Genomic DNA, 57671 nt, shown 5'->3' on the forward strand with positions numbered 1-57671 from the left:
TCGCGCCGATGATAGTGCGGACTACCCGTGTGAAAGTAGGTCATCGCCAGGCTCTTATACCCAAAACCCCCAGCCCCATAAGCTGGGGGTTTTGCTTTGGCGGCACGGTTTGTTTGCGCAGCGTCGCCGGCGGGAACATCTGCCAATACAACTCGAAATTCAGTAAAAAGGCCCACGCCATATCGGCGTGGGCCTTTTTACTGCGCAATTCGCAAGAGCCCGTCTCACTGTCCCGCTCACGCAAAACACCGTCCCGCGAGCGTGTATCTCGGCGGTTGAAAACTCGTGCGAGCCCGCGAAATGTCGTCGGAACGCATCTATTGCGAGTATTTCACCGCATTACAGGTCGATTTCCAGTGACCCTAACCGATCTACAAACTGGTAGGATGACGCGCTATTGGCAGCATGCTTATTGAACTGATTCAAATGCATGCTGCTCAAATGCTGCATTGCCGCAGCGGTGTGACAAAGGGTTCGGAGGAGGACCTTGTCAGCGCGCAGAGCGTTCTGGGCGACACCCGGCCGGCAAACGTTACCGTTGAAGTCATTGCCAGCAAGCTTTGGGATCCGATATCGGGCCTTGGTCTATTGTTGCGATCGGCGAGACGATGCTCACTCAGATTCGGGCACGAACTCGCGCGAATGACGGTAACAGCGATAACAGAAGATTGTGCAAGACAGTCAGAATACGGGGAGCGGGGCGGGCATCTAAGTCACCCTGCCAGCCGGACGCGTGCGCGTCCGGCGTTGAGTATTTCGAGGCCAGCTATCTGGCGAAAGCAGGGGCGAATGGCGATGACAATCCGCTGAACCCGATAACCGACAAGTGCCGATGGTAGGCACGCCAATTGCGTCCGCGCGTAGCGCGGTCAGCCGGTCTGGCCAACCAGGCCCCAAGAAGAACTCATCCGTTTCATCCTCGAGGATATCGCTATGCAAGCAATGCGCGCCCGGCGTGCTTTGATTCCAGGCATTCTGGCTGTTGCCGTAACAGTACTTTCCGCGTGCGGCAAGGACAACAAGCCGCCTGCGGCCCAGACGCCTGAAGTGAAAGTTGTCACGCTGAAGGACGAGAACGTTACGCTCGACAGTTCCTTGCCTGGGCGCACCATGCCCTACCGGATCGCCGAGGTTCGCCCTCAGGTCAATGGCATCCTGCAGAAGCGTCTGTTTGTCGAAGGCAGCGATGTGAAGCAGGGCCAGCAGTTGTACCAGATCGATCCGTCGACCTATGAAGCTACTGCGAAGAGCGCCGAGGCAAATCTCGAATCGGCGCGCTTGCTTGCCGAACGCTACGGCAAGTTGGTCGGAGAGGAAGCCGTCAGCAAGCAGCAGTACGCCGAGGCGCAGGCATCCTACCTGCAAGCCAAAGCCGCTGTAGACCAGGCGCATATCAATCTGCGCTACACCAAGGTCCTTTCGCCGATTTCCGGCCGTATCAGCCGATCGCTCGTCACCGAAGGCGCGCTGGTAACGAACGGCCAGGCTAACGCGCTGGCAACGATTCAGCAGCTCGATCCGATCTATGTGGATGTGACTCAGCCGTCGTCGGCAATCCTCCGCCTGCGTCGTGAACTGGCCAACGGCCAGCTGCAGGGTGCCGGTGCGAATGCGGCCAAGGTTACGCTGCAGCTTGAAGATGGCAGCGTCTATTCGGAGCCCGGTCGTCTCGAGTTCTCGGAAGTCGCGGTCGACCAGGGCACGGGTTCCGTGACGCTGCGCGCTGTTTTCCCGAACCCACGAAATGAACTGCTGCCGGGCATGTTCGTTCATGCGCGTCTGGCGGAAGGCGTCAAGACTGCCGCCATCCTGGCACCGCAGCGCGGCGTCACGCGTGACCTGAAGGGTCAGGCGACTTCACTGGTGGTCAATGCCAACAACGAAGTGGAACAGCGCATTCTCTCGACAGACCGCACGGTCGGCGACAAATGGCTCGTTACCGCAGGCCTGAAAGCCGGTGATCGCGTGATCGTCGAGGGCCTGCAGTTTGTGCGCCCGGGTGCGAAGGTCAAGGCCATCGAAGCCGATGCGGCCACAGCCGGTGCCGTGGAGGCTTCGGCCCCGAGCGCGGCGTCGGCCCCCGCGGCAAAGTCCTGAACGGGACGGACGCATGAGGATTTGCCATGTCTAATTTCTTTATCGAGCGGCCGATCTTTGCCTGGGTGATTGCGCTGGTCATCATGTTGGCCGGCGTGCTCTCCATCAGGTCGCTGCCGATCAACCAATACCCGGCGATCGCGCCGCCGACCATCGCCATCTCCGTAACCTACCCGGGCGCTTCGGCGCAGACGGTGCAGGATACGGTGGTGCAGGTGATCGAGCAGCAGCTGAATGGCCTGGATCGCCTCCGCTACATCTCGTCGGAATCGAACTCCGACGGCAGCATGACCATCACGGTCACGTTCGAGCAAGGCACCAACCCGGATATTGCGCAGGTGCAGGTGCAGAACAAGCTTGCACTTGCCACGCCACTGTTGCCGCAGGAAGTGCAGCAGCAGGGGATTCGCGTGACCAAGTCGGTGCGTAACTTCCTGCTGATCGTGGGTCTGATTTCGACCGACCCCAACATGACGCGGGAGGATCTGTCGAACTACATCGTTTCGAACATCCAGGATCCGCTGTCGCGTACCGCAGGGGTGGGCGACTTCCAGGTGTTCGGTTCGCAGTATGCGATGCGGATCTGGCTGGACCCGGCCAAGCTCAACAGCTACCAGCTCGCGCCGCTGGATGTAAGCAACGCGATCAAGGCGCAGAACGTCCAGGTGGCCTCGGGACAGCTTGGTGGCCTGCCGGCGGTTCGCGGACAGCAGCTCAACGCGACGGTGATCGGCAAGACGCGTCTCCAGACCGCCGAACAGTTCGGCGACATCCTGCTCAAGGTCAATCCAGATGGCTCGCAGGTGCGCCTGAAGGACGTGGCCGATGTTGCTCTGGGCGGCCAGGACTACACGATCAACGCGCAGTACAACGGCCGCCCGGCATCGGGTATCGCGATTCGTCTGGCATCCGGCGCCAACGCGCTGGAGACGGTCAAGAACATCCACAACACGCTGGCTCAGCTGGAACCGACGTTCCCGGCGGGCATCAAGGTGGTGTTCCCGTATGACACGACGCCGGTGATCTCCGACTCGATCCATGAGGTGATCAAGACGCTGCTCGAGGCAATCGTGCTCGTCTTCCTGGTGATGTATCTGTTCCTGCAGAACTTCCGCGCCACGCTGATCCCGACGATCGCGGTGCCGGTGGTGCTGCTCGGCACGTTCGGCGTGTTGGCCGCGTTTGGCTACTCGATCAACACACTGACGATGTTCGGCATGGTGCTTGCCATCGGTCTGCTGGTGGACGATGCCATCGTGGTGGTCGAGAACGTCGAGCGGGTGATGGCCGAAGACGGGCTGGGGCCAAAGGAAGCCGCACGAAAATCGATGGGGCAGATCCAGGGCGCGCTGGTTGGTATCGCGCTGGTGCTGTCCGCGGTGTTCCTGCCGATGGCGTTCTTCGGGGGCTCGACGGGCGTGATCTATCGCCAGTTCTCGATCACGATCGTTTCTGCGATGGTGTTGTCTGTGCTCGTGGCGCTTATTCTCACGCCGGCGTTGTGCGCGACGATGCTCCAGCCGATCGAGAAGGGCGATCACGGCGAGCACAAGCAGGGCTTCTTCGGCTGGTTTAACCGCAGTTTCATCCGGTCGACGCAAAGCTATGAGCGCGGGGTCTCCGGCATTCTCAAGCGCCGCGCCCCGTTCCTGCTGATCTATCTGGCGATCGTGGTGGTGATGGGTTTCCTGTTCACGCGCATCCCGACCTCGTTCCTGCCGGAAGAAGATCAGGGCGTGCTGTACGCGCAGGTGCAGACGCCGGCCGGCTCGTCGGCCGAGCGCACGCAGGCCGTGCTTGACCAGATGCGCAACTACCTGCTGAATGACGAAGGCAAGATCGTAGAGTCGCTCTTCACCGTGAACGGCTTCAACTTTGCCGGCCGTGGCCAGAGTTCGGGTCTCGCGTTTATTCTGCTGAAGCCGTTCAAGGATCGCGAAGGCGATGCCACGAGCGTGTTCGACCTGACCAAGCGGGCGCAGGCCAAGTTCAGCACGTTCCGCGACTCTCTGGCATTTGCCTTCGCGCCGCCGGCAGTGCAGGAACTCGGTAACGCCACGGGCTTCGACTTCTATATGCAGGATCAGGCCGGCCTGGGGCATGACGCGCTGATGAACGCGCGCAACAAGTTCCTGGCGCTTGCAGCCAAGAGCCCAGCGTTGCAGCGAGTGCGTCCGAACGGCCTCAATGACGAGCCGCAGTACGTCCTTGAAATCGACGATGAACGCGCGCGCGCGTTGGGCCTGTCTCTGGCGGATATCAATAGCACGGTGTCGATTGCCTGGGGTTCCAGCTACGTGAACGACTTCATCGACCGGGGCCGCGTCAAGCGCGTGTACCTGCAGGGTCGGCCGAACTCGCGCATGTCGCCAGAGGACCTCAACAAGTGGTTCGTGCGCAACGACAAGGGTGACATGGTGCCGTTCTCGTCGTTTGCCACGGGCAAGTGGGGCTTTGGATCACCGAAGCTGCAGCGCTACAACGGTGTGCCGGCGGTGGAAATCCTCGGCGAGCCGGCAGCAGGCAAGAGCTCGGGTGAAGCCATGGCGGCGGTAGAGGAAATCATGAAGCAGATGCCAGCCGGCATCTCCTATTCGTGGACGGGCCTGTCGTACGAAGAACGGTTGTCGGGCTCCCAGGCGCCAGCGCTGTACGCGTTGTCGCTGCTGGTGGTGTTCCTCTGTCTGGCGGCGCTGTATGAAAGCTGGTCGATTCCGTTCTCGGTGATGCTGGTGGTGCCGCTCGGGGTGATCGGCGCGCTGCTGGCCACACTCGCGCGAGGGCTGTCGAACGACGTGTTCTTCCAGGTGGGCCTGTTGACCACGGTGGGCCTTTCAGCGAAGAACGCGATTCTGATCGTGGAATTCGCCAAGGAACTGCACGATCACGGCAAGGGCCTCGTGGAGGCGGCGGTGGAGGCGTGCCGAATGCGTTTGCGCCCCATCATCATGACCTCGATGGCGTTCATGCTGGGCGTGTTCCCGCTGGCGGTGTCGCAAGGCGCCGGCGCGGGCAGCCAGCACGCCATCGGTACCGGCGTGATCGGCGGCATGATCACCGCCACCGTGCTCGCCATCTTCTGGGTGCCGCTGTTCTTTGTCATGGTCAGCGCGCTCAAGGAGCGGCGCGGCAAGTCAGATTCGTCCTCCCTCGAGAAGGGAGCCCAAGCATGAGAAAGACGCTACTTTGCCTGGCCGCCGTGGCGGCGCTGAGCGGCTGCAGCCTGATTCCCAACTACGAGCGGCCCGCCGCGCCGGTCGATGCGACGTTCCCGCAGGGTGATGCCTATCCGAAGACGGCTGCGGTCGATGCGTCGGTGACGGCCGTCGACCTTGGTTGGCGCGACTACTTCACCGATCCGCGTTTGCGCGAGCTGATCCAGGTCTCGCTCGAGAACAACCGCGATCTGCGCGTGGCCGTGTTGAACGTGGAAGCTTATCGCGCGCAGTACCGTATCCAGCGTGCAGACCTGTTTCCGCAGGTCGACGCTGCGGCGCAGGGCACGCGGCAGCGCGTGCCGGCGGATCCGTCGGCCACCGGTCAACGTGTGATCAGCAGCCAGTACGGCGTGTCGCTGGGAACCACGGCTTGGGAACTCGACCTGTTTGGCCGGTTGCGCAGCCTTAGCGAGGCCGCGTTCGAGCAGTACCTCGCGGGTGATGAGGCGCGCCGAAGCACGCAGATCGCACTGGTGGCCAGCGTTGCCAATGCCTACCTGACGCTGCGCGCGGACGAGGAGCAACTCAAAGTCACGCGCGACACGCTGACTACGTACGAACGAACGTACAACCTTACGCGCCGCCGCTTCGAGGAAGGCATCGCCTCGCGGCTGGAGTTGCGTCAGTCGGAAACGCAGGTTGAAACCGCGCGGGCTTCGCTGGCGGCATACACGCGTGCGCTGGCGCAGGACACTAATGCGCTGACGCTGTTGCTGGGTTCGGGCATGCCGGCGGATCTGCCGCAAGGGTTGGGGCTGGAGGAGAAGCTCGTGGCAGAGGTGCCGGTGGGACTGCCGTCCGATCTGCTGCAGAATCGCCCGGACATCCTTTCGGCCGAGCATCGGCTCAAGGCGGCCAACGCGGACATCGGCGCGGCGCGTGCGGCGTTTTTCCCGCGCATCACGCTGACGGCGTCGGCCGGCACGGCCAGCAGGCAGTTGTCGGACCTGTTCGCGGCCGGCCAGGGCACGTGGCTGTTCTCGCCGCAGATCGTGCTGCCGATCTTTACGGCAGGCAGCCTGAAGGCAAGCCTCGACTACGCAAAGATCCAGAAGGACATCAACGTCGCGACGTACGAGCGGACGATCCAGGGCGCCTTCCGCGAGGTGGCTGATGGACTGGCCGCACGCGGCACGTTCTCGGATCAGGTTCAGGCGCAGGTGCGGCTCGTCCGGGCAAGCCAGGACTACTTCACGCTGGCTGAACATCGGTACAGTACTGGCGTGGATAGCTACCTGACATTGCTCGATGCGCAGCGTCAGCTCTATAACGCGCAACAGACGCTGATCACCGATCGCCTCAACCAGCTCACCAGCGAGGTGAACCTGTACAAGGCGCTTGGCGGTGGCTGGACCGATGTCACGCACAAGCCGGAGAATGGCGCGCCAGCGGATGGGGCCGGAAGTTCGACGACCGGCAGCACGGGCGGCGGCGCACGGTCGGTATCGTAGACCGTAGTCGACCGGAGCACCGGCATCGAAAGGAGGCAGTCTCTGACTGCCTCCTTTTTTATTGCCTGCCGCGAGCCAGCGGGGCTCGCGCCATCAACGCAGCAGCGTCGATTTCCCGAACAGGCTCTCCAGCAATTCGACGACCAGCTCGGCGGTCTGGTTGTGGACGTCGCGCGCGGGGTTCAGTTCGACCACGTCGATGGAGCTCAGGGCCCCGGTGTCCTCGATCATTTCCAGTGCGAGATGCGCTTCTCGATAGGTAGGCCCGCCGCGAACCGCCGTGCCGACGCCCGGCGCAATCTGGCTGTCGAGGAAATCCACGTCAAAGCTGACATGCAGATGGGTATCGGCATCGATGCCCGCCAATGCCTGCTCCATCGTGGCCCTCATGCCGTTCTCGTCGATGTAACGCATGTCGTAGACGGTCAGGCCCAGCTCACGCAGCCGCTTCTTTTCCTCGGCATCGACACTGCGGATGCCGATCTGCCGAATGTTCCGCGGTGAGGTGGCGGGCGTCACGCCGCCTAGCGACGCAAGCGGGGCGGGACCATCCCCGCACAGGCACGCCACCGGCATGCCATGGGTGTTCCCGGTCGGGCTGGTGATGCCGGTGTTGGCATCGGCGTGCGCATCGAGCCAGAGCACCAAGAGCTTCTTTCCCTGCTCGCGGCAATAGCGAGCCGCTGCATTGACCGAGCCAATCGCGAGGCAGTGGTCGCCACCCATCAGCAGTGGCAACTGGCCGGCGGCCAGGGCCTGGTATGTGGCGTCCATGACCAGACGGTTCCAGGCGACAACCTCCGGCAGGTGCCGAACACCATCGGTGGGTGGCAGGTTCGGGTTGCCGGGGCCCACGAGGTTGCCCAGATCGGTGACATCGAGGCCGTTGCGCACCAGGGCGCCGGCGATGTCCGCCACGCGCAAGGCTTCGGGGCCCATCGAGGCGCCACGGATGCTGGCGCCCACGTCGGTCGGCGCGCCAATCAGGGTGACAGGCTTCATGGGGTCTCCAGGTTCAGTGGCGACGATAGATGCCTGCCATCATGGCACGAACGGGTGTCGAACGTCAGCGAGATGCTGGCGAGATGTCGGCGAGGTCTCAGTCCGGCTTGATCGACGCCCGGGCGATGATCGGTTTCCAGCGCTTCTGCTCCTGGGCGATGAAGCTGGCGAACTCGGCGGGCGTATCGCCGACGACGATCGCCGCATCGGCGGTCATGCGGCTTGACGCCGCCGGGCTGCGCACGCTCTTTGCGCTGGCTGCGGCCAGCTTGTCGACGGCGGCCTTCGACATCGACGACGGCGCAAGGATGCCATACCACTGGGTCATCTCGAATCCCGGGTAGCCCTGCTCGGCGACGGTCGGCACATCCGGCAATTGCGGAATGCGCTGCGCGGAGCCCGTGGCGATGCAGCGCAGCTTGCCGGACTTGATGAAGGGCAGGATCGCCGGCGCGCCGACGGCCGCCGCCTCCAGCCGGCCGGACAGCAGGTCCGTGATCTGCGGGCCGCTGCCACGGTACGGCACGTGCAGCACGAAGATGCCGGCCGCTTCCTTCAGGTACTCGAATGCGAGGTGGCCTGCACTGCCGTTGCCCGCTGAGCCGTAGTTGAGCTTGCCGGGCTTGCTCTTTGCCAGCGCTACGAACTCCTTGAGGTTCTTCGCGGGCACATCGGGATGTACTACGTACAGGCTCGGCACCTTGGCCAGTAGCGACACTGGTGTGAAGTCCTTGTTCACGTCGTATGGCAGCTTCGGAAAGATGAAGGGGTTCACCGCCAGCGTACCAATATGACCCAGGATGATGGTGTGCTGATCGTCCGCGCGGGCCACTTCGCCCATCGCCACATTGCCCGCGCCTCCCGGCTTGTTTTCGACGAAGACCGACACGCCCAGCTGCGAGGTCAGTTCGGCGGCTACGGAGCGCGCGATGATCTCGGAACTGCCGCCGGGCGCGAACGGCACGACGAAGCGGATTGTCTTGGACGGCCACGTCTGCGCGCGTGACAGGCTCGGGAGCATTGCGGCGGCAGCCAGCGCACCCGTTGCGCCAAGGACCCGTCGACGCGAAGAATCAAACTGGGACATATCGTTTCTCTCGGAGTTTTATCGTTCTATGGAAGGCCAGGACGGCCTGGGACAGTCCGCCGGAGGCTCCGGCAGGCCTGCTTACTTGATGAGGTCGAACTCGCGCGCGAGCCGCCTGTAATCGCGAACCTTGTTCTGGACGTAGGTGTCCAGCTCCGGCCCGGACATCGGGGTGGGCACGATGCCATGCGTTTCCAGTGCCTGTACGTATGCATGGGTGCCGGCCGCCCGCTGCAGCGCGTTGCCCCAGCGGCGCCGGTCCTGCTCGGCTACCTTCGGTCCCATGTAGAAGCCGCGCACGATGGGCCATTGCACGTCGAGCCCCTGTTCCTTCGCGGTGGGAATCGACGCGAAGCGGCCGGGCAGGCGTTGATCGGCCAGCACGGCCAGCACGCGAATCTTGTGCGTCTCGATCAGGTCGACGGCCTCGCCGATATCGCCGGGAACGGCCTGCACATGTCCCGTCATCAGCGCGGTCATCGCCTCGCCGCCGCCTTCGAACGCCACATAGCGCATGGCGTTACGGTCCAGCCCTGCTTGCCGGGCAAGCAGGGTTGCCTTCATCCAGTCCTGGCTGCCCGCGGAGCCGCCGATGCCGAACAGCACTTTGCGCGGGTCGGCCTTCATCGCGGTCACAAGGTCCTTCAGGGTCAGGTACGGCGAACGGGCGTCGACGGCGATCATGCCGTGGTCGACGCCAATCGCGACCAGCCACTTGACGCTGTCGGGCCCATACTTGCTGAACCTGCCGCTGGCCAGGTTCAGTAGCGCGCCGCTCGAGAATGCCACGATGGTGTTGGCATCATCGGGAGACTGCTCCACCACGGCGTCGAACATGACCGCGCCGATCCCACCGGGCCGATAGTCGATCTGCAACCGTGCGGGCAGTGCCCTGGCCTCGTCCAGCCCGAGCTTCGCGATCCGGCAGGTCAGGTCGTAGCCGCCGCCCGGCCTGGCCGGCGCGATGCACCGCGGTTGCGGCGTTTCCGCCTGCGCTGCGTGGGCGGTCTGCACGCCGCCTATCAGCAACAGGGCGAACAGGTATAGCGTTCGCACTGGACTGTCTCCCATTTTTTGACTTGGCCATCCCCGCAGTCCGCGCTGGATGGCTATCATTTCTGTCTTGCCATGCTAAGTCGGTCGGCTGTCGCCAAGCTGTCGAACGCCTGCCAGATTGCTTAACGTAAACCCTGCCAAACGTGCGCCTGCTACTCGTTGAAGATCACCCGGATCTGGCTGCGCTGGTCATCAAGTCCCTCGGAGACAGCGGCTTCGTCATTGACCACGCCGTGGACGGCGAGGCCGCGCTGCTGATGATCGCCACCGCTTCCTACGATCTGATCCTTCTGGACCTCTCGCTGGGGAAGGTCGACGGGTTGGACGTTCTGCGCTCGATCCGGACGCAGGGTGTCACGACACCGGTGCTGATCCTGACGGCCCGCAGCGAGATCGCCGATCGCATCCTGGGCCTCGACCTCGGGGCCGACGACTATATCGCCAAGCCCTTCGACCTTGGCGAACTCGAGGCACGCATCAAGGCGCAGCTTCGCCGCCGCCAGGGTGGCCAGCCGGTGACTACCTACGGCGGCCTGTCATTCGATTCGGTGGAGAGATCGTTCTACTGCGAGGGCACGGCGTTGACGTTGAGCCGGCGCGAACTGGCGGTGCTGGAAGCGCTGTTCCTGAGGGCCGGCCGCGTCGCCACCCGGGACGTGCTGTTCCAGTGCGTGTTCTCGATCGACGACGAGGTCAATCCCGAAACCATCGAACTGTATGTGTCGCGGGTCAGGAAGAAGCTGAAGCCGAGCGGCCTGGTCATCACCGCCGTGCGAGGCGTCGGCTATCTGCTGGAACAGCGTCAGGATGGCTAGGCAGCCTTCGGCGACGAGCTTGCGCCGGACCCTGCTCTGGCGCCTGGCGCTAGCGTTGCTGACCGTCGGCATCGTCTCGGCTTTCGCCTCATATCGCACCGCGCTGAAGGAAGCCAATCAGGCGCACGACCGAACGCTGCTGGCCTCCACGCGCTCGATTGCCGAGCGTATTCACGTGACTAACGGGCGGGTGACCGTCAACGTCCCCTATGGCGCGCTCGATACGTTCCAGATCGATGCGCGGGGGCGGATTTTCTATCGCGTGCTGGACCCGGCGGGCCATTTCGTCTCCGGCGAGAAGGACTTCCCGGCAATGCCGGCCAATGTGCCGCGCAGCGAGGACTATCCGGCGCTGGTCCATTTCTATGATGATGCCTATACCGGGACGCCCCTGCGCGTGGCGGCGCTGTGGCAGCCGGTGACCGAAGGCGGGCAGCAGGGCGTTGCGCTGGTGCAGGTGGGGGAAACGCTGGAGATGCGGGACGACATGGCCAGACGGTTGCTGTTCACCATGCTCTGGCAACAGGCGGCGATGATCGGCGTCTCGATGACGTTGCTGGCGTTGACGGTGGCGGCTACGCTGCGGCCGCTGAAGCGGTTGCAGGATCGCATTCAGGCCCGCCGGGCATCGGACCTCGCTCCGGTCGAGGGCGATGACCTGCCCAGGGAAATCCAGCCGCTGCTGCAAACGCTGAATCAGTACCTCGAACGTCTGCGGGTCATCGTCGAAAACCAGAAGCGCTTTCTCGACGATGCCGCGCATCAGCTTCGGCCATCGCTGACGCTGGTCAGGGGCCACGTGGACCAGCGCATACGCGCTTCGGATAACGGCGGCGATCTCGCCGAGGTCAAGGCCGCCATCGACCGGACAGTGCGGTTGACCAACCAGTTGCTGACGTTGGCGCGTACTGGGGATGGCGACGTCCTTACGCCGGATGGTGACGCGATGCAGCGCATCGAACTGGGCAACCTTTGCCGCGATATCTGCGCGGAGTGGTATCTCCATGCGCGGGAGCGGAGGCAGGATCTCAGCGTGGGCGAATGTCCGGCTGGTGCATGGGTCGTTGGCAACGAGGCCATGCTACGAGAGATGCTGGCCAACCTCCTGCACAATGCCGTGAGCTACACGCCGGCTGGCGGGAGCATCTCCGTGACGGTGGAGCGGTCCGACAGCACGCTCTGCATTCTGGTCGACGATAGCGGGCCCGGCATCCCTTCGGCGGATCGCGAACGCGTGTTCGAACGCTTCGTTCGCATCGCCGGCACGCCCGGGGCGGGGAGCGGACTTGGTCTGGCGATCGTTCGGCAAATCTGCGAAGCGCATCAGGGCAGCGTGCAACTGGAGTCCGGCGACAAGGGCGGGCTACGCGTCAGGGTGACGCTGCCGGCGGCCCCCGCCGCACCGCCCGCTGTGGCCTGACAGGCGCTGCAATCCAATCCGATTGGCCATTTGTAACTCCCCCCTGCAAGTCATCAGACGACGGCCTATAATCCCTGATTCATTGATGCAACAACGATTGATCGGGCAACAAAATGACTTCGGAATTTCGCCCTGAGCAGGATGTATCACCTGCCAGGGCAGTAGCAGGATCACCGGCCAACCAGTCGGTGAGGAAAGGGCAGGTCCTGCCTTTTCGCGAGTCTTTGCTTGCGATGACCGGCATCGCATTTGTCGTGATGCTGGTTGCACTCGACCAGACCGTGGTCAGTACCGCGCTGCCAACCGTGGTGGCGGAGTTGCAGGGCTTCGAGTTTTACGCATGGGTGGCTACGGCCTACCTGCTGACGTCGGTCATTACCGTGCCCATTTTCGGGCGACTTGGCGACTATTACGGGCGCAAGCCGTTTGTGCTGGCCTCGATCGTCGTGTTCGTGGCGGCATCGGCGCTTTGCGGCATGGCTACGAACATGCCGTTCCTGGTAGCTGCCCGCGCATTGCAGGGGATCGGTGGCGGCATGTTGGTCGGCACGGCGTTCGCCTGCGTTCCCGATCTGTTCCCTGATCCGCATGTGCGCTTGCGTTGGCAGGTCATGATGAGCACGGCGTTCGGTCTGGCCAATGCGATCGGCCCGTCGTTGGGCGGTGTGCTGACCGAGTGGTTCGGATGGCGAGCGGTGTTCTACATCAACCTGCCGGTTGGCTTGCTGGGTTTGCTGATTGCCTGGCGATTCCTGCCGCATCTGCGTCATCAGTCGCATACCGAGCCGATCCGTATCGACTGGGCTGGCGCCGCACTGATCGCGGCAGGGCTGGGTAGTTTGCAACTATCGGTGGAGTGGCTGCCTGAACGGGGGCTCGGCGTTGTGACGATCGGCCTGATGGTCTTCTCCATCGCCGCGTTCGTTGCGCTGTGGCATTGGTCGCGTAAATCAGCGAATCCAATTCTGCCGTTCGACATGTTCCGCAATCCGAGCCTTGCGTCGCTGTTCGTGCTTTCCGTGCTGGCGGGCTTCACGATGTTCGGCTTGCTGCTGTACGCTCCGCTGCTGTTCCAGGGTGGGTTTGGCTATTCGCCGAAGGAGGCCGGGCTGCTGGTGACGCCGCTGGTCGTATGCATCACGATCGGATCTATTGTGAACGGCCGCATCATCACCCGGATCCCGCGCCCCAATGCCATGCTCTACGCGGGATTCGCGATGCTGGCGCTGGCGCTGCTGGGTCTCTCGCAGGCGACGCGCGGTATGCATCACAATCTGCTGCTTTCGATCATGTTGCTGGCGGGGCTCGGACTGGGCTTTATCCTGCCCAATCTGACGGTATTCGCTCAGCAGACTGCCGGCCGTGCCCATCTCGGCATCGCTACGGCCATGCTTCAGTCGCTGCGGATGGTCGGCGGGATGGTCGGGACAGCACTGGTTGGCACGCTGGTCACGCGCAGCTACACGTCCGGCGTGACGTCGGCGCTGGCTGCCGCCAATGCGACGGATTGGACTGCCAGGATGACCGACCCGCAGATCCTGATCGACAAGGCCGCGCAGGCAGAATTGCTGACCAATTTGCAGCAGGCAGGGCACAATGGAGCCCTGCTGCTGGAACAGGCGCGGGTGTCCCTCGTCGGCGCCATCCATCTTGGCCTGTTGCTGGCGGCAATCGCTGCATTGTTCGGTGTCTGGCGCGCGCGCCGGGTTCCGCCGATCAAATTGATGCGGGTACATGAACCCGTGATGGCTGCGGACTGATGACAGCCGTGCGGATGTGAATCGCATTCGCCTACAGGAGGAGTGGAGTGGAACTGGAGCGACAAAGCCTGGCTGTCCTGCAGCAATTTGGCCGGACCTACCGGGCTTATGCTGCGGCATTTGAACAGCGAATCGGACACCCGTTGCCGCGTTGGCGCATTCTGTTCGCGTTGTATGGGCACGAAGGCCCGATCGCTCAGAAGCCGCTGGCCGATCGTGTTGGCATGGACCCGGGCGCGCTGACACGCCAGCTCAAGACGTTGCAGGAACTGGGTTGGGTCGACCGCATGACCAGCGAGCGCGACAACCGCATGACCAACGTCATGCTGAGCGCGCTTGGCCGCGAGATCGTCGACCAGGCAATGCCGCGCCGCTCGGCATTCCTGCAGGACGTGCTGGCTAACGTCACGGAAACGACGATGCACAACCTCTCGAAGGGGCTGGTTCAGCTCGAGGCGGGCATCGCCGACGCAGTCGCGCGCACGCAGGCGGAACGCGACGCCGCCTGATCAGGCAGCGTCGCCTGGCTCCCCTCTATCCGCCAAACAACGCCGCAACGGCCGTTGGGTTCGAAGGGAAGTACAGGTGCACGTAGGACGCGGTAAGCGACCCGGACCGATAGACAGCTTCCCCGGTTCCATCATCGCGCGGTGACCGCGCGTGCAGGAGCGGGGTCAGCGGAGTGTCGGTGGTCGAGTAGTGAAACGTGTGTCCGCGTACCGGCTGGCCGACCATGCCTTCCCTCGTAGGTAGCTCAATGGCCTGATGGCCGATTGCCGCCAGTCGTATTTGCATCGTCACCGTGCCGGGCAGCAGCCCGGCCATGCGATGGGTTTGCCCTTCCTTGTCCACCAGGTTGTCGAACAGCGCCATCATGCCGCCGCACTCCGCCAGCATTGGCAGGCCGCGTGCGTGCGCCGCGCGGATCGCGTTGTGCATCGGCACATTCGCGGCGAGCGCGGCGGCGTGCAGTTCGGGGTAGCCACCGGGCAGCCATAGCGCGTCACAGTGCGGCAAAGCCGCGTCACGCAAGGGCGAGAACCATGTGATATGCGCCCCTAGCGCGTTCAATGTTTCCACATTGGCCGGATAAATGAACCGGAAGGCATCGTCGCGCGCGATGGCGATGCGCCGGCCCTCCAGCAGGCGCGGCAATTGCTGCGTGGGCGTGTCCGGAAATACGATCGGCGCTGGCAGGTGCGATAGCGGCAGTGCGGCCAAGGCATCCGCCATGCGATCCAGTCGCGCGGTAAGGTCGGGAAGCTCGTCGGCGCTGAACAGGCCAAGATGCCGCTCCGGCAACGCCGCCGCATCATCGCGGGCCAACGCGCCGGCCCAGTGGATGTCACGCGGCAGGCTGTCTCGCAGCATGTCGGCATGGCGTGCGCTGCCGACGCCATTCGCCAGCACGTGCATCGCGTGAAATGGCTCGCCGTAGGTCGCCAGGCCGTGGGCCACGGCACCGAACGTTTGCGCCATCGCGCCTGCCTGAATGACGGCGAGGACCGGTAGTCCAAAACGTCGCGCAACGTCCGCACTGCTCGGCGTGCCATCGTGCAGGCCCATGACACCTTCGACAAGAATCAGATCCGCGGTCTGCGCGGCCAGGGCAAGACGTTGGCGAGCGTCGGCTTCCCCTGTCATCCAGAGATCGATCGATTGCACCGGAGCACCGCTGGCGGCGGCAAGCAACGTCGGGTCGAGGAAATCGGGTCCGATCTTGAATACGCGCACGGTACGGCCCTGCCGCGCATGAAGGCGTGCCAAGGCGGCGGTGACCGTGGTCTTGCCCTGCCCCGATGCGGGGGCGGCAACGAGCAACGCGGGGACCGGGCGCGTGCCGGTTCGTGTTGTCGTGTCCAACGGAGAGGATTGAATAGGAAGCGGGGGCATCTCGGAGGTGGCAATGCACGGCGGCAGCGCCATGCGATGCGATGGATTATATCGGGCAGACATCACCACCTTTAGCTCCGTGGCAGGACCATGCCCTGAAGTGCCACACACTCGAACAGCTCGCGGTCATTGGTGACGCCGAGCTTCTGCATGGCGCAGTTCTTTTGCCGGCTGATGGTCTTGACGCTGCGGCACAGCGTGGTCGCGATCTCGGTTACCGTGCGGCCGGTCAGGTATAGCCGCAGTACCTCCATCTCGCGCGCGGACGGCCGCTGCTCGCCATCGCGCCCGCATGGCAGCATCGTCCGGAGTTCGGTGGGTGCCAGCGCGCGTAGCGCGGACTTGCCGATGTAGGTAAAACCGCGCTGGGCTCGCCCGATTGCGGTCATGATTTCCGCCAGCGGACTGTCCTTGATCAACAGCCCATGCACGCGGACATCCAGTATCGTGCGTAGCACGAGCGGATTCGTGATCATGGTGAGCACCACCACGGATATCGACGGGTGTCGTCGCCGCAGCGACGTGATCAGGCGCACGCCATCGAGTTCGGTGGGGCCGGGCATGTGGAAGTCGGTCACGACCACATCCGGTTGGAGCAGATCGACCTGTTGCTGCAACTCCGTGGCACTGGCGGCTTCGCCGCAGACTTCCCAGCCAGTCTGCGACGACTGTACCCTGGCTCGGATTGCCGCCGTAATGACGGGGTGGTCGTCGGCCAGCAAAATCCTCAACGTCATCCAATGACTCCTGAACATATGGGTCGGATACGGCTTCACGCTGGCGTCAAAAAAGCGCCGCACGCGGGAGTGGCGTACGGCGCGAACACGCAGCAACTGCGCGCACGCGGAACCGCGAATCAAACGGGAGACGACTCGGAGAGCACCGCGATGCACGGCGAGATTAATGCCCGGTTCGCGGGAAGGGAGTAAGAGGATTCGCAAAAAACGTACTGCATTGCCTTGCGTTGGTGACATCGAACGCAAACGACCCCGTGGCGCGATGCGCCACGGGGTCGTCGATTGGCATCAATACGTGTGGGTCAGGCTACTGCAAGAGGCCTGGCGGGTTGTCGCGCCTGACGGCGCCCGTCGATGGCCTTGAGAGGGTCTCGCAGTACCGAGGCGCCGACATCCATGATGTCGCGGAGCGTGTTGCGGTCATCAGACTCCTGGGGCATCCAGAAATGAAGCGCTGCCCAGGCCGGGAAACTGCTGGGTGGCGCCAGCAGGCGTGCCTTGCGATCGCGTGTGACGAGCGGCACGTTGAAGTCGAGCACCGGGCAGATGCCACCTGCCGCATGTAACAGCGTGATCTGGGTATGCCACGACGGCACCACGGTTTCGCGATGGCCGGGAGCAAGGGCCTGGCGCTCCAGGAATCCACGTAGGGGACTTGCGGCGTCGCAGTCTTCCTGCAGCAGGATCCAGTCGCTTTCCACGTCGTCCATCGACCCCGTGCGTGTGACGCTGATCAGGCGTCGCGGCGTGGCCATGATGCTATGTGGGATGACCGAGTCGGGCACGTTGGCGCCATCGACGACGAAGGCGCAGTCGAGATCGCCGCTATCCAGGCTATCCGCCAGCGCCGCATCGGCAATGACCGGCCGCGTGATGAAGCTGTCCTGCGGGAAGCGTTCGCCCAGGGCGGTCAGGATTTCGGTAATGACCGGATCGCCAATTGACGAAGAAAATCCGATCGAAATGCGTCGGCCTCGGGTTGCCTGGGCGGCATGTTCCCCGCTTGGCTGCACGAGTTGATTCCATTTGGCCAGAATCTGACGCGCGGTCTGCTCGAGCCGCAACGCATGAGGCGTGGGTTCCAGTGCGCCATTTCGTTTCACGAACAAGGCATCGCCGGTGATTTCGCGCAATCGCGCCAGGCTATATGCCACTGTGGGTACGCGCCCCTGAGTGCAAGCCGCAACCGCATTGAGGTCGCGATACTCCATAAGCAGAACGAAAACATGCAATAGCTTCGTGCTGACGTGCCGCATACTGACTTCTCCCGATCCGAGTTCTACTTTGTTATTTGTTCTGGTGATGCAACATCACTACTGCTTCTGACTGCCGGCCGGCTCTCCTTGCGGAAATTCGGCGAGGGCGATGGCAGGTACTGCTGGCACTACCAAAAACGGGCGGGGGCGACGGCGAGGCGCCCTGGCAACCGAAGACGCCGCGCGCGGACGCTGAATGTCCGCATCGCGCCCTGCAGCCACCACTTCCTCCAGACCGCACGGGTTTGTGTATCCGGTGCGTGCTACGGCAATGGCTCCTATTCGTCAGACCAGGAAATATGCAGCGGCTTGTGGCGGCGTCATCTGCCGACGCCGTACCGCTTTGACGCCTGTCCTCATGCGCCGGGCGGCGCCATTGCAGGCGTTTCGAAATTTAGTTGATGCGTAGAAATCTTAATACAACATTCTGGAAACTACTAGTAATGCTCAACTTCCAGACGGTTGTGCCATACCAACAAAGACACTATGTACGAACAACGATACAACCCTGAAACCCGCCTCAAATGGGGGTTTCCGTCAATGGGAGTGCGTTAGTCGACGCCAAATTCCGGCGTGAATTCAGCATCCTGGACTGTCAGTTGATAATGACAGAGGTAGGAATTTTTCCAAATTGGAATAACAAAATTTGAATTGCAAATGTGAGTGTGCGGATTGTGCCGAATTGTTGTGGGCGTATCCCGACAATCCTGTAGAGGCGTTGTTCAATTTGCTTAACTCGTGCCGCGAAGACACTGAATTGCCTTTTGCGCGGGCGGTGGGCTACCTTACGGGCAGGGTAGGCGGGAGGGCCGTGCGCGCGATCGCATGGGCGCCTGACTGGAGGCCGGCGAGCGGAGACATTTGCGTGAACAGACGCTATTCGGAAGAACAGATCCGCATGTATCTAGAAGAGGCCGCCAAAGGGGTGCCGGTGCGGGAGCTCTGCGCGCGTTATGGCTTCAGCGATGCCTCGTTCTACGGTTGGCGGGCCAAGTATGGCAGCAAGGTACGGCAACACGACCCGTCCGACAGCCGCAGATTGCGTCAGTTGGAAGAGGAGAATGCGCGACTCAAGAGTATGCTTGCGGATGCACTGCTCAAACTTGAGTTGCTGCGCAATCGTACCGGCCGGCACGGCGATGGCAAAAGCCATGGATAGGTTGGTCGCCGCATCGAGCCGGTTCCTCTTGCTACTGCAATGTCTCGCATGACATTGGTTTCTGGAGTTTTTTCGTGAAGAAGGTTTTTGCTGCCGCAGGCGCGATGGTGTGGCTCGGGATGTCCGCCGCTCAGGTTCATGCGGCGCCTCCGCAGGATCCGGGTACTCCGATAGTCGCGCCGCTGCCGCCGCGCATGCTCGATCCCGCGACGTCCACCGTCGAGGATACGGGGGGCACGCTCAGTGCCTCTCAGGTCGAGCGATGCCGCCAGTTACTCGACCAGATCAATGCCTTGCCGTCGGGGCCGCAGTGGGGGCAGGGCAAGTCGTCAGTGACGACGGCTGATGGCCGGACCTATTCCACGCTCGAGCGCGCGCCGGATCGCAAGCGCCTCGAGGAGGCGTACCGGCAGGAGTGCGCCCAGTCACGCAAGTAAGTTCTGATCCGCCGTTGCCAGGATGATGCCGGGTGTGACCAGGCGATTGTTGAAAGGGATGGTGGTTACATCCGTCATTGCAGGAGCAAACATGTTCCACTTGCGACGTTTCCTTGCCTGGTCGTTCGGGCTGATGTTGCTGGCCGGCGCAAGCAGCGCGCTGGCGCAGGCCAAACTGGACAAGCCACAGCTTGATCAGTTGCTTGCACCGGTTGCGCTGTATCCCGATGCACTGCTGTCGCAGGTGCTCATGGCATCGACCTATCCGGCGGATGTGGCTTCCGCCGCGGAATGGTCGAAATCGAATCAGAGTCTTTCGGGCGATGCGGCCACCAAGGCCGTCGAAGGCGAGCCGTGGGACCCAAGCGTGAAGTCGCTCGCCGCTTTTCCCTCCGTGATGGACATGATGGGACGTCAGCCGCAGTGGGTCGAGAGCGTGGGCGATGCGTTCCTGGCGCAGCCCGATGACGTGATGGACTCCGTGCAACGCCTGCGCGTACAGGCGCAGAAGGCGGGCACTCTCAAGTCCAACGAGCAGCAAAAGGTGGTCACGCAGCAGAGCGGCGGCACCACCATCGTCCAGATCGAGCCCGCCAGTCCGCAGGTGGTGTACGTGCCGTCGTACAACCCGACCGTGGTCTACGGCGCATGGCCCTATCCCGCCTATCCACCGGCCTACTACCCGCCGCCACCCGGATCGGTGTTCGCCACCTCGCTGGTGGCCGGCATTGGCTTCGGGCTTGGCGTGGCGGCTGTGAATTCGATGTGGGGCGGTTTCAACTGGGGTAGCCATGACGTCAACATCAACGTCAATCGATACAACAATATCAACGTGAATCAGCGGCTGGATGTCAATCGGTCCAACGTGAACTGGCAGCACAACCCCGCGAACCGTGGCAACGTGCCGTACCGGAATCAGAACGTTGCGAACCGGTTCGACGCGCAGCGTCAGCAGGGGCTGGCCAATCGCCCGCAGGGTGGTCAGCAGCGCCTGGGCCAGGCAGGTGGTGGTGTGCAGAACCAGCAGCGCCTGGGTCAGGGCGGAGGCGGTGTGCAGAACCAGCGTGACGCGGAGCGTCAGCGTGCGGCCCAGTCGTTCCAGGGGCGTACCGGCCAGTCGATTCCCGGACATTCGGCGCCGAACGTGAATCGCCAGGCTGGCGGGCAGAATCCGCGGCCGGCTGGCGCGGATCGTCAACGTGCCGATCAGGCCGATGCGCGCAACCGTGCGCGTGACAGCAACCGCAATAACGCGTTCAGCGATGCAGGCAATGGTGACCGGATGCGTCAGCAGGCAAACCGGGGCGATCGCAGCGGCTTCCAACACAACGCGGGCCAGATGCAGCAGCATTCCGCGCCGGCGAGATCTGGCGGGGGCATCCACGGCGGTGGTGGCGGTGGTGGTGGCTTCCACGGCGGCGGCGGTGGTGGCGGCTTCCAGGGCGGGGGCCATGCTGGCGGAGCAGGTGCGGGTGGCGGTCACCTTGGTCACGGCCGGAGGTAACGATGAAGCGTCAATCGAGGTTCGAATCCATGTTGCGTGCCGGCGCGTTGGCGATGCTGCTGAGCATGTCCGTTCCCGTTCTGGCCCAGCATGTCTATCCGACGCCGGATGCCGCAGCCGATGCGTTCGGCGATGCAGTGGCACGTAGTGACCCTGATGCGCTGAAGCAGGTGCTCGGCGCGAACTACGAGAAGCTGGTGCCGCCGGGGCTCAGCCAGAACGACATCTACGATTTCCTTGCCGCCTGGGCCAGCCATCATGCCGTCCAGCCCGATGGCGACAAGGCCGCACGTATCGAGGTGGGCGGTAGCGGCTGGACGTTCCCGGTTCCGCTGGCCAAGCGTAAAACCGGCTGGCAGTTCGATCTGGCTGCCGGCGAGCAGGAGATGCGGCGCCGCCGGATCGGGCGCAACGAACTCGTGGCGATGGATACGTTGCTGCAGCTCGCCGATGCCCAGCAGCGTTATGCGGAGCAGATTGGCAATGGCAAGTACGCCCATCAGCTCGTGAGTACGCCCGGCAAGACCAACGGGTTGTACTGGCCATCGGCCTCGGCCGAGAATGATAGCCCGCTTGGACCGGATGCCTTGGCAATGGGCCCCGAGGTGCCGCCCGAGGAAGCGTTCTACGGCTATCGCTATCGGATCATCGCACCGCCGAAGGGCAGCGACGCCAAGTTCGCGTTCATCGCCTGGCCCGCGCGTTACGGTGATAGCGGCATCCACTCCTTCATGGTCGATAGCGAGCGCCGTTTCTACGAGCGAGACCTAGGCAAGAGTACCGGCACGCGCGCGGGTGCCATGCGAGCGTTTTCGCCCGAGGGTTGGGAGCGGGCTGCAGATCGCTGATTCCGGATCCGAAGTCTCCGGCAATTGCGTCTAAGCCGGATCCGGACCGCGCAGCGTGATGCGGTCCGCTTCGGCGTGGACGTCTGACAGCCCTTTCTCGTCGACGATACGAAGCTGACGGTGCCGCACCGTGATCAGCCCGACGGACGCAAAGCGGGACAGAAGCCGCGAGACCGTCTCCAGCGTCAGGCCCAGGTAGCTGGCAATATCGTTGCGAGTCATCGCCAGCATGACTTCTCCCCCGTCGGTGCCGCGGCGGCGGTGTTCCGCAGCCTGATCGAGCAACAGCATGGCCAGCCGCTGCGCGGCCTTCATCGAGCCGATGGTCACCAGCAACTCGCGCTGCCGCAAGGCGTCGCGGTGAAGTAGAGCGAGCAAGGCGGCGTGAACCGCCGGATCTTCCTCGCAGCGCTTCGCTGTCTCCAGTGGCACCACACAGCATTCGGATGCCTGCAAGGCAATCGCGCTCGTGCCGAACTGCGGCGCGTCATTCGGCTCAAGGCCAGCTACGTCACCGGGGAGCATGAAGCCGGTCAATTGCCGCCATCCAAGTGCCGATTCGTACATCCGCTTGATGCCGCCGTGGCGCAATGGGTAGACCGCGCGTACCGGTTGGTCCTGCCTGAATAGCGCCTCGCCAGCTTGCAGATGCTTGCGCTCGGGGCTCAATGCGGGTCTGTCGGGCAACGAGGTGCCGCCGTGTGCACTTGCGCAAACGGATTGGAACGGGCACAGGGTGCAGCATGAGGCGCTGGGGGCTTGGTGGTCCAGTGGTATTGCCTCCTGGCAGGCATGGTGGACATTTTTTCCCGACAGTATAAGTGCCCACGAACATCGCTGATCGTGAGTCGATCTGCATTCTTTTAAACAGGCGTAGTAAGTTTTTTTGCGGCCTTCTTGGGGGAGAGGTCAGCATGTGCCCGGAAAGTAGAGAATTCTTTCAAAAATTCATGTTGTGTCTTCAAGACAATGTCGGAAAAGCGCCTCGTCGATTGTGTTATGCTGCATCGCACAATAAAGGAGGAGACCCGTTCTCAAGATGAACAGGAGTCTTCATATGGCCAAAAGCCTCTCTCCGGACTGGGATGCGCAGCTTCGACAAATTCGTCGCGCGCAGTTTCAGCCCGCGAAACAAATTCGTACATGGCTGGAGCGTCTGGAACTGGCGCCCCCAGCCACTCATCGCCAGCGCCACACCGCGCCAGGCGACGCCGGGCCGGCTGAATTGCCAGGCAACTGGCAGTCGCTGAATCTGGGCCTGACGCCGTTACCCGGCGAACTGGTCCCGCAACTCTCGTACCGGCTCTATATTCCGTCCGGCGCCAAGGGCGCATTGCCTGTCGTGGTGATGCTGCACGGATGTCAGCAAACGCCTGAAGCCCTGGCGGCTGGCACGCGCATGAACGCGCTGGCCGAGCGCGAAGGATTCATGGTGGCTTATCCGCAGCAGCCACTGCGGCGCTCCGTGCATCGGTGCTGGCAGTGGTTCGACCTCGCGGCCGGACAGGGCGGGCGCGAAGCACAGGCGCTGGCACTGCTGATCGACGAACTGGCAACCCGGCCCGATGTACGGATCGGTGAGATCTACCTTGCCGGGTTGTCGGCCGGTGCCGCGATGGCGGCTCTGGTGGCGTTGCGCTACCCGGACAAGGTCGCTGCCGTGGGACTGCACTCCGGTGTAGTGATCGGTGCGGCCGATTCGCCCCGGGCGGGCCTGAGGGCGATGCACGAGGGCTCGACGATCGAGCCCGCGCTATTGCTCGATGCTGCTGGCGTGACGCCCGGCGGCCCGGCCATGCCGGCCATCGTGTTGCACGGCATGGCGGACGAAGCGGTGCATCCGATCAACGGGCGTTTGCTGACGCAGCAGTTCCTGGCCTACAACGGCCTGGGTGGCAGCCTTGGCGGACAGATCGAAAGCGCAAACGATGCGCCGCTCGGCAAGGATGGCGAAGTTCGCGAAGCGCGCTTTGGCCGTTGGAATCGCGATCTGGTCCGACTGGTGGAAGTGGGGGGCCTGGGTCATGCGTGGAGCGGCGGAGATGCCACGGTACCGTACCACAGCAACATCGGCCCGGATGCGAGCTGGCTGATTTGGCAGTTTCTCCGTCAGCACAAGCGGGCGGCGTGACAACGCAGGACGGGGCCGGAAGCGCGCCCAAATGAAAAAGGGGGAAGGCTGTCAGCCTTCCCCCTTTTTCATTGTGCCAGCGCGGCAAGCGTGGCGAGCGCGATCAGGCGTGCCGCTTGCGTACGAACAGCGCCGTCACGATACCCATGATGCAGACGCCGACCACATAGTGGGCCGGGGCCAGCGAATCATTCTTGAGCATCAGCGAGACGATCACCGGCGTCAGTCCGCCGAAGATCGCGTACGAGACGTTGTACGAGAAGGACAGCCCGGAGAACCGCACTTGCGCTGGAAACGCGTGCACCAGCACGTAAGGTACGGCGCCAATCGTGCCGACGAAGAAGCCGGCCAGGGCGTACAGCGGCAGCAGCAGGTCGGGACGGGTGCCGATTGTCGTGTACAGCACGTAGGCCGTGGCAGCCAGCAGTGCGCCACCGATCGAAAGCGTCAGGCGCGCGCCGATGCGGTCAGCCAGGATGCCGGCCACCACGCAGCCGATCGACAGGCACAACGTTGCGGCGCTGTTGGCCACCAGCGCGGTGCGGGCGTCGAAGCCGTACAGCGTCTGGAGGTAGGTCGGCGTCAGCAGGATCACCACCACGATGCCAGCGGACAGCATCCACGTGAGCAGCATCGAGATGACAACGGCGCCGCGGTGGTCGCGCACGACCGTCTTGAGCGGCAGTTCGGCGGCCAGCGCCTTGCGTTGCTGCAGTTCCGCGAAGACCGGGGTTTCATGGAGCCAGCGGCGCAGGTACATCGAGCCGACACCGAACACGCCGCCCAGCACGAACGGCACGCGCCAGCCATGGTCGACGAGTTCCTGCGGATCGAATACGGCGTTGATACCTGTGGCTACCAGCGAGCCGAGCAGGATGCCGGCCGTCAGACCTGCAGTCAGCGTGCCGCAGGCATATCCGACGTGACGCTGGGGCACGTGTTCGGACACGAACACCCATGCGCCGGGGACTTCGCCGCCCACGGCGGCACCCTGCAGGATGCGCAGCACCAGCAGCGCCATCGGCGCCAGCAGGCCCACCGAAGCGTAGGTCGGCAGCAGGCCCATCAGCAGCGTCGGTACCGACATCAGCAGAATCGACAACGTAAACATTTTCTTGCGGCCGAGCAGGTCACCGAAGTGCGCCATGATGATGCCGCCTAGCGGGCGTGCCAGGTAGCCGGCCGCGAAGATGCCGAAGGTCTGCAGCATGCGCAGCCAGTCCGGCACGGATGCCGGGAAGAATAACTGGCCAATGACCTTGGCAAAGAAAACAAAAATAATGAAATCGTAGAACTCGAGCGCGCCGCCAAGTGCGGCAAGCGCGAGCGTCTTGTAATCCTGACCGGTCAGCGGGCGAGCGGCATGGCCGCCTTGCGCGCCCGAAGCCCCGGCAGTACTGCTGGAGGTGGACATGAAAAGACTCGCATGGATACATTCACATGCGAAGCGCGCAACACGGATGACGTGGAGGGGGACGGCCGAAGGGATAACAGCACGAACTGAGCGAACCGGAGGCCGGCGGGGTAAGCAGGCAGGCAGGCAACGGACGCTTCGCAAAGGCGTAACGATACCAGATCGGTCTGTCGCATCCCTGATTTTGTATAAATCGGATTACTAAATCGTCCTTTGCACTGCCATAATCCGTCTCCATAATGAAAAACAAGTGAAATCCGGGGCACAAAGCGCAGGCTGGCATGGGGCTGAGCCTGCGTGGGGTCGAACTACTCTGGGGTGACATGGCTTTCAAGGATTCCATCCAGGCCGCGACAGGGGCGGCCATGGCCACGCCTCGCAGACGCGTGGCCGTACGCGTCGCGGGTGGCGTGGTGGCCGCGCTGGCCGTATTCGGGCTGGCCGGCTATTTCGGTGGGCCGCCGCTGATCAAGTATCTGGTGGAGAAAAACGCCACCGAGGCGCTTGGGCGCAAGGTGACACTGGGCGAGGCGCATGTGAGGCCGTTCAGTCTGTCCGCCACGATCAACAATCTGACCATCTACGAACCCGACGGCAAGACGCCGATGGTGACGCTCGGCGAGGCCGAGGCCAAGACCTCGGCCGCATCGGTCTGGCACCTCGCGCCGGTCATCGATTCCCTTCATGTGGATGCGCTGTCCGTGCACGTCTTGCGCGATGCGAATGGCCGCATGAACTTTGCCGATGTGCAGGAACGCTTTGCCGCGCTGCCGCCGAAGCCGGCCGACGCCAAGCCCGCGCGATTCTCGGTCAGCAATATCGCGGTGACGAATACCAGCTTCGTCTATGAGGACAAGCTGCTCAATACCGTCCAGCGCGTGGAGAACTTCACGCTGACCCTGCCGTTCCTGTCAAACCTGCCCCACGACGTCACCCTGAACACGGCGCCGAGCCTGTTTGCGAAGATCAATGGGTCGCCGCTGGCGCTGGCTGGCACGATGCAGCCTTTCGCGGACAGCCGTGAAGCAAACCTCAACATCAACCTGGATGGGCTCGAGGTAGCGAAGTACATGGCGTTCGCGCCAAAGCTGAAGGATGCTGAAGTCAAGAGCGGGCTCGTGGATACCCGGCTCAACGTGGGCTTCCGTCAGGAAAAGGACAAGCAGGACCTGTACGTGTCCGGAACCATTGCCCTGCGCGACGCCGACGTGGTGACTCATGCGGGCGCGCCGCTGGTCAAGGCAGGACGGCTGGCGGTCGACCTCGATCGTGTGGAGCCGCTGGCCCACAAGGCGCACGTGAAGAGCATCGAACTGGACGGCTTCGGCTTGCTGGCAACCCGAGGCGCCGACGGCGCGCTCGATCTGGCGACGGCCTTCCTGCCGGAAGGTATGAAGACAGCGCCGGCCAAGGCTCCCGCAGCCGCACCGGCGACCGCCCCGGCCCCGGCCTCGGCGGTTGCCGCTTCGGGCGTGCAGGCTCCGCCCAAGGCCGAGGAGGTGCCGTGGTCCTACGCCGTCGACCGCATTGCGATCAAGGACGCGAAGCTGGGGTTTGTCGATGCGATGGCGCCCTCGGGGCCGGGCAAGCTGGACATCGGGCCCGTGAATGTCGATATCGCCAACCTGGCCAGCACCGGGGACAAGCCTGCCAAACTCGATGCCACGGTCACGATCGCCGATGGTCAGACCATCAAGCAGTCCGGGGAACTCGACCTCAAGAAGGGCACACTGAACGGCACGCTGGAAACTGCGGGCGTGCGCCCGCAAGGCTTCGCGGCGTGGTGGCCGCACGAGTTGCGCAGCCAGTTCGGTGATACCGGCATCAATGCCGAGCTGAATTACAAGATGGCGTGGTCGCAGCCGGTGCTCCAGTTCACGCTCGAGAAATCCCGGCTTGAGCTGTCACCGCTCTACGTGGCCACGCGCGAGCCTGTCAATCTGCCCGCTTCGGCTGGCAACGATGATCGCGCGACGAAAGCCGCGAGCCCGGCGCCGAAAGGCCGCGCGCAACGCGGCAACCGCGCTAGCCAGCGCGTGGCGGACACCGAGGGCGCCAATCTGCCGCTGCTCAAGGCTGACAAGCTCGTGCTGGATGACATCCAGCTCGACCTGGCCAAGCAGACGTTCGAAGCGGGGCAGGTATCGCTGGCCAAACCGCAGATCGCGGCAACGCGTGACCATAGCGGCCAACTGCTGGAGATGGCGCGGATCTGGGCCGTCGAATCAGCCGAATCCGCCGGCAAGCGGGCGCGTGCGCCGGCTGCGGCGACGGCCGCGACAAATGGCGGCGGCGCGGGAGCGCCGGGCTGGAAGGTGCGCGTCGGCAAGGTGGCGGTGGACGGCGGTTCCGCGCGCCTGGCGGACTATGAGCCGGCCGAGGCCAATCGCGGTCGCCCGGTCATTCACCAGTTCCGCAACATCGGATTCACCAGCGGCACCGTGACTTGGCCGCTCTCGCCGGGAGCGGTGCCGATGAAGCTGCACGCCGAAAGCGGGCGCAAGGGAGTGATGAACATCGACGGACAGGTCACGCCGACCGGTCCGGCCGCGCAATTGCAGCTCGATATGCGCGAACTCGACATCGCGCCGTTGCAGCCCTACATGGCTGACCGCTTCAACGCTGCGTTGCGCAGCGGGGCGCTGACGCTCAAGGGCAAGGTTGCCTACGAGGCGCCGGCCGGCAAGCCGATAGCGGTGCGATTCAATGGCAACGTGATGGCCGGTAACGTGCGTACGGTGGACCGTGTCACCGGCGACGACTTTCTGCGCTGGCGCTCGCTGGCCGTGAGCGGCATCGACTTCAACATGAACGATGCCAAGGGGCCGCTCCAGCTCGGGGTCAACAACGTGGCGTTGTCCGATTTCTACGCCCGGGTGATCCTGAACGCCAATGGCCGGCTGAACCTGCAGGACGTGATGGCGGGTGGCGCGGCAAAGGGCCAGCCAGCGCCGTCGACCAGCCTGACCCAGGCGAATCCGGCTTCGGCACCCGAAGCCAAGCCCGAGGCCAAGCCGGAGACGCCGGCCGCACCCGCGCAGGCAGCGGGGCCCAAGCCGGTTATCCGTCTGGGCGGTGTTTCCATCGACAAGGGGAACATCAACTTCTCGGACTTCTTCATCAAGCCGAATTACTCTGCCAACCTGACCGGCATGAAGGGGTCGATCTCCAAGGTCTCCACGGGGGATCCGACGCCGGCAGATCTGGTGCTGGATGGCCGGCTCGACGATGATGCTCCCGTCAATATCAGCGGCAAGATCAATCCGCTGGGCGAACAGCTCTTCCTCGATATCGCCGCCAAGGCGGACGGCGTGGAACTGACGCGTCTGACGCCTTACGCGGCCAAGTACGCGGGCTACCCGATCACCAAGGGCAAGCTGAACGTCGATGTGGCGTACAAGATCGAGAATGGCAAGCTCGATGCGAAGAACCACCTCTACCTGGACCAGCTCACGTTCGGCGACAAGGTGGACAGCCCCGACGCGGTCAAGGTGCCCGTGTTGCTGGCGGTATCGCTGCTCAAGGACCGCAATGGCGTGATCGACATCAACCTGCCGGTCTCGGGCTCCTTGTCTGATCCGGAGTTCAGCATCGGCGGTGTCATCCTGCGCGTGATCGTGAACCTGCTGGCCAAGGCGATCACCTCGCCGTTCGCGCTGATTGCCCATGCATTTGGCGGCAACGCGGAAGAGCTGGGTTATATCGAGTTCGCGCCGGGTTCTTCCACGTTGACCGACGACGCGCACAAGAAGATCGAGACCATCGGCAAGGCGCTCGCCGACCGGCCTTCGCTCAATCTGGAAATCAGCGGCCGGATCGACCCCGACACCGATGCCGATGGCGCGCGCCGCGTCTGGCTGAACCAGCGCGTCGCCGAAGCCAAGCAGCGTGATCTGCGCCGTTCGGCACAGGCAGGCGCGCAGGCGGAAGAGGGCGAGGGCGGCGAGCAGGGCGCCACGGTCACCGTATCGCCTCAGGAATATCCGAAGTACCTGGAAGCGGTGTACAAGCGCGAGTCGTTCAAGAAACCTCGCAACTTCATCGGCCTGACCAAGTCGCTGCCGCCGGCCGAGATGGAGAAGCTGCTGCTCGAACATGCGCCCGTGACCGATACGGAACTGCGCGCGTTGGCGGAGCAGCGGGCGTTGACGGTCAAGCAGGCGCTCGAGCGTGATGGCAAGGTGCCTAACGCCCGGCTGTTCCTGACCGCGCCGAAGCTCAACGCGGAAGGGATCAAGGACAAGGGCAAGCCCAACCGCGTCGATTTCTCGATCCGTCAATGATGGAACGCGTGCCGGCGTTTGAATGAAATGCTCGAACGCCGGCATGGAGACCGTCATCGAAAACCGCGTATCATGCGCCCCCGAAACTTGAATCGATAACGGGAGCGAGATGTGCAGCAGGAAGCAGTAGCCTACAAGACTTGGGTTTGCCTGATTTGCGGCTGGGTGTACGACGAGGAACTGGGCTTGCCCGAAGAAGGCATTGCCGCAGGCACGCGCTGGGAAGACATTCCGGACGACTGGCGCTGCCCGGAATGCGATGTGGGTAAGGGCGATTTCTCGATGATCGAGATCTGAGGTCAGGTCACGGCGCTTCGCGCTGGGTCGCCGGTCGACAGATGCCCGCGCGCCGTCGCTTTTGCGCGCAGCGCGTATAGCGCATCCGGTACGGGTGGCTGCAGCGCCACAACGCCGTGCCCACGGTCACGACCAGCAGCGCCACCATCACGGTGGCGAGCATAAGAAGAGACATCGCGCCTCCTTCTCGCCTGCAGCCGCTCTGGCCGTTCTGCCTAGCGGCGTACTCTCTCTAACTGGTGTCCTGTTCGATCGCCGATCGCTAGATCAGCAGTGGCAGGGCTTCCAGCACCAATACCCCAAGCAGGACTCCCAAGATCGCGCCGGCGCAACGGCAACTGATACGCAACGCCTTGGCCGCAACTGGAATCGCGCCCATCGCCAACAGGCCGACGAGTGCCATGGGGATCAGGAATACAAGATCGTGCGCCTGTAACTGAAGATGCAGCATGGCGGTCTCCTATCTTGTTTCTTTGTTCTTCCAGTATAGGCAGTGTGTGGCGAATACAAGGCTGTAGTGCTTGGGGTTGTCCCGTACTGTTTGCGTCATGTCATGCTCTGCCAAGTATCTCGCGCGAGACTTGGCCCGAAGCCGCTTGTACCGTTGACAGCGCACCTGGACGGTTTCCCACGCGGTTTTCCTGTCGTGTCAGCCGTATTGATGACGAGTGTCCTATGCTGGACGCACGGGGTCACCAAAGCAGACTGAAGCAGACTGGAGGACGCTATGGAACTACATATGCATTCGCACCACTACATGCGTCGCCTGCCGGACTGGACGGCGGCCGCCGTGTCCGGGCTCGCGGCCGGTGCGCTGCTGATCGTGGTGGAGATGTTCTGGTCGACGATGGTGGCCGGCGTTCACCCATGGGGCACCACGCGCATGGTTGCCGCAATCGTGCTCGGGCGCGATGTTTTGGAGAACTCGTTCTTCAGCGTCAGCACGGTCGCCGCAGCGTTGATCATTCACTTCGTGCTCGGCGCGATACTCGGCTGCGTGCTGTGCGCGATCATCGCGCCGTTCCAGCTCGATTCGAGCGTCGGCATGTCGCTACTGGTCGGGGCGGTATTCGGCCTGGTGGTGTACATGTTCAACTTCTACGTGATGACAAGCGCCTTCCCGTGGTTTGTCGACCAGCGTGGCTGGCATACGCTGGTCGGACACCTCATCTTCGGGATGGCCATCGCTATCTGCTACTGGAAGCTGGAGTCGCGCGACGTATCTCGTTAGATACTTGCCGTGAAATCCTGTACCGAATACATCATGTGCTGATGGTCTGATTGCGTCGCGCACTTTGCCACTACACGGGGCCGCGCGTGGCCACGATGGCGGATTGGGAAGTAAGCTTCCCCTCCGCCATTTTTTATTGTGGCCATGCGCGTCCTGGCGCACCGATATCGGCACGATGTCGCCTTGCCGTGACCTGAAACGATGCACTAGTCTTAATCCACCTGTGCAGACTGCGCATTCCTCGCGGCTTTTCGTCCGCGCGGAGGAGGGGGTCATGGCGATCGCCATCGCACTCGTCATCATTGTCGTTGCCTCGGTGCTCTTTCATTTCCTGAGCCCCTGGTGGGCGACACCGCTGGCGTCCAACTGGAAACAGATGGACGACACGCTGACCATTACCCTCGTCATCACCGGCCTGTTCTTCGTCGTCATCAACCTGCTCGTCGGATACATCGTCTGGCGCTTCCGTCATCGCGCGGGGCATCGCGCTGCCTATGCACCGGAGAACCCGAAACTGGAGCGCTGGCTGATCGGGCTGACCGCCGTGTGCATCATCGCGTTGCTGGCGCCGGGCCTGATCGTCTACGCGGAGTACGTGCGGCCACCACACGATGCGATGGTCATGGAGGTGGTGGGGCAGCAGTGGCAATGGGCGTTCCGCTTCCCCGGCAAAAGTGGCCAGCTCGGTACCACGGACCCCCGATTCGTCAGCGGCACGAATCCACTCGGCTTGAATCCCGATGATCCAAATGGACAGGACAACATACTCGTCATGGGGCCGGAGGTACACCTGCCGCTGAACCGGCCCATCAAGGTGCTCCTGCGCTCGAAGGACGTTTTGCACGATTTCTATGTGCCACCGTTCCGCGCGCGCATGAACATGGTGCCCGGCATGGTCACATCGTTCTGGTTCACGCCCACCAAGACGGGCCGCTTTGACATTCTTTGCGCGCAACTCTGCGGTCTGGGCCACTACAACATGCGCGGCCACGTCGTGGTCGAGGAGCAGGCCGCCTTCGACACGTGGCTTGCGAAGCAGCAGACGTTTGCGATGACGCTGGCGAAGGTCGCCGCTCCCACCGCTGTGCCGGCCGAAGGCGCCGCTGTGGCGGGCGCGTCGGCTAGTGCCGCCGATCTCGTGGCGCAGGGCCGCGCACTGGCGCAAAGCAAAGGATGCGTGGGATGCCATAGCGTCGATGGCAGCGTGGGTGTCGGCCCAAGCTGGAAGGGCCTGTACGGCAGCACGCAGACCTTCAGCAACGGCAGCAGCGCGACCGTGGACGATGCGTTCCTGAAGACGGAGATCGAGGACCCGCAGGCCCGCATCGTCAAGGGCTTCGGGCCGGTGATGCCCAAGTTGCCTGTTACCGATGCCGACGTGGTGGCGCTGTCGGCGTATATCCGTTCGCTGGGTGCCGGCGCAACGGGGGCCCCGCAGGCCGGCAAATAGCGGCCCGGCACACAGTCAGAAATCGGAGAGCGAAAGATGGCCTATGCCGATGATGCCGCCCACCACGGTCCACAGAGTTTCTGGACGCGCTACATCTGGAGCCAGGACCACAAGGTGATCGCCGTGCAGTACACGCTGGTCGCCATCGTGGTCGGGCTGATCGGCGTGACGTTGTCGAATCTGATGCGGATGCAATTGGGCTTTCCGGGGAGGTTCGATTTCATCGACGCCAATCGCTACTACCAGTTCGTGACGATGCACGGGATGATCATGGTGATCTACCTGCTGACGGCGCTGTTTCTTGGCGGTTTCGGCAACTACCTGATCCCGCTGATGGTCGGCGCGCGCGACATGGTATTCCCGTTCCTGAACATGCTCAGTTTCTGGGTCTACTTCCTGTCGGTGCTTGTGCTGCTCGCCAGCTTTTTCGTGCCGGGCGGACCCACTGGCGCGGGCTGGACGCTCTATCCACCGCAGGCAATCCTGCCCGGCACGCCAGGGCATGACTGGGGCATCATCCTGATGCTGGTGTCGCTGCTGATCTTCATCGTGGCGGCTACCATGGGTGGCCTGAACTACGTGACCACGGTGCTGCAGGCGCGTACCGAGGGCATGACGATGCTGCGGATGCCGCTGGCCGTTTGGGGCATCTTCATGGCGACGATTCTCGCACTGCTGGCGTTCCCGGCGCTGTTCGTCTCCGGTGTGATGATGCTGCTCGACAAGACGCTCGATACCAGCTTCTTTATGCCCGCAGTTGTCTCGATGGGGCAGCAGCTCAACTACAAGGGCGGCAGCCCTCTGCTGTTCCAGCACCTGTTCTGGTTCTTCGGTCATCCCGAGGTTTATATCGTCGCGCTGCCCGCGTTCGGGATCGTCTCCGATCTGATCAGCGTGCATTCGCGCAAGAGCATCTTCGGTTATCGCACGATGGTGTGGGCGATTCTGGCCATCGGTGTGTTGTCCGTGGTGGTGTGGGCGCACCACATGTTCGTGAGCGGCATGAATCCGTACTTCGGCTTCTTCTTCGCCACCACGACGCTGATCATCGCGGTACCCACCGCCATCAAGGTCTACAACTGGGTGATCACGCTGTGGCAGGGCGACATCCATTTCTCGGTGCCAATGCTGTTCGCCATCGCCTTCATCAGCACGTTCGTGATCGGCGGCCTGACGGGCCTGTTCCTCGGCAATGTCAGCGTGGACATTCCGTTGTCGAACACCTACTTCGTCGTGGCGCACTTTCATATGGTGATGGGCGTCTCGCCGATCCTGGTCGTCTTCGGCGGGATCTACCACTGGTATCCGAAAGTCACCGGACGCTTGCTCAACGACACGCTTGGCCGCATTCATTTCTGGATCACGTTCGTCGGCACCTACGCCATCTTCTTTCCGATGCACTACCTCGGTATTCTGGGGATGCCGCGGCGCTACTACGCGTGGCAGGGCTATGACTTCATACCCGAGTCCGCGCACACGCTGAACATGTACATCTCGATCGCAGCGTTCATCGTCGCGGCGGCGCAGTTGCTTTTCATCTTCAACCTCGCATGGAGCGTGCGGCGTGGACAGCCTGCAGGCGCCAACCCGTGGCGTGCCGCCTCGCTGGAATGGCAGACGCCGCAGACGCCGCCGGCGCACGGCAACTGGGGTGCGCATCTTCCCGTGGTCTATCGCTGGGCCTACGCGTACAGCGTGCCGGGTGCGAAGGAGGACTTCATTGCGCAGAATGCGCCGCCAGACGCAGGTGGGAGCGAACCTGAGCCACACGCGAGAAGGGGGGCCGTGGCATGAAAGCCGAATCGTTCGCGGTGGATACGGGTGGCGGCGTCTTCCGGGCTTCGCGTGAAGCACCCGGAGGCGGCCCCGCCGGTGGCGACGCCTTGCATGGACATGGGGCCCGCACCCCCGGCAGCTTAGGGTTGTGGGTATTCATGGGCGTAGTCACGGCGCTGTTCACCTTGTTTCTGGCCGCCTACATCATGCGCATGGACAGTCCGGACTGGCAGCGCATTGCGCTGCCGTGGCAGGTGTGGTTGTCCACGGCCGTGCTCGCCGCCGCGTGTGTGGCGATGGAGATCGCCAGGCGGGCGGCGCACTCGGGCCGCATGGTGAGAGCACGTCATGCGTTTCGCCTTGGGGGGATGGGCGCCGTGGCGTTCGTTGGCGTGCAGTTGTGGGCGTGGCAGGCGCTGTACGCGGTTCACGTCGTTCCCGCGAACAATCCGGCGGGCAGTTTCTTCTACCTGCTCACGGCCATGCACGGTCTGCACATGCTTGGCGGGCTGGTGGCCTTCGCGTTTGTGGCGGTGGATCGCGGTAGTGGCACGCGCACGGTGACGCGTATCGGGCTGTGCGCGCGCTATTGGCACTTCCTGTTGGCGGTATGGGTCGTGTTGCTCGGCGCGCTGGGCTGGCTTACGCCGGAGCTCGTCGCGTACATCTGTGGCAGGTCTTGACGGAGAGCGCCCATGCATTCCCAAGTTCCATCTTCGGCAGGATCGCATCCGGAAGCCTGGAATCCGCCGGGCGGCTTCAGGGGCCTCGTCGCTGATTGGTCATCCGACCAGCGCGCATTCAAGGTGTCCTGGGGCAAGGCGATGATGTGGATTTTCCTGCTTTCCGACACCTTCATCTTCAGTTGCTTCCTGATCGGCTACATGACCGTGCGCATCTCCACCACAGCGCCATGGCCGGACACCAGCAAGGCTTTCGCCGAGAACATCGGCGGTCATACGCTACCGCTGATCCTGATCGCAATCATGACCTTTGTGCTGATCACCAGCAGTGGCACGATGGCGATGGCCGTGAATTTCGCCTATCGTCGCGAGCGACGTCCCTGCGGCCTGCTGATGCTGGCGACCGCTGCGCTCGGGGCGACGTTCGTCGGTCTGCAGGCGTTCGAATGGACCACGCTGATCGTGCACGAGGGCGTGCGGCCCTGGGGCAATCCAATGGGGGCCGCGCAATTCGGCTCCACGTTCTTCATGATTACCGGCTTCCACGGCTTTCACGTGACCTGCGGCGTGATCTACCTGCTGACGATCGCCAGCAAGGTCGTGCGCGGGCACTACGAACCAAGCGGCAACTACCAGGTCGTGGAGATCGCCGGCCTCTACTGGCACTTCGTCGATCTGGTCTGGGTCTTCATCTTCGCGCTGTTCTATCTCTGGTGAGGGCGACCATGGCATCGACACCCATCACTCCGGCCCCCGAAGCGTCCGAGGCGGCCCACGGTGGCCACGGCAAACAGGAACATCCTATCGGCCTGTATCTGAAGGTCTGGGGACTGCTGTTCGTGCTCTCCACGATGCCCTATCTGGTGGACTACTTTGGGTTCACGGGATACCTGCGCTGGTTCCTGATTCTGCTGCTGATGATCTTGAAGGCCGGCCTGATCGTCAGCGTATTCATGCACATGGCATGGGAGCGCATGGCGCTGATCTGCGCGATCCTGATCCCGCCGCTGTGCCTGCTCGTGCTGGTATTTCTCATGGCGGCAGAAGCGGATTACACTTTCCTGACTCGTGGCGTGTTTTTCCACTGAAGTCGCATGATGGAATGCGATGGGGCGCCGCGCAACCCGATCGAGGACTCCGCCGCCCATGCACGCTGCTACCGAAAGCATCCTGATCTACAACCACGGCCGCGATCCCGAGCGGCTGACGATGAAGCTTGCGGCGATCGCAGCCGACCCGTTCGCTTTCTTCCGAGGCACCAACCACCTGTACGCGGCGTCGCTCGAGCGCGAGGCCGGGCTGCTCGATGCGCCTTGCACCTATGTGTGTGGCGATCTCCATGTGGAGAACTTCGGCACGTTCAAGGGTGACAACGGACTTGTGTACTTCGACCTGAACGATTTCGACGATGCCATGTTGGCGCCGCTGACGGTCGACGTTATCCGCATGTTGTCGAGCGTGCTGGTGGCCGGAGAGAGCATTGGCCTGTCGGAAGCCGATGCCCGCACGGCCTGCGCACAGATGCTGTCGGTCTACACGGCCATGCTGCGTGCGGGCAAGCCGCGCTGGCTGGAACGTGCGACGGCGAGCGGTCTAGTGGCCACGCTGCTACGGCAGGTCAAGCGCCGCAAGCGCGGCGCGCTGCTGAACGCGCGTACGGAGATGCGTGGCGGGCGGCGGCGTTTGAAGTTCGACGGCCATGCGCTGCGCGCGGACAAGATGCAGCGTGAACGCGCTTCCGAAATTCTGGGGATCTACTCGAAGCAGGAACATCACGGTCATCGCTTCGTCGCAGAAGACTCGGCGCGACGCGTGGCGGGTGTGGGTAGCCTGGGGCTTGAACGCTACGTCGTGCTGGCGCATGAGCGTGACATGCAGGCAAGTCAGCGGCTTATCGATATCAAACGCGCGGCACCGAGCGCCTGGATCGGGATGCGCTCACGCGGCCAACCGCGCTGGGGCAGCGATGCGCAACGCGTGGCGACCATCCAGCAGATCATGCAGGCCGCATCGCCCGCACTGTTCTCATACGTGCCGCTGGGCAAGGCTTCGTACCTGGTCAAGAGCTTGCAACCGAGCACCGACCGCGTGAATCTGGAGCACTGCCGGGACAAGACTGTGTTGCAGGACGTGTTCGCCACGATGGCGCGTGCCGCAGCCTCGGCCCATCTGCGTGGCTGTGGCCATCAGGCGGCGGATCGTGTCGAGCAGTTGCAGGATTTCGCCGCAGGTGGGCGCTGGCAATCCACTGTGCTGCGGCTGGCAAAGCACGGGCGCGATGTTTCGCTCGCGCAGTGGAAGCAGTTCCGGGAGGACTATGCGAAGGCGCGGGGGAAAGGCGCCTGATCAACTGAGCAGCTAATCAACTGAGCGGTTGTTCGGTTGTTCCCCTCTCACATTGCATGTGAGAGGGGAGAACCCAGCGAATTACGCCATCAAACCTGGGTAATAAACTTGGTCACCAGATAACCGTCGAAGGTCTCCTGGCCACCTTCGCTGCCGATACCCGAATCCTTGATGCCGCCAAACGGGGTCTCGGCCAGCGCCATGCCGAAGTGGTTGATGTTGACCATGCCGGCTTCAAGTCCGTTCGATACAAGGTTGGCCGTCTTCAGAGAGTTGGTGAAGACATACGAGGCCAGGCCGAACGGCAGGCTGTTGGCGCGACGCAGCACTTCTTCCGCATCCTTGAAGCGCGTGACCGGGGCTACCGGGCCGAACGGTTCATCGACCATCAGCTTGGCATCGTCGGGCAGGTCCGTGACGACGGTCGGCGCGAAGAAGAAGCCCTTGTCTCCGATGCGTGAGCCGCCGGCGACGATCTTGCCGCCGCGATGGCTGGCATCGTCCAGGAACTGCTCCATCGATGCGATTCGGCGCTCGTGTGCGAGCGGGCCCATCTGGGTGCCGTCGTCCAGGCCGTTGCCGACCTTGATCGAGCCGATGACCTCAGTGAAGCGCGCCAGGAACTTGTCGTAGGCCTTTTCCTGAACATAGAAGCGCGTGGGCGATACGCAAACCTGGCCGGCGTTGCGCAGCTTGAAGCGGGCCAGCATTTCGGCGGCCGGTTCGATGTCTGCGTCGTCAAACACCAGCACGGGCGAGTGGCCGCCCAACTCCATCGTCACGCGCTTCATGTGCGCGCCGGCCATCGCGGCAAGCTGCTTGCCCACCGGTACCGAGCCGGTGAAGGAGATCTTGCGCACGATCGGTGATTCGATCAGATAGGTCGAAACTTCGCTCGGCACGCCCCATACGATATTCAGCACGCCCGGGGGCAGGCCTGCATCGTGGAACAGACGGGCCAGCGCCACCACGGCGCTCGGGGAGTCTTCCGGACCTTTCAGGATCAGCGTGCAGCCGGCGCCCAGCGCAGCCACGATCTTGCGGATGGCCTGGTTGAACGGGAAGTTCCAAGGCGTGAACGCGGCGCAAACGCCGATCGGCTCGCGCACCACGATCTGGCGCACCGCCGGGTTGCGCGGCGGAATCACGCGGCCGTAGATACGGCGACATTCCTCGGCGTGCCATTCGGCATGTTCGGCGCAGATCATCACCTCGCCCACGGCTTCGGCCAGCGGCTTGCCCTGGTCCAGCGTGATGTCGCGGCCGATTTCCTTGGCGCGGGTACGGGTCAGTTCTGCCACGCGGCGCAGGATCTGCGAGCGTTCCAGCGGCGACGTTTTCTTCCAGGTTTCGAAGGCGCGCTGCGCGGCAGCCAGCGCACGATCCAGGTCGGCAGTGGTGGCGTGTGGCAGCTTGCCGAGCAGTTCCTGCGTCGCCGGGTTTATGACGTCCTGCTCGCGGCGGTCGCCTCCCTTGATGAATTCTCCATCGATGTAGAGGGCGAGATCCTGGTACATGCCTGTCTCCTGAAGGAAATGGACGGCGCAGCGAAAGGGGCGCGCCGCGGGTGGTCGAAGAATGAAAGCGCAAGCTTAACGCTTTGGACGGAAGTCCGCACTGGCAGACTTGCGGGCGATTATCGCCCTGCCGCAACGGTCATGTGCACGGCGGCTGGCATGGTGCCCAGCCAGGGACTAGACTGACACGTTCGCAACCCTCGCACTGCTGCGGTGCGGAAAAACCTGTCCCAATGAAGCCTGACGCCAGACTGACCACCGGCCCGATCGGCCGCACGCTGCTGATGTTCTCGCTGCCGGTGCTTGGCAGCAACATCCTGCAGTCGCTCAACGCCTCGATCAATTCGGTCTGGGTTGGCCGATACCTTGGCGAGGCGGCGCTCACGGCCACGTCGAACGCCAACATCATTCTGTTTTTCCTGCTCGGTGTGGTGTTCGGGATCAGCATGGCCAATACGATCATGATCGGCCAGGCAGTCGGCGGACGCGACATCGAAGAGGCGCGACGCGTGGTGGGCACCAGCACCACGTTCTTCGTAGGCCTGTCGGTGCTGGCCGCCGTGCTGGGCTTTGTCTTCACGCCGCATATCCTGGCCGCGATGCATACGCCGGACGATGCCACGCCGCTGGCCATCATCTACCTGCGCATCATCTTCATCGCGCTGCCGTTCATGTACTTCTACAACTTCGTGATGATGACGCTGCGCGGCGCCGGTGACTCGCGCACGCCGTTCTACTTCATGTTGCTGTCGGTGGTGCTGGACGTTGTGCTGAATCCCGTGCTGATCTTCGGGGTAGGCCCGATTCCCCCGCTCGGCATCGCGGGCTCGGCGCTCGCCACGCTGATTGCGCAACTGACCAGCCTGGCGGCGATGATCGGGTTGCTGTACCGGCGCAGGCACTTCCTGCTGCTGCACCGGGAGCAACTTGCGCTGCTCCGGCCGGACATGGCGATCCTGCGCGCGCTGGTGATGAAGGGGCTGCCGATGGGCCTGCAGATGGTGGTGATCTCGTCGTCGGCCATCGTGATGATGTCGCTGGTCAATACGTACGGCTCGCGGACGACCGCGGCCTACGGTGTGGCATCGCAGCTCTGGACCTATGTGCAGATGCCGGCCCTGGCGGTTGGCGCCAGTGTGTCATCGATGGTCGCGCAGAACGTGGGGGCAGGACTGTGGGTGCGTGTGGCGCGTGTCACGCAGGTTGGCATGCTCTTCAACGTGTTGATGACCGGCGCGCTGGTGGCGCTGGTCTATGTATTTAATCGTCACTCGCTTGGTCTGTTCCTGGGGGAGGACAGCGTCGCGATCGAGATTGCTCAGCACATCAACAACGTGGTGCTGTGGTCGTTCATCCTGTTTGGCTTCACCATTGTCGTGTTCGGCGCCGTGCGCGCCACGGGCGCCGTCATGGCGCCGCTGGTCATTCTGTTCGTGTCGATGTGGCTGATCCGGCTGCCGTTCGCGTGGCTGCTCGGCCCGCACATCGGCGCCGAATCGATCTGGTGGAGCTTCCCACTCGGCTCGGTGGTGTCGGTGCTGCTTTCGTTCGGCTACTACCGATATGGCAATTGGCGCCGCAGCCATATCCTGCCGGTCGCGCCACATCCGGAAGCGGTGGGGAATGCACCCGACACCAGCATGGGCGTGCCATGCGAGGATGCCGATGCGGGCGCGGAAGCCGATGCGGGAGTCGCACGACAACCTTCCTAATGCATCCAGACAGGTTTCTGAATGTATGGATGAGAGACATTTGATCATGTCGCTTACGCACCGCCCAGCGGTGTAAGCAAGTCGAAAGCTGCGCGGCATCCTTTGCCGCGCAGTGCCGCGCCAATCCGCGTTCTTCCCTTTCAAACACCTTTCCACACCGTCTTTCATTTAACTTTCAGTGGTGCATTCGGTTGCCCACTGAATACGTCACAACGTGATGGAAATGAAAAATCGACGCGAGCGCTGAGGATTGGGGGATACCCTACACCCCAGACAAATGAAAGGAGCCTGAAAGTTCCCGACTCTACTGTTCGCTGCGATGAACGTGTCGAAGTTGATACGTTCGCCGTGGAGATACCCCAGAGCCGGTGTGTCGCACGGTGCCGCAATTCACAACCTTGAGGAGAATCGTTTTGCGCATACGCAGCCAAAAGGACTTTGCCTCCGGCCTGATGTTTATTCTGGTCGGTCTGGGCTTTTCCTTCGTCGCGCGCGGCTACAGCATGGGGACGGCCGCCAAGATGGGCCCCGGTTACTTTCCGTTCCTGCTTGGCCTGGTACTGGCCATTCTGGGCGCGCTGGTGTTGATGGGGTCGATATCGTCAAAGGGTGAAGAAGATCAACTTGCCCGCTGGGACCTGAAGACGCTTCTGTGGATTCTCGGTTCCGTCGTGCTGTTCGGCCTGTTGCTCAAGCCGCTCGGCATGGTGCTGTCGGTGTTCGTGCTGGTGATGGTGTCGTCGATGGCCAGCCATGAGTTCAGCTGGAAGGGTGCCCTGCTCAACAGCGTGGTGCTCGTGCTGATCGCCCTGGGCGCCTTCGTGTACGGCATCAACCTGCAGATGCCGGTCTGGCCTGCCTTCATTACCGGCTAAGGAGTCGCCCGAAATGGAATTGTTTGACCATCTTGCCCTGGGCTTCTCCACGGCATTGTCGCTGCAAAACCTCGCGTACGCGTTCCTGGGCTGCGTGCTCGGGACGCTGATCGGCGTGCTTCCGGGCCTTGGGCCTCTGGCAACCATCGCCATGCTGCTGCCGGTGACGTACTCGCTGCCGCCGGTGGCCGCGCTGATCATGCTGGCCGGTATTTACTACGGTGCGCAGTATGGCGGTTCGACCACCGCTATTCTGGTGAACCTGCCGGGCGAATCGTCGTCGGTGGTGACCACGATCGACGGCTACCAGATGGCACGTCGTGGCCGCGCTGGTGTGGCGCTGGCTACTGCTGGCCTTGGTTCGTTCTTCGCTGGCTGCGTGGCCACGCTGATCCTGGCTGCGTTCGCTACGCCGCTGTCGGAACTGGCGTTCAAGTTCGGTCCCGCCGAGTACTTCTCGCTGATGGTGCTGGGCCTGATCGGCGCCGTGGTGCTGGCTTCGGGCTCGCTGCCGAAGGCCGTGGCGATGATCGTGCTGGGTCTGCTGATGGGCCTGATCGGTACCGACGTGAACTCGGGCGCCGCGCGCTTCTCGTTCGACGTACCTGAACTGACCGACGGCATCGACTTCGTGGCACTGGCCATGGGTATGTTCGGCTTCGCGGAAATCATCGCGAACCTCGAGCAGAAGGAAGCCCGTGAGACGTTCACGAACAAGGTCACGAACCTGTGGCCGACCAAGGAAGACTTCAGGCGCATGATTCCGGCGGTGCTGCGTGGCACGGCGCTGGGTTCGGCACTGGGTATCCTGCCGGGTGGCGGTGCTGCGCTGGCTTCGTTTGCGGCCTACTCGCTGGAAAAGAAGACGTCGAAGTACGCTCACGAGTTCGGCAAGGGCGCGATCGAAGGCGTGGCAGGTCCGGAATCGGCCAACAACGCCGCTGCTCAGACCTCGTTCATCCCGCTGCTGACGCTGGGCATTCCGCCCAACGCCGTGATGGCGCTGATGGTCGGTGCGATGACGATTCACAACATCCAGCCTGGCCCGCAGGTGATGAGCAGCAACCCCGCGCTGTTCTGGGGCCTGATCGCTTCGATGTGGATCGGCAACCTGATGCTGATCATCCTGAACCTGCCGATGATCGGCGTGTGGGTGAAGCTGCTGACCGTGCCGTATCGCTTCCTCTACCCGGCGATTCTGGTCTTCTGCTGCATCGGCGTGTACTCGGTGAACAACCAGACGTTCGACGTGTTCATGGCTGCTGCCTTCGGCGTGATCGGTTACCTGTTCCTGAAGCTGAAGTGCGAACCGGCACCGCTGCTGCTGGGCTTCGTGCTCGGACCGATGATGGAAGAGAACTTCCGCCGCTCGCTGCTGCTGTCGCGTGGTGACTTCACCGTATTCGTGACGCGTCCGCTGTCGATGGGCCTGCTGATTGCTGCTGCCGCACTGGTGGCCGTGGTGGCACTGCCGTCGATCAAGGCGAAGCGCGAAGAAGCGTTCCAGGAAGAGTAATCCTGACGACAAGCGCCGGCGTCACGCCGGCGCGAACCGAGTAAGCTTTCGGGGGTGCCAAAAGCGCCCCCGTTTCTTTGAAGCACTGAAAGGACTGCCCGACTGCGCTGCAGTCATGGGCTGCGCACGATGATTCGATTCTCCGCACCGCTAGTTGCGTTGCCTGCGCCCATGAAAACGCCATCGCTCGATCGTATCGTTTCCAGGCTTTATATCCTCCGGCTTGTCCAGGCCAGTCCATCCACGGTATTCAACCTGATGGAGCGGCTGCGCGAGCGAGGCATCGACAAGAATATCCGCGCGCTGCGCCCAATCCTGCGTAGCCTGATGATGGCGCGATCCATTACCGCCGAACTTGTCGAGGGAAATGGCCGCGTCTACAGCATCACGGATGCGGGACGGGCCGAGCTGGACGCCTACCTCGCCCATCTCAACGTCCTTCAGGACGACATGAGCGATACAGTCGAATAAACCAATGCAAATGCCGGTACGTTGCCTGGAATGAGGCGCGGTACCGGCATTGTCACGTATGCATTGTCAGCATCAGGGTTTCACGAACGAGGCATTCATCAATGTCGCTAGCTTCGTTCACGAGAGATGAGATGCGCGCCGGCGCGCAGCATGAAAAAGCGCCGTGGCAGCGTCTCGATGGAAACGCTGCCACGGCGCCGGGCTGGCAAACTACGCTGGTGCGTCAGAGCTTTTCGAATGCCGCGTTCAGCTTGACCCTGTCGACGATTGTGTCGCCGGCACCGTTGACGGCATGCACGTCGAGCAGCTTTACGGCGTCCTTCATCGTGTAGCGGCCGGCCGGCAACGCGGTGTTGTCGTTGGCATGAACCCAGATATAGAGGTGCTGTAGGTTGTCCTTGAGCAACTCCGGCTGGGTCCAATAGTTCGCCGGGCTCAGGCGATAACCATTAGAGGTCGTGTTGACGGCGCGCGAAGCCCGGAATACCACGACGCGTTGATTGCCGTCCGGTCCGTTCATCAGCACTTCAAGCCGCATTGGCGCGTCCTTGGGGTTCCCAACGGGAGTCGTCAGACCAAACGAAGGCCGCCCGGCGACGAAATACAGTTGCGACGCGTCATCCGGATGCCAGGCGATATCGATACTCTCTGTCTCGCATGTCTGAGTCGTGCATAGCTTGCTTACCATTGCCGTACGCGCTTCTTGCCGGGAATCACCGCCCCGAGTCACGACCGCGGGCATGGAGGTGGGCATCGTGATGGCCTGGGTAGACAGGAGTGTGTCAGCGGAGGTCAGCTCACGGAAATCGTTTGCCGCGTACGGTAACTGCAAGCGGTACAAGGATACTTCGACAGGTTTGTCGGCAATCGGAAGGTTGAACGAGAAAAAGAATACGCGGTCCGGGGTAGGCGGTGTTGTGGGGATGACGAAGACTCGGTGGCTGCCATCCACGTAGCGGACCCGTGCCGCGTACCTTGCCCCTCTGTAGTTTTTGGAATTGGTGCCGGCTTCTTCCATGACAAAGGTGTTCCCGCTGGTCGCGAACATCGGCGGGAAGAGTATGCTGGCGCTCTGATTCTCGCTGGATGACAGCGAGCCGATTACAGTAACCACCGGAACGCCCATGCGATCCGGTTTCAATTGATACCCCGCACCTGGCCAGTCTGGCGTGACGGGAGCATAAGTTCGTGTCGTGTTATCCCAACGGTAGAAACCAGGGTTTCCGGCCACGGTCCGCAGGGTTGGTGTGGAATCCAGCCGCTGCTGGATCGCGCGCGTGTTGTAGTTTGTGTAAGGAGAGAAGCAGCTCTGACTGTCGGCAGGCTCTATATAGTCGGGCATTTTCTTGTGCTGGAGCTGTGGATCAAACCGGCCGCGCGGTGGCTTGTCTGACGACGGCATGGTAAAGCCATCGGTGGCCGCATACCACGTTCGGAATACGCCGCGCGCGGTATCGAATGGTTGCGGGTGCGAGGCGGACCATATGAGATCCTCGGGATCCTCGTCACTGAACCCCTGGCGGATTGGGCCCAAGCCTACGACGCGGCCTAGTGCAGAGTTCATAGCACCGCTACATTCGTTGTTCCATCGGATCTGAGTCGAGCCAGCGATGGCGGGATTAAAGCCGAAGACGTTCTGGAGATTTCCGTCGAGGTCCTTGTAGCGTCCTTGAGAAAGGACGGCTCCATAGGCAAGCGGCGACGCCTGAACCGTATTGTGGAAGAGATCGGTCACCGGAAAACCGCGTCCGGTGTTTGCCTTCTCCACCATGATGTTCGCGGCCCATGCCGTGTTCCCGGTTGGGCTGACCCCAGAGACCGGTATCTGCCTCAGTGAATCAAACCTCCTTGGGGGGGCCATCATGATGACGCTGTTCCAGCGTGCAGGCAGATAGTCGACGACGGATATTCTGCTTATCGGCATGCGGGCGTAGATTTCGTCGGCGAGCCTGTCCGAATCGAGGGTATCAGCATTCGAATTGGCATCCTCCCAGAACAGTACCTTGGTTCGTGTGTATGTGAACTCCGATGGACCCGCCAGTGGGGGAAGGCCATTCGTTACGCGGTATGCGTAGATCTGTTTTTCATCGTGGCGCAGCTCGTCATAGCCAACGGTTAGTTGGACATCGGCCTTCATCCACCCGGTGGGCATCTGCGTGCTCCATGCCTGTGTGCTGTAGCGTGGCAAGGTGTCCTGGGTAAGCCTGTCTTCCGCATAGCCATTCAGGCCGGCGGGCTTCTTCAGGAAGAGACGTCCCATCGATACGCCGTTCAGCGTCGCTTCGACAAATACTTCTTGATCATTGCTGATGGGCTTGGTCGGCGTAAACAGCAGGAGCGTGCTGCGGCCTTCGACCAGGCGTGGTGCGATACGCGTTTCGTTCTGCCCCACGACACTGGTTTGCCCGTATTCGAGCGCGCCGGCCAAGTCGAAAGTCGTGCGTGGGTATCCAGGCGTTGGTGTTGGTGTTGGTGTTGGCGTTGGCGTTGGCGTTGGTGTCGGGGCTGGTGCAGGTTGCGTGCTGCCCGATGACGGGCCGCTGTCTCCACCGCCCCCACATCCGGCCAGCGCCGCAAGGGCGAAAGCCGATGCGGCTGCAATGCGAAGGAGTTCCGAGCGAGGCCGGCGAAGCGTTGAGCCCCTGGAAGCTGGCGATGCTGAAGCGGAGTTTCGTGAATGATGGTTATATTTCATTGCTCGCGTATATTGGGTGTAAATAATATTGCTTTTGTTATTTATTATTTACGATTGAATTAAATGATTAACTTCACCAATAATTTTAGCTGGGCAATGGTATTGCTTCGAGGCTCATTTTTTGCTCTGAAGCAAATAGGTCTATTATTGTGATTTTTGGAGAAAATGCTATTTACATGGTGCGCTGATATTGATAATCGCCGCGCGAGGGAGAATATCGACTTGAGGGGGATAGCTCGCCTCGATATTAGAAGGCGGCGCGCAAAGACGGCGCTTAATGCGGGGAAAGGAGGGAGTTGAACCTAAGAAATATCCGGTACGGCATCGCATCGGGTCATCCGCCGGGGAAGCGGGGGCGATGGCTACCGGACGCATCGGAATGCCGATGCGTCTCAAGGCGTTGACTTGTCGCGTCCCAGGCGAGGATCTACGTTGGCTTCGGCCGTGGAAACAAAAACTGGATGCCCAGGAAGCCGACGATTCGGAACTACGCCATCACTACCTGGTTTCGTCCATTACGCTTGGCCTGATAGAGGCCCGCATCGGCAGCCTCTATCAGCCGGCTGAAATCGGCATCGCCTCCGGGCACGATCACCGCGCCGCCGATACTGACCGTGACAAATCCGCCAGTTGGGGAGCAGGCATGCGGAATCCGCAGCGTCTCGATCGCGCGCCTGACCTTCTCGGCCAGCAGTCGTGCGCCGCCGGGCGATGTGGCCGGCAGGATCATCGAGAATTCCTCGCCGCCGAAGCGCGCGGGCAGGTCCGCCGGGCGCGCGCAGTTCTCGCGGATCACGGCGGCCACGCGGCGCAGTACCTCGTCGCCCGCCACGTGGCCGTAGGTATCGTTGTAGCCCTTGAATGCGTCGACGTCGATCATCAGTAGCGCGAGCTGGGTCTGTTCGCGCTGGGCGCGTTTCCATTCCGCGCCCAGGTACTCGTCGAAGTAGCGCCGGTTCGACAGGGAGGTCAGTCCGTCGGAATTGGTCAGCCGCTGCAGTTCGAGATTGGTCTCGAGCAATTGCTGCTGGCTTTGGCGCAGCGCCCGATATGCCTCGTCACGTTGCAGCAGGTTCAGGTAGGAGCGAGAGTGGTAGCGGATACGCGCGATCAGCTCGATCGAATCCGGCAGCTTGACCAGATAGTCGTTGGCGCCGGCCGCGAAAGCCGCACTCTTCATGGTGGGCTCTTCCTTCGTCGACAGCACGATGATCGGAATATCGCGCGTGGCGGCGTTTTCGCGGTAGCGGCGCACCAGCGTCAGCCCATCGGTGCCGGGCATGACCAGATCCTGCAGGATCACAGTGGGCTTGGTACGCTCGGCCACCGTCACGGCCTCCTCGGGCTGCGAGCAATAGTGGAAGTCGATATCGGATTCGCTGGCCAGCGCGCGCCGGATAGCCTCGCCGATGATGGCCTGGTCGTCAACCAGCAGCACCATCGCCGGGTATTCATGGGTGGCCGCCGCATCGGCCGACTTGAGTTGTCTGGGCATTATTCGCCTCCTGTTCTTTTCTCTTACCGCCGGCCACCGCCACACGTCATGACTAGTCGCGGCGCGATCTTCTGCAGTGGCAGGATCTCGCTCGCCGCGCCAAGCGTGGCCGCCGCCTTGGGCATCCCGTAGACGGCGCTCGTGGCCTGATCCTGCGCGATGGTCTGGAAGCCGCGTTCACGCATGGCCTTCAGGCCTTGCGCCCCATCGCGTCCCATGCCGGTCAGCAATACTCCGATTGCTTCACCGCGCCAGTGTTCCACCACGCTTTCAAAAAACACATCGATCGAAGGGCGATACAGGTAGTCGCAAGGCTCGGGGGTATAGATGAGGCGTCCCGAGCTGGTCAGGCGCAAGTGATCGTTCGTGCCAGCCAGCACCACCGCGCCGGCCTGCGGCACCTCTCCAGCCCGGGCAAGGCGCACCGGCAGTTGGCACTGCGCGTCGAGCCACTCGGCCATGCCCTGGGCGAACGCTTCGTCGACATGTTGGACGGCGACGACCGCCGCGCCAAAGTCGGCCGGCAACGCGCCGAGCAGTGTGGCCAGCGCGGCCGGGCCACCGGCCGATGCGCCAATCGCGACCAGCCGGGGCGCGGTGGGCGTCGGCGTGGCCGCCGCGAGCGGATGGGGCGCCTGCGCGCGTCCGCCAAGCAGGCGCGCGATGTTTCGGATCTTTCGCAATAGCGGGCCGGCCGCGAGCTTGGTGTCGGAGTCGGTAAGCGTCGGGGTGTCTACAGCATCGATCGCACCGTGCCCCATGGCATCGAACACCTGGTTCGCGTTACGGCCGAGGTCCATGGTCACCACGACGATCGCACACGGCGATTCGGCCATGATGCGCCGTGTGGCTTCCACGCCGTCCATGACCGGCATTAGCAGGTCCATCAGGATCAGGTCGGGGGTCTGAGTCGCGGCCATCCGCACGGCTTCCTCGCCGTCGCCGGCGATCCAGGCGATCTCAAGCGTGGTGTCCAGCGCAAGCGCGCGCCGCAACGCGGCAACAGCCAGCGCGGAATCATTGACGATGCCGATTCTCATGAGCGTGCCTCGCCGATCAGGTCACGTACCGCGTCGAGCAGCGCGGTATCGTGGAAGCTGCCTTTGGCCAGATAGTAATCCGCGCCAGCCTGCAGGCCGCGCTCGCGATCCTGCTCGCGGTCCTTGTAAGAGACGATCATCACGGGCAGATGCGTCAGGCGGGCATCGCTACGTATCCGGCTGACGAGTTCAATGCCGTCCATGCGCGGCATGTCGACGTCGGTGATCACCAGATCGAACGATTCCGCGCGCAGCACGTTCCATCCGTCCATGCCGTCCACCGCGACGGCCACGTCGTAGCCGCGTCCGCTCAGCAGCTTGCGCTCCAGTTCCCGCACGGTCAGCGAGTCATCCACCACCAGCACGCGCTTGCGTCGCGTCTGGGCGGCTTCCTCGCCGCCATGGCGCACCCGTTCGATGCGGCCATCGGAGACGAGTTTTTCCACCGACCGCAGCATGTCCTCGACGTCGAAGATCAGGACCGGCGTGCCATCGTCGGTCAGGCTGCCCGCCGCGATGTCCTTGATCTTGCCGAGGGCTTGCGCGAGTGGCTGCACCACCAGCAATCGCTCGCCGATCAGGCGATCCACTGCGATGCCATACACACGATCCTGCTCGCCGATGACGACCACGGGAACGGTATCTCCATCCTGGCCACGCTCGGGGCGCTGGAGCACCTGCGCGGCGCTGATCAGCCCCACCGGCCTGCCATCGTGGCGGAAGTGCTGGTGCTGCTCGGTCTGTTCGATGTCTTCGCGGCGCACGGCCACGGCACGCAGCACGTGGCCCAGCGGGAATGCATAGGCTTCGCCCGATATTTCCACGAGCAGCGCCCGCACGATCGACAGCGTCAGCGGCAACTCGAGATGGAAGTGCAGGCCGCTGCCGGGCTGCTGGGAAAGCCTCAGGCTACCCCGCACGGCACGCACCATGTCCTGCACGGCGTCGAGCCCGACACCGCGGCCGGAGACCTCGGAAACGGTCTCGCGCATGCTGAAACCCGGCAGCAGCAGGAACTCGAGCAACTCGGCTTGCGATAGTCGCGCGACGGTGTCCGCCTGGGCAAGGCCTCGCCGCACGATGGCGGCGCGCAATGCTTCCAGATCGACGCCCGCGCCGTCATCGAAGATCTCGATCACAAGCCGGCCGGCGTTGTGCCACGCATGGAGTGATACGCGGCCTTCTTCCGGCTTGCCGGCGGCGCGGCGCGTTTCCGGCGCTTCGATGCCATGATCCACGGCATTGCGCAGCAGGTGAGCCAGCGGCGCGTCGAGATGTTCCAGGATGTCCCGGTCGACCTGGGTTTGCTCGCCGGACAACTCCAGTCGGACACGCTTGCCGAGCGAGCGGCCCAGGTCACGCACCATGCGCGAGTAGCCGGTGATGCCATCGGCCAGCGGGCGCATCCGGCACGACAGCGCTGTGTCGTACAGGCGGCGCGACAGTCCGCTCTGGCGGTGATCGTACTGGTCGAATTCTTCCACGCGCTGGGTGAGCTGGCCGTGGCTGTCCTCGAGCAGTTGGCGAGTCTCCATCAGTGCCGCCCGCAGGCGTGGCACGGTGCTATCGGGGCTGTCGAGCAGCGCCTGAACGCCATCGAGCGCCTGCATCACGCGCATCTGTTGACGCCTGGCTTGCTGGATCGCGACGCCGAACGGCCGTAGCCAATGCGTCTCCACCATCGACTCGCCGGCCATCGCCAGCAGCCGGTCCAGCCGTTCGGCATTGACGCGCAGGATGCGTTCCTGGTTACCGGTGTACTCCTGTGGCTGCGCCGGCACAACGGTGCTCGCTGACGGGCGATCGACCGTGGCTAACGGGGGCTCCGGGGGCTCCGGAGGCGAGGGCTCGGCGGCCGACGGCAACACTGTCGGTGCTGCCAGTGCCGCCACATCCGCGCCACCATCGAGCAGCGCCTCGAGACGGGCGACGAAAGCGTCGATCTCCGCCTTGCCGCCAAGCTCCGGCCAATTGGCGTTGCCATCGGGCGGATGGCCGATTCGCTGCAGCAGGTCAGTGCCTTGCAGCAGCGCATCGATATGGGCGGCGCTCAGCAGAAGGCCGCCACGTTGCGCGGCGACGAGGCAATCCTCCATCACATGCGCAACGCGCACGCCACCGTCGAGCCCGACGATGCGCGCGGCCCCTTTTAGCGAATGTGCGGCGCGCATGCAAGCCTCGAGCTGGACGGCTGCCGTGGGATCGCGTTCCAGGGCCAGCAGGCCGGCATTGAGCACATCGGCCTGCGCGTCGGCCTCGAGCGCGAACAGGTCCAGCAACGAGGCATCACGGAGTTGTTCCGGATTCATGACAGGCTCCGGGTCAACGCCTGCCGCAGCAGGTCGGCATCAAGCAGACCGACGCTGTGGCCGTTGAAATCGAACAGCGCGCGTGAATAGCGGGCGGAGGCGCGCGCGAGCGTCGCCGGCAAGGGCAGCAAGACATCCTGCGTGACGCGCTCGACGCCGGCTACCTCGGCAACGGGCAGCGCGATCGCATTGCGTCCCTGGCCAAGAATCAGGAAGCGCGCCGCGCGCTGGGCATCCTGGCCGCCACGCCCGTTGGATTCAGTGGGTTCGGTGGGTTCAGTGGGTTCGGCCGATTCGCCAAACAGCAGCGCCAGCGAGATGCACGTCAGCAACGCGCCGCGCACGGCCGCTACCCCGATCAGCGCGGCATGGCGCCGATGCAGCAGCGAGTGGACCAGTGCGGGCGCAGTGACTTCGCCGAGCGTGGCCGTCGGCAAGGCCAGCCATTCGTCGCCGACGCGAAACACCATGTACGACTCTCCGGCCAGCCGGTCGGCTGACGATTGGTCGATGGGCGTATCGCTACCGCTGGCAGGCTGGACGATCGGGTCGATTGCCAGTGTGTCGAGCAACACCAAGGCGGCCTGGGCGTAGACCGGGCAATTCCTGCAGGTGATGTGCGTGGCGAGTAGCGGGCAGGTGCGATCGCCGGTCACGCCGATGCGGCGCCAACAGTCGTCGATGGCGCCTGCCGGGGCGGCATGGGGCAACAATGAATTCGGTTCAGCCATGGCTCATTCGGGCATGACGTTGGGCGCGTTCGCGCAAGCGGTGCGCGCCGGCGGCGTCTCCTGCGCTGTCGAGCAGGGCGGCCAGATGATAGAGCGCTTCTTCATGGCCAGGGTCGAGATACACCGCCTTGCGGTAGGCCGCGTGCGCCTCGGTGGCGCGGCCAGAGGCATCGTGCAGCACGCCCAGCAGGCACCAGCCGTCGGCGGATGTTCCGTGTTCGGTCAGGAATAGCTGGCACGCCGCCAGGGCGCGATCGAGTTCGCCGCGATCGGCCACGGCGGCAATGGCAGCCAGCGCGGCGTCGCGGCTGGGTGCGGATGACGGCTGCGCTGACGGATTGCTCGCCGCCGCATCCGGAGCGGGCGCCGCGTGCCTTACCGGGGCGGTGGCGGCCGATCGGGCCCTCGCGATCACTGGCCGTGCCGCCAGCACCGTGTGCGCTGCTGGCGCTTGGCTCGATGGGCTGGCTGGCTGAGCATGGAAGGCGAAGGCCAGTGGGACCCCTGCGCCGGCCAGCCCCTCGCGCGTCAGCAGGCTTGCTTCCGCGGGCCCAACGAAGATCATGCCGTCTGGCCGGGTCAGTCGGCGCAGGGTCCGGATCGCTTCGCACTGCGTGGCCGGATCGAAATAGATCATCAGGTTGCGGCAGAACGCAAAGTGGTATGGCGCTTCGTGCCTCAGCAAGTCAGGGTCGACCAGATTGCCGCATAGCAGCCGTACCTGATTGCGGACCTTTGGCAGCAGTTGATAGGTCGCCTGAGTACCGGTGACCGACATGAAATAGCGGTCGCGGAAGTCCAGCGGCTGGCCGCGAAACGCGTTATCGCCATAGACGGCGGCGCGGGCGCGTTCCAGGGCGCGGGCGCTGATGTCGATGGCATCGACGCGGAAGCGATCGCCCGGAATGCCGGCGTCGAGCAGTGCCATCGCGATCGAATAGGGTTCTTCGCCGGTCGAGCAGGGCAGGCTGAGGATGCGTAGCATCGGCTCTCCGGCGCCAAACACCCGTTGCGCGGCGAAACGGGCCAGCGCGAGCAGTGCCTCACGGTGCCGGAAGAACCAGGTTTCCGGGACAACGACGGACTCGATCAGCGCCTGCAGCTCGTCCGGCACCGCATGAAGCAGGTTCCAGTAGGCCGCCGGGTCATCGGCGCCCAGGGCCTGGCGCCGTTCTTCCACCGCGCGCGCGATCGTGCCTCGGCCGACCGATGCCGCATCGAGCCCGATGCGTTCCTTCAGCAGCGCCTCGATCAAGGTGGGCGGGTGGGGGGCGTCGGTCATGCCGGGGACGATGCGGGAAACAGCATGGCGTGGACGGCGTCGGGCAGCAGCGCACCGACATGTACCCACTGGATCAGGCCACGCGGATCGTGGCGCACCGGTCCAAGGTAGCGGGCGTGTGTCGGGTCGATGCCGCCATCGATGAACGATGCGGGATCGCAGCGCAGCGTTTCGTTGGCGTGCTCGAGCCGCAGGCCAAGCACGCGAGGCTGGGTGCCGGAGTCGCGCGCGCGCCGATAGTGCACCAGCGCGGTGCGGGTGCTGGTGCGCGCAGCGGCGGGTGTGCCGGTGGCCAGCGCGGTGATGTCGATGACGGGCACGGGCTGTCCGTGCCGGGTCATCAGTCCGCAGACCCACTCCGGCGCGCCGGGAATCTGTTTCACGGGGCCGAGGGGCAGGACCTCGGCCACCTCGGCGCTATCGAGCGCGTAGCGATCGGCGCCGATGCGGAAGAGCAGGAAAAGGGCCATGGCGATGGCGGCTCCGGGGTCGCCTGCTCAGACTTTGAAGCGCGAGACGCCGCTGCGCAGTTCGTTGGAAACCAGCGTCAGTTCGTCGATGGCCTGGCTGGACTGACGCAGCGACTCCACCGTCTGCTGCGCGGCTTCGGACAACTGGATCAGCGCCTGATTGATCTGCTCGGCGCCGCCTGCCTGCGCCTGCATCCCTTCGTTGACCATCTGCACGCGCGGCGCCAGGGACTGAACCTGCCCGATGATCTGCGAAAGCTGGTCGCCAACCTGGGTGACCTCGGACATGCCGCGGCGGACTTCCTCCGAGAACTTGTCCATGCCCATCACCCCGGCGGCCACGGCCGACTGGATCTCGCGCACGATCTGTTCGATGTCGTAGGTGGCCACGGCGGTCTGGTCCGCCAGGCGACGAATCTCGGTGGCCACCACGGAGAATCCGCGGCCGTACTCGCCGGCCTTTTCGGCCTCGATCGCGGCGTTCAGCGACAGCAGGTTGGTCTGGTCCGCCACGCGCGCGATGGTGGTCACCACCTGGTTGATATTGCCGGCCTTCTCGTTGAGCGTGGCCAGACGGGAGTTGACCGAGCCGGCGGCTTCCATCACGTGGTTCATCGTCGCTTCCATGCGCGACAGACCCACCTGACCGGTGCCAGCCAGTCCGGCTGTCTGGTCGGCGGCGTGGGAAACCTCGCTCATGGTGCGGACCAGGTCGCGCGCGGTAGCCGAGATCTCGCGCGAAGTCGCGCCAATCTGCGTGGTCGTGGCGGCCGTTTCGGTGGCGGTGGCCTGCTGCTGGCGCGCCGTGGCGGCGATCTCGTTGACCGAGGTCGTGACCTGGATTGCCGAGCGTTGCGCTTGTCCGACCAGCGACGTCAGCTCGTCGGCCATCTGGTTGAAACCTTCCTCCACGGCCAGGAACTCGTCTCGCCGATGCAACACCATCCGCTGGCGCAGGTCGCCGCCGCGCATGGTCTTCAGCAGCGAGACGATCTTGCCCATCGGCACCGTAATGGCGCGTAGCAATTGATAGCCGGCGATCAGGGCGGCGAGCACGGCGATGCCGAATGCCACTTCGATACTGACCTTGGCCGTTACCACCGAGTCGACGATGCCAGTGGAGGCCCGCTCATTGACCTTGCCGTTGTCGTCGACGATGTCCTGCAGCAGCTTCCGGCCATCAGACCAGAGGTCGTGCGCGCTGCCGCGCAGGGCGGCCTGGGCCGTGGCGGCATCCTTCCACTGAGCGGGGTCAAGGTACGGCTGGGCGGCCTGCTGGTACCGGGCGCGGACGGCCTGGTAGTTGTGGAAGCGGGCCCGGTCGTCCTCACGAACGATGGTGGCGTCGTACTGCTGCTCCAAACGGTCCAGACGCTGCATGGCGTCCTGCGTCTGCGTCAGCAGGCGGGCGCGCTGGGGCGCATCGGCCGCGGTCACCGTCTGCCAGGCCAGCACGTAGATTTCGCCCCAGACCCCGCGCATTCCGGCGCTGAAGTTCAGGCCCGGCAGCGCATCGGTGCGCATCACGGTGGTTTCGTGCTCGATGGCGGACAGCCTTCGGTAGGCGACGCCGCTCATCAGGGCCATGACCAGCAGGATGATGGTGAAGCTCGCCAGAATGCGGGTGCGGATGGTCCAGTGGGTCACGGTCAGGATCGTCTCCGGTGAGGCCGCCGGGGTTGGGGCCGGCTGGGTCATGCTTTGGGGCGGGGGCGCCGTCACCCAGTTGGGGGTATCCCTCGTTTGGGTGGTAGCCTTTTGCGGCGTAGGGTACTGTAACGCCCAAGCCATTTCAACGCGGTGCCCGGGGCGTTGCGCCGTTGCGCCGGAAATTGGAAGCGCTTGCATTTTCCAAGGTTTTCGTCACACTTGCCAAATAGCTTGAGCAGGGAACATGTTCATCACAACAGATAGGGCAGGGATGGTGGCCAAGTCGGAGGCGCAGGCGACTGGTGCCTTGCCGCCGGCGGATGTTGATCCGCTGACCGGCGTGGTCGCTCGCCAGGCATTCTTGAATCGGCTGGAAACGCGCCTGCATAGCGAGGCGACGCCCCGCTTTTCCCTGTTGCTGGTTGGCATCGACGATTTCCGCGCGTTCAACGACATGCATGGCCACATGGAGGGCGATGCAATCCTCCTGCAGGTTGCCCGCCGACTGCGCGATGCCGCGCCGCGCGACGCCGTGGTTGGCCGCGTGGGCGGCGACGAGTTCGCCGTGCTGCTGACCTCCATCTCGGACCCGACACTGGTGCGGCACGTGAGCGCCGCCATCCTGTCGATGCTGTCTGCCCCCCACGAACTCAACGGCCGCCGCCACCATGTGCTGGCCAGCCTGGGCGCGTGCGTGATGCCGACCGGCGGGGATACCACTTCCGACGTGCTGGCTGCCGCTAGCCTGGCGCTGGCCCGGGCCAAGCACGATGGCGGGCGCACCATCCGCTTCTTCAAGCCGCAGATGCGCACGGATGTGATGACGCGACTGTCGCTCGTCCAGGCCTTGCGGGAAGCCTATGCCCAACGGCAGTTCGAACTGCTGTACCAGCCGCAGGTGGATCTGCGGGATGGCCGCGTGCTGGGCGCGGAGGCACTGATGCGCTGGCGGCATCCGACGCTGGGCCTGCTCGCCCCGGCCGCGTTTATCGACGCCCTGGCCGCGAGCAGCGTGGCGGCGGACGTCGGCATGTGGCTGCTGCACACGGCTTGCGCGCAGGCGCGGGCGTGGTCGCTGACATTTCCCGACGCCCCCCGGGTGGCGATCAACCTGTTTGCCGCCCAGTTGTCCGAAAGCCGGTTGCTGACCGAGGTCCGCCATGTGCTGCGGGCGCTTGAGCTGCCGCCCGACCGGCTGGAGATCGAGATCACCGAGACCATCGCGCTGCAGCAGGGCGATGAGGTGTCGGGCCAACTCCAGGCGCTGCGCCGCGATGGCGTGACACTGACCTGCGACGATTTTGGCACCGGCTATGCATCACTGAGCTTCCTGAAGTCCTTTCCTGTGGACCGGCTCAAGATCGATCAGTCGTTTATTCGCAACGTCACGCAAGACAGTGTCGATGCGGCGATCGTGCGTTCGGTCATCAACGTTGGGCAGAGCCTGCGCATCGGCGTGGTCGCCGAAGGGGTGGAAAACAACGCCCAGCGAGAATTCCTGCTGGCCAACGGATGCGTCGAGGCGCAGGGCTATCTCTATGGGCGCCCGATGTCCGCTGACCTCCTGACAGAGCACCTCCGCCGCCAGCCGCGCTGACACCGGCGACGGATTTGTTTCCACCTTTATCCCCCATCGCCCGGCCGGGCTGCGGGGAAATATGTACTTACAAAGTCCGGTACACAGGTAGAACACTGCATCGTTATCAGATGTAGGGTGGCACTGACAGGTCGCCACGATGGCGGCCGCGCGTGGGCGCGGTGGCCCACCGGACTCAGGTAACACATATGCAATCCCATACAAGATTCGCGCTGGCGCCCGTGGCGTTCGGCCTGGCCGCGCTGCTCGCGCAGGCACCGGCCGGCGCTCAGGGCTACAACCCGAACATGCCTCCCGGCTACGTGGAGCAGGGGCAAGGCGGGGCCGGGATGCCCGTCGGCCCGGAAACTGCGCAGTCGGCGGACCCTTCCTCGCGCATCGCCACGGTGACTGATGCGGCGGGCGGCCTCAGTTTTGCTCCGGCGGGCTCCGACGAATGGGCTGCGATTGGCCTGAATCGGCCAGTGACCACTGGCGACCGGGTCTGGGTCGATCCGGGCGGCCGTGCGGAACTTCACGCCGGCGCCACTGCGATCCGACTGGGTGGCGGCACCGCCGCAGGGGTGCTGAACCTCGACGATCACACCACGCAGGTAAAACTGACGCAAGGCACGCTCCAGTTGCGCGTGCGCGCGCTGCCACCCGATCAGCAAGTGGAGATTGATACACCCAACCTGGCGTTCGTGCCACGTGAGCCGGGCGACTACCGGCTCGATGTTTCCCCCGACGGCACCACGACGCAGGTGTCGATCCGTCATGGCACCGCCGTGCTTTATGGCGACACGCGTTCGATCGAAATGAGCCGTGGGCAGCGGATGCGCTTTGCCGGCGCCGATCTCTCGGATGCCGGGCCGGGCAACGCCGGTGGACCCGACAGCTTCGACCAGTGGACGGCCGCGCGCGACGCGCGCGAGGACGAGTCCGTATCGGCGCGTTATGTGCCGCGCGATATGACGGGCT

The 57671-nt window shown here is 63.5% G+C and carries 46 protein-coding genes (1 of these 46 running past the window's edge); 27 read left to right on the top strand and 19 right to left on the bottom strand.

The genetic code is table 11. The annotated features are described in order from the left end of the window. Positions 1 to 933 precede the first annotated feature (933 nt). The 3 genes from RN01_RS28960 to RN01_RS28970 are packed head-to-tail and all read left to right on the top strand — an operon-like array spanning position 934 to position 6766. The gene (locus RN01_RS28960; protein WP_017511989.1) at positions 934 to 2097 is read left to right on the top strand and encodes an efflux RND transporter periplasmic adaptor subunit; all 1164 of its coding nucleotides are present in this window, start codon (positions 934 to 936) and stop codon (positions 2095 to 2097) included. A gap of 26 nt (positions 2098 to 2123) precedes the next feature. Continuing rightward, a complete protein-coding gene (locus RN01_RS28965) occupies positions 2124 to 5270 on the top strand; it encodes an efflux RND transporter permease subunit (protein WP_017511990.1) in 3147 nt (1048 codons plus the stop codon). Then, positions 5267 to 6766, top strand: coding sequence for an AdeC/AdeK/OprM family multidrug efflux complex outer membrane factor (locus tag RN01_RS28970; protein ID WP_017511991.1), 1500 nt, complete (start codon positions 5267 to 5269; stop codon positions 6764 to 6766). The genes RN01_RS28965 and RN01_RS28970 overlap by 4 nt, the downstream gene beginning before the upstream one ends. A 93-nt stretch (positions 6767 to 6859) precedes the next feature. On the opposite strand, the gene rocF is transcribed toward RN01_RS28970, so the two are convergent. The 3 genes from rocF to RN01_RS28985 form a co-directional block, all read right to left on the bottom strand. Then, on the bottom strand, positions 6860 to 7768 hold the full coding sequence (gene rocF, locus RN01_RS28975; protein WP_017511992.1) for an arginase: 909 nt from the start codon (positions 7766 to 7768) through the stop codon (positions 6860 to 6862). 97 nt (positions 7769 to 7865) lie between these two features. After that, complete coding sequence (locus RN01_RS28980) at positions 7866 to 8855, bottom strand: tripartite tricarboxylate transporter substrate binding protein (protein ID WP_011518443.1); 990 nt, start codon at positions 8853 to 8855, stop codon at positions 7866 to 7868. Between the two features lie 81 nt (positions 8856 to 8936). Further along, complete coding sequence (locus RN01_RS28985) at positions 8937 to 9926, bottom strand: tripartite tricarboxylate transporter substrate binding protein (protein ID WP_035836303.1); 990 nt, start codon at positions 9924 to 9926, stop codon at positions 8937 to 8939. A 128-nt stretch (positions 9927 to 10054) separates the two neighbouring features. Here RN01_RS28985 and RN01_RS28990 point away from each other — a divergent pair, with 128 nt between their 5' ends. The 4 genes from RN01_RS28990 (at position 10055) to RN01_RS29005 (ending at position 14415) form a co-directional block, all read left to right on the top strand. Further along, a complete protein-coding gene (locus RN01_RS28990) occupies positions 10055 to 10726 on the top strand; it encodes a response regulator (RefSeq protein WP_011518445.1) in 672 nt (223 codons plus the stop codon). Between the two features lie 19 nt (positions 10727 to 10745). Next, positions 10746 to 12146, top strand: coding sequence for a sensor histidine kinase (locus tag RN01_RS28995; protein ID WP_017511994.1), 1401 nt, complete (start codon positions 10746 to 10748; stop codon positions 12144 to 12146). Positions 12147 to 12379: 233 nt separating this feature from the next. Further along, positions 12380 to 13906, top strand: a complete 1527-nt coding sequence (locus RN01_RS29000; RefSeq protein ID WP_017511995.1) for an MFS transporter — start codon at positions 12380 to 12382, stop codon at positions 13904 to 13906. Between the two features lie 47 nt (positions 13907 to 13953). After that, complete coding sequence (locus RN01_RS29005; RefSeq protein ID WP_024570630.1) at positions 13954 to 14415, top strand: MarR family winged helix-turn-helix transcriptional regulator; 462 nt, start codon at positions 13954 to 13956, stop codon at positions 14413 to 14415. A 25-nt stretch (positions 14416 to 14440) separates the two neighbouring features. Here RN01_RS29005 and RN01_RS29010 read toward each other — a convergent pair whose 3' ends face one another. From RN01_RS29010 to RN01_RS29020, 3 genes are all read right to left on the bottom strand, one after another. Next, positions 14441 to 15862 (bottom strand): cobyrinate a,c-diamide synthase, encoded by a 1422-nt coding sequence (locus RN01_RS29010; protein ID WP_223277410.1) that lies wholly within the window; start codon positions 15860 to 15862, stop codon positions 14441 to 14443. 8 nt (positions 15863 to 15870) lie between these two features. Then, positions 15871 to 16536 (bottom strand): response regulator, encoded by a 666-nt coding sequence (locus tag RN01_RS29015; RefSeq protein ID WP_024570628.1) that lies wholly within the window; start codon positions 16534 to 16536, stop codon positions 15871 to 15873. Between the two features lie 302 nt (positions 16537 to 16838). After that, positions 16839 to 17792, bottom strand: coding sequence for a LysR family transcriptional regulator (locus tag RN01_RS29020; protein ID WP_017514598.1), 954 nt, complete (start codon positions 17790 to 17792; stop codon positions 16839 to 16841). A gap of 865 nt (positions 17793 to 18657) precedes the next feature. On the opposite strand from RN01_RS29020, the gene RN01_RS29025 reads away from it, so the two are divergent. The 4 genes from RN01_RS29025 (at position 18658) to RN01_RS29040 (ending at position 21740) form a co-directional block, all read left to right on the top strand. Next, positions 18658 to 18951 carry an IS3 family transposase gene (locus RN01_RS29025; RefSeq protein WP_008644647.1) on the top strand — a complete coding sequence of 98 codons (294 nt, stop codon included), beginning with the start codon at positions 18658 to 18660 and terminating at the stop codon, positions 18949 to 18951. Between the two features lie 119 nt (positions 18952 to 19070). Then, positions 19071 to 19388, top strand: a complete 318-nt coding sequence (locus RN01_RS29030) for a hypothetical protein (RefSeq protein ID WP_051385319.1) — start codon at positions 19071 to 19073, stop codon at positions 19386 to 19388. Between the two features lie 91 nt (positions 19389 to 19479). Next, complete coding sequence (locus RN01_RS29035) at positions 19480 to 20892, top strand: DUF3300 domain-containing protein (RefSeq protein ID WP_024570626.1); 1413 nt, start codon at positions 19480 to 19482, stop codon at positions 20890 to 20892. A 2-nt stretch (positions 20893 to 20894) separates the two neighbouring features. Continuing rightward, positions 20895 to 21740, top strand: coding sequence for a DUF2950 domain-containing protein (locus tag RN01_RS29040; RefSeq protein ID WP_011518455.1), 846 nt, complete (start codon positions 20895 to 20897; stop codon positions 21738 to 21740). A 30-nt stretch (positions 21741 to 21770) separates the two neighbouring features. Here the strand turns inward: RN01_RS29040 and RN01_RS29045 are convergent, their stop codons facing one another. Next, the gene (locus tag RN01_RS29045; RefSeq protein WP_024570625.1) at positions 21771 to 22427 is read right to left on the bottom strand and encodes a Crp/Fnr family transcriptional regulator; all 657 of its coding nucleotides are present in this window, start codon (positions 22425 to 22427) and stop codon (positions 21771 to 21773) included. Positions 22428 to 22797: 370 nt separating this feature from the next. Here RN01_RS29045 and RN01_RS29050 point away from each other — a divergent pair, with 370 nt between their 5' ends. After that, entirely contained in the window at positions 22798 to 23871 is a 1074-nt protein-coding gene (locus RN01_RS29050; RefSeq protein WP_024570624.1) for a PHB depolymerase family esterase, read from the top strand. A gap of 103 nt (positions 23872 to 23974) precedes the next feature. Here RN01_RS29050 and RN01_RS29055 read toward each other — a convergent pair whose 3' ends face one another. Beyond that, positions 23975 to 25285, bottom strand: a complete 1311-nt coding sequence (locus tag RN01_RS29055; RefSeq protein ID WP_008644638.1) for an MFS transporter — start codon at positions 25283 to 25285, stop codon at positions 23975 to 23977. 281 nt (positions 25286 to 25566) lie between these two features. Between RN01_RS29055 and RN01_RS29060 the strand changes: the two genes are divergently transcribed. Next, positions 25567 to 29568: a DUF748 domain-containing protein gene (locus RN01_RS29060; RefSeq protein WP_080672905.1), complete on the top strand. Its 4002-nt coding sequence runs from the start codon at positions 25567 to 25569 to the stop codon at positions 29566 to 29568. 111 nt (positions 29569 to 29679) lie between these two features. After that, positions 29680 to 29865, top strand: coding sequence for a rubredoxin (locus RN01_RS29065; protein ID WP_008644636.1), 186 nt, complete (start codon positions 29680 to 29682; stop codon positions 29863 to 29865). Between the two features lie 7 nt (positions 29866 to 29872). Here RN01_RS29065 and RN01_RS34140 read toward each other — a convergent pair whose 3' ends face one another. Continuing rightward, entirely contained in the window at positions 29873 to 30040 is a 168-nt protein-coding gene (locus RN01_RS34140) for a hypothetical protein (RefSeq protein ID WP_156149793.1), read from the bottom strand. A gap of 87 nt (positions 30041 to 30127) precedes the next feature. After that, complete coding sequence (locus RN01_RS29070; RefSeq protein ID WP_008644630.1) at positions 30128 to 30316, bottom strand: hypothetical protein; 189 nt, start codon at positions 30314 to 30316, stop codon at positions 30128 to 30130. Positions 30317 to 30592: 276 nt separating this feature from the next. Here RN01_RS29070 and RN01_RS29075 point away from each other — a divergent pair, with 276 nt between their 5' ends. From RN01_RS29075 to RN01_RS29105, 7 genes are all read left to right on the top strand, one after another. Next, positions 30593 to 31096 (top strand): membrane protein, encoded by a 504-nt coding sequence (locus RN01_RS29075; protein WP_017514154.1) that lies wholly within the window; start codon positions 30593 to 30595, stop codon positions 31094 to 31096. Between the two features lie 274 nt (positions 31097 to 31370). Then, positions 31371 to 32546 (top strand): cytochrome c oxidase subunit II, encoded by a 1176-nt coding sequence (locus RN01_RS29080; RefSeq protein WP_017514155.1) that lies wholly within the window; start codon positions 31371 to 31373, stop codon positions 32544 to 32546. A 36-nt stretch (positions 32547 to 32582) separates the two neighbouring features. Then, on the top strand, positions 32583 to 34340 hold the full coding sequence (ctaD, locus tag RN01_RS29085) for a cytochrome c oxidase subunit I (protein ID WP_024570621.1): 1758 nt from the start codon (positions 32583 to 32585) through the stop codon (positions 34338 to 34340). After that, the gene (locus tag RN01_RS29090; RefSeq protein ID WP_017512356.1) at positions 34337 to 35005 is read left to right on the top strand and encodes a bb3-type cytochrome oxidase subunit III; all 669 of its coding nucleotides are present in this window, start codon (positions 34337 to 34339) and stop codon (positions 35003 to 35005) included. Before ctaD ends, RN01_RS29090 begins: the two co-directional genes overlap by 4 nt. A gap of 12 nt (positions 35006 to 35017) precedes the next feature. After that, entirely contained in the window at positions 35018 to 35722 is a 705-nt protein-coding gene (locus tag RN01_RS29095; protein ID WP_008644619.1) for a heme-copper oxidase subunit III family protein, read from the top strand. A gap of 8 nt (positions 35723 to 35730) precedes the next feature. Further along, positions 35731 to 36093 (top strand): cytochrome C oxidase subunit IV family protein, encoded by a 363-nt coding sequence (locus RN01_RS29100; RefSeq protein WP_017512355.1) that lies wholly within the window; start codon positions 35731 to 35733, stop codon positions 36091 to 36093. A gap of 58 nt (positions 36094 to 36151) precedes the next feature. Next, the gene (locus tag RN01_RS29105) at positions 36152 to 37351 is read left to right on the top strand and encodes a DUF2252 domain-containing protein (RefSeq protein ID WP_017512354.1); all 1200 of its coding nucleotides are present in this window, start codon (positions 36152 to 36154) and stop codon (positions 37349 to 37351) included. An 89-nt stretch (positions 37352 to 37440) separates the two neighbouring features. Here RN01_RS29105 and RN01_RS29110 read toward each other — a convergent pair whose 3' ends face one another. Then, positions 37441 to 38868 (bottom strand): NAD-dependent succinate-semialdehyde dehydrogenase, encoded by a 1428-nt coding sequence (locus RN01_RS29110; protein WP_008644613.1) that lies wholly within the window; start codon positions 38866 to 38868, stop codon positions 37441 to 37443. 233 nt (positions 38869 to 39101) lie between these two features. Here RN01_RS29110 and RN01_RS29115 point away from each other — a divergent pair, with 233 nt between their 5' ends. The 4 genes from RN01_RS29115 (at position 39102) to RN01_RS29130 (ending at position 43442) form a co-directional block, all read left to right on the top strand. Then, positions 39102 to 40580, top strand: a complete 1479-nt coding sequence (locus tag RN01_RS29115) for an MATE family efflux transporter (protein ID WP_017512353.1) — start codon at positions 39102 to 39104, stop codon at positions 40578 to 40580. 413 nt (positions 40581 to 40993) lie between these two features. Then, positions 40994 to 41455: a tripartite tricarboxylate transporter TctB family protein gene (locus RN01_RS29120; protein ID WP_017512352.1), complete on the top strand. Its 462-nt coding sequence runs from the start codon at positions 40994 to 40996 to the stop codon at positions 41453 to 41455. Positions 41456 to 41468: 13 nt separating this feature from the next. After that, complete coding sequence (locus RN01_RS29125) at positions 41469 to 42971, top strand: tripartite tricarboxylate transporter permease (RefSeq protein ID WP_011518471.1); 1503 nt, start codon at positions 41469 to 41471, stop codon at positions 42969 to 42971. Positions 42972 to 43142: 171 nt separating this feature from the next. Next, positions 43143 to 43442: a helix-turn-helix transcriptional regulator gene (locus tag RN01_RS29130; RefSeq protein ID WP_017512350.1), complete on the top strand. Its 300-nt coding sequence runs from the start codon at positions 43143 to 43145 to the stop codon at positions 43440 to 43442. 223 nt (positions 43443 to 43665) lie between these two features. On the opposite strand, the gene RN01_RS29135 is transcribed toward RN01_RS29130, so the two are convergent. The 8 genes from RN01_RS29135 to RN01_RS29170 form a co-directional block, all read right to left on the bottom strand. Then, a complete protein-coding gene (locus tag RN01_RS29135; protein WP_017512349.1) occupies positions 43666 to 45870 on the bottom strand; it encodes a TagA domain-containing protein in 2205 nt (734 codons plus the stop codon). A gap of 754 nt (positions 45871 to 46624) precedes the next feature. Further along, positions 46625 to 47632, bottom strand: a complete 1008-nt coding sequence (locus tag RN01_RS29140) for a PleD family two-component system response regulator (RefSeq protein ID WP_017512199.1) — start codon at positions 47630 to 47632, stop codon at positions 46625 to 46627. A 23-nt stretch (positions 47633 to 47655) separates the two neighbouring features. Continuing rightward, entirely contained in the window at positions 47656 to 48672 is a 1017-nt protein-coding gene (locus tag RN01_RS29145) for a chemotaxis response regulator protein-glutamate methylesterase (protein WP_024570635.1), read from the bottom strand. Beyond that, positions 48669 to 50981: a hybrid sensor histidine kinase/response regulator gene (locus tag RN01_RS29150; protein ID WP_017512197.1), complete on the bottom strand. Its 2313-nt coding sequence runs from the start codon at positions 50979 to 50981 to the stop codon at positions 48669 to 48671. Before RN01_RS29150 ends, RN01_RS29145 begins: the two co-directional genes overlap by 4 nt. Continuing rightward, on the bottom strand, positions 50978 to 51712 hold the full coding sequence (locus RN01_RS29155) for a chemotaxis protein CheW (RefSeq protein ID WP_017512196.1): 735 nt from the start codon (positions 51710 to 51712) through the stop codon (positions 50978 to 50980). Before RN01_RS29155 ends, RN01_RS29150 begins: the two co-directional genes overlap by 4 nt. Beyond that, on the bottom strand, positions 51705 to 52994 hold the full coding sequence (locus RN01_RS29160; RefSeq protein WP_017512195.1) for a protein-glutamate O-methyltransferase CheR: 1290 nt from the start codon (positions 52992 to 52994) through the stop codon (positions 51705 to 51707). The genes RN01_RS29155 and RN01_RS29160 overlap by 8 nt, the downstream gene beginning before the upstream one ends. Continuing rightward, complete coding sequence (locus tag RN01_RS29165; RefSeq protein ID WP_017512194.1) at positions 52991 to 53464, bottom strand: chemotaxis protein CheW; 474 nt, start codon at positions 53462 to 53464, stop codon at positions 52991 to 52993. Before RN01_RS29165 ends, RN01_RS29160 begins: the two co-directional genes overlap by 4 nt. Positions 53465 to 53491: 27 nt before the next feature. Further along, the gene (locus RN01_RS29170; RefSeq protein ID WP_017512193.1) at positions 53492 to 55162 is read right to left on the bottom strand and encodes a methyl-accepting chemotaxis protein; all 1671 of its coding nucleotides are present in this window, start codon (positions 55160 to 55162) and stop codon (positions 53492 to 53494) included. Between the two features lie 223 nt (positions 55163 to 55385). Between RN01_RS29170 and RN01_RS29175 the strand changes: the two genes are divergently transcribed. Together RN01_RS29175 and RN01_RS29180 are read left to right on the top strand one after the other, a co-directional pair. Further along, on the top strand, positions 55386 to 56711 hold the full coding sequence (locus RN01_RS29175; RefSeq protein WP_017512192.1) for a bifunctional diguanylate cyclase/phosphodiesterase: 1326 nt from the start codon (positions 55386 to 55388) through the stop codon (positions 56709 to 56711). A 188-nt stretch (positions 56712 to 56899) separates the two neighbouring features. Next, positions 56900 to 57671 carry the 5' portion of a DUF6600 domain-containing protein gene (locus tag RN01_RS29180; RefSeq protein ID WP_024570637.1) on the top strand. It continues 1739 nt past the right edge of the window, so only the first 772 of its 2511 coding nucleotides appear in the window; its start codon is at positions 56900 to 56902; the stop codon falls past the right edge of the window.

It is taken from the genome of Cupriavidus sp. SHE, from assembly GCF_000812445.1.
Taxonomy (GTDB): domain Bacteria; phylum Pseudomonadota; class Gammaproteobacteria; order Burkholderiales; family Burkholderiaceae; genus Cupriavidus; species Cupriavidus metallidurans.

Coding starts and splice junctions, on each gene's coding strand:
- RN01_RS28960 (WP_017511989.1), top strand. CDS start 934: ATGCAAGCAATGCGCGCCCGGCGTGCTTTGATTCCAGGCATTCTGGCT.
- RN01_RS28965 (WP_017511990.1), top strand. CDS start 2,124: ATGTCTAATTTCTTTATCGAGCGGCCGATCTTTGCCTGGGTGATTGCG.
- RN01_RS28970 (WP_017511991.1), top strand. CDS start 5,267: ATGAGAAAGACGCTACTTTGCCTGGCCGCCGTGGCGGCGCTGAGCGGC.
- rocF (WP_017511992.1), bottom strand. CDS start 7,768: ATGAAGCCTGTCACCCTGATTGGCGCGCCGACCGACGTGGGCGCCAGC.
- RN01_RS28980 (WP_011518443.1), bottom strand. CDS start 8,855: ATGTCCCAGTTTGATTCTTCGCGTCGACGGGTCCTTGGCGCAACGGGT.
- RN01_RS28985 (WP_035836303.1), bottom strand. CDS start 9,926: ATGGGAGACAGTCCAGTGCGAACGCTATACCTGTTCGCCCTGTTGCTG.
- RN01_RS29000 (WP_017511995.1), top strand. CDS start 12,380: ATGACCGGCATCGCATTTGTCGTGATGCTGGTTGCACTCGACCAGACC.
- RN01_RS29010 (WP_223277410.1), bottom strand. CDS start 15,862: ATGTCTGCCCGATATAATCCATCGCATCGCATGGCGCTGCCGCCGTGC.
- RN01_RS29015 (WP_024570628.1), bottom strand. CDS start 16,536: ATGACGTTGAGGATTTTGCTGGCCGACGACCACCCCGTCATTACGGCG.
- RN01_RS29020 (WP_017514598.1), bottom strand. CDS start 17,792: ATGCGGCACGTCAGCACGAAGCTATTGCATGTTTTCGTTCTGCTTATG.
- RN01_RS29030 (WP_051385319.1), top strand. CDS start 19,071: ATGTCCGCCGCTCAGGTTCATGCGGCGCCTCCGCAGGATCCGGGTACT.
- RN01_RS29035 (WP_024570626.1), top strand. CDS start 19,480: ATGTTCCACTTGCGACGTTTCCTTGCCTGGTCGTTCGGGCTGATGTTG.
- RN01_RS29040 (WP_011518455.1), top strand. CDS start 20,895: ATGAAGCGTCAATCGAGGTTCGAATCCATGTTGCGTGCCGGCGCGTTG.
- RN01_RS29050 (WP_024570624.1), top strand. CDS start 22,798: ATGGCCAAAAGCCTCTCTCCGGACTGGGATGCGCAGCTTCGACAAATT.
- RN01_RS29055 (WP_008644638.1), bottom strand. CDS start 25,285: ATGTCCACCTCCAGCAGTACTGCCGGGGCTTCGGGCGCGCAAGGCGGC.
- RN01_RS29060 (WP_080672905.1), top strand. CDS start 25,567: ATGGGGCTGAGCCTGCGTGGGGTCGAACTACTCTGGGGTGACATGGCT.
- RN01_RS34140 (WP_156149793.1), bottom strand. CDS start 30,040: ATGTCTCTTCTTATGCTCGCCACCGTGATGGTGGCGCTGCTGGTCGTG.
- RN01_RS29070 (WP_008644630.1), bottom strand. CDS start 30,316: ATGCTGCATCTTCAGTTACAGGCGCACGATCTTGTATTCCTGATCCCC.
- RN01_RS29075 (WP_017514154.1), top strand. CDS start 30,593: ATGGAACTACATATGCATTCGCACCACTACATGCGTCGCCTGCCGGAC.
- RN01_RS29080 (WP_017514155.1), top strand. CDS start 31,371: ATGGCGATCGCCATCGCACTCGTCATCATTGTCGTTGCCTCGGTGCTC.
- ctaD (WP_024570621.1), top strand. CDS start 32,583: ATGGCCTATGCCGATGATGCCGCCCACCACGGTCCACAGAGTTTCTGG.
- RN01_RS29090 (WP_017512356.1), top strand. CDS start 34,337: ATGAAAGCCGAATCGTTCGCGGTGGATACGGGTGGCGGCGTCTTCCGG.
- RN01_RS29095 (WP_008644619.1), top strand. CDS start 35,018: ATGCATTCCCAAGTTCCATCTTCGGCAGGATCGCATCCGGAAGCCTGG.
- RN01_RS29100 (WP_017512355.1), top strand. CDS start 35,731: ATGGCATCGACACCCATCACTCCGGCCCCCGAAGCGTCCGAGGCGGCC.
- RN01_RS29105 (WP_017512354.1), top strand. CDS start 36,152: ATGCACGCTGCTACCGAAAGCATCCTGATCTACAACCACGGCCGCGAT.
- RN01_RS29110 (WP_008644613.1), bottom strand. CDS start 38,868: ATGTACCAGGATCTCGCCCTCTACATCGATGGAGAATTCATCAAGGGA.
- RN01_RS29115 (WP_017512353.1), top strand. CDS start 39,102: ATGAAGCCTGACGCCAGACTGACCACCGGCCCGATCGGCCGCACGCTG.
- RN01_RS29125 (WP_011518471.1), top strand. CDS start 41,469: ATGGAATTGTTTGACCATCTTGCCCTGGGCTTCTCCACGGCATTGTCG.
- RN01_RS29130 (WP_017512350.1), top strand. CDS start 43,143: ATGAAAACGCCATCGCTCGATCGTATCGTTTCCAGGCTTTATATCCTC.
- RN01_RS29140 (WP_017512199.1), bottom strand. CDS start 47,632: ATGCCCAGACAACTCAAGTCGGCCGATGCGGCGGCCACCCATGAATAC.
- RN01_RS29145 (WP_024570635.1), bottom strand. CDS start 48,672: ATGAGAATCGGCATCGTCAATGATTCCGCGCTGGCTGTTGCCGCGTTG.
- RN01_RS29150 (WP_017512197.1), bottom strand. CDS start 50,981: ATGAATCCGGAACAACTCCGTGATGCCTCGTTGCTGGACCTGTTCGCG.
- RN01_RS29155 (WP_017512196.1), bottom strand. CDS start 51,712: ATGGCTGAACCGAATTCATTGTTGCCCCATGCCGCCCCGGCAGGCGCC.
- RN01_RS29160 (WP_017512195.1), bottom strand. CDS start 52,994: ATGACCGACGCCCCCCACCCGCCCACCTTGATCGAGGCGCTGCTGAAG.
- RN01_RS29165 (WP_017512194.1), bottom strand. CDS start 53,464: ATGGCCCTTTTCCTGCTCTTCCGCATCGGCGCCGATCGCTACGCGCTC.
- RN01_RS29170 (WP_017512193.1), bottom strand. CDS start 55,162: ATGACCCAGCCGGCCCCAACCCCGGCGGCCTCACCGGAGACGATCCTG.
- RN01_RS29175 (WP_017512192.1), top strand. CDS start 55,386: ATGGTGGCCAAGTCGGAGGCGCAGGCGACTGGTGCCTTGCCGCCGGCG.